We start from the raw sequence: 57,671 nt of genomic DNA on the forward strand, positions 1-57,671 counted from the left end.
TTTTATCATTTTAGCCAAGAAGACTCCTTCCTCAAGGAACGCGAAGTGAGTAGGTGGGAGATGAATTGGCTTCGAACAAGAGATGGCAGGAAGCCATCTTAATTGTTCGACATACATAAAGTGTTACTTCACTATCCATCGAATGTACGTTTGGTGTATAATATTCATATACCGAAATGGAGGTGAATCAAATGATAATTAATAAAGCCTTTAAGTTTCGTATCTATCCAAATCATGCACAAGCAATTCTAATTAATAAAACGATAGGTTGTTCTCGCTTTGTATTCAATCATTTCCTATCCCTATGGGATCACGCATATAAAGAAACTGGAAAAGGTTTAACATATGGTACATGCTCTGCCAAACTTCCTGCCATGAAGAAAGAGTTTGTTTGGCTCAAAGAAGTGGATAGTATTGCGATTCAGTCGTCTGTTCGCAACCTTGCGGATGCGTATACACGCTTTTTCAAAAAACAAAATAGTGCCCCGCGTTTCAAATCCAAGAAGAATAACGTACAATCTTATATCACAAAACAAACAAATGAAAACATTGCCATTGTAGGAAACAAAATAAAATTGCCAAAACTAGGTCTTGTTCGATTTGCCAAAAGTCGTGAAATAACGGGACGTATTGTAAATGCTACAGTTAGACGAAACCCTTCTGATAGATATTTTGTGTCACTATTAGTTGAAACAAAAGTACAAGAACTTCCGAAAACTCATTCTTACATTGGGATAGATGTAGGACTAAAAGATTTCGCTATTTTGTCAGATGGAAAACCCTATGAAAATCCGAAGTTTTTCCGATTATTAGAAGATAAGTTGGCGAAAGCACAGCGTGTTCTTTCTAGAAGAATGAAAGGATCATCTCGTTGGAATAAACAACGAGTAAAAATAGCTAGAATTCATGAATACATATCAAATGCTAGAAAAGATTACTTAGACAAAATCTCAACTGAAATCATCAAAAACCACGATGTTATCGGTATAGAGGATTTGCAAGTATCAAATATGTTAAAAAATCGTAAGTTAGCAAAAGCAATTAGTGAAGTATCTTGGTCACAGTTTCGAACCATGTTGGAATATAAAGCAAAATGGTATGGCAAACAAGTCATTGTCGTATCGAAAACATTTGCTTCCAGCCAATTATGTTCTTGTTGTGGATATCAAAACAAAGACGTTAAAAATCTAAACCTACGTAAATGGGACTGTCCTTCTTGTCGTACACACCATGATAGGGATATTAACGCAAGTATCAATATAAAGAATGAAGCAATAAGACTTCTAACCGCAGGGACTGCGGGGTTAGCCTAATCAATTAGAGTTCGATAGAACCCTTTACTTAGGAATCCCTCACTTCTAAACGAAGTGAAAGTGGGGGTAGTTCAATTACTTTCATTAGCTTATAAGAGTTAATACACACCCCATTTCAATTATAATCGTTTAAATGTTAGTTAGAATTTGAAATGATAAACCTATTAGCTTTTTAACACTTGTAATCTAATACTAGATTTCTAAATGTATACTACACTAAACATCAGTTAACACTATACACATAGTGTTAACCATCTTAATTGAATATTAGTAATAGTAAGTATAAAGATTATCAATTTACTATATCTTACATTTATGTAAAAATAGATGTATGTTAAGCTTTTTCAAAATCTTTCCCCTAATAAAGGTTTGAAGTAGCATTTCATGATTCTCCTTACGGTTAATATGCCTTGAAAAAGAACCCTATAGGGTTCTTTTTCTTCTTATTACATCCACAGCAGATAATTAATTAACATACAAAAAGGACTGACAATTACTTGCAGTCCTTTTTGTACCTAAATATACACTTATATTAAGTACTTAACTCTTTATTTTATTTGGCATGCATATGAACTACACATGTCATTATCATCTAGATACATAACACTTCCAAATTTAGAAGTACACAATAACAAATCTTTCCCAGCTTCCAGCTACATAACTATTAGCTGTTAAATCTCTACCGCCATTTGCTGATATAAATCTACCATTACTTAGCGCTTGTAATACATATATCCTATTGTCTCCACCATTATATAAGATAAATTTTTCCCATGCCCCAATTGATGTACGATCTGCTACTACTCTACCATTTGGCTCAAACGAAACGTACTTTCCATTACTTTTCGCTTTTAAAGCAAACGTATATAATTCCCCAGTCGGAATTAATTCAAATTTCTCCCATTCATTAACTGCACTACGATTTGCTACTACATTTCCCGATGGTTCAGCAGACACATATTGTAAATTTGCAGCTTGTATAGCAACAGTCCAGCTTCCATTAAATAGATTCACACCTTTTAGTGAACTTGCATTTGATTGGTCGCCTGCCAATGCATCATTCGATGGGGTTATCATCATTAACATTAGAACCATTGGTAACACCATTAAAACTAACTTTTTAAAGATCTTATTACCATTTGCATGAGCTATGAACCTCTTCATTCTCATTCCTCCCTTAATATATAGCACTCATATACATCATACCAAATATGTAAAATATTGTAATACCAGAGAGTCTTTATCAACAAATACCTTATTATTCTGTTTCTTTTTTCTCAAATTTACAGCACCTAAACATCACTCAGTCCTCAAACATATTTTTAAAATTAATTTCACTTTATATTAAATAAAAGCCAAATAGCCGTTCATAATGAACGACTATTAAGCATCTAACTAAAAATTTGAATGTTTTTCATGTTAATCTATTTTGTTTAATCCCGTTGAAGTAACTTGATAGATTCTTTTTTTTCCTATATATTCTTGTTTATTATTCTCAAGGTTAGTAAGTGTAGCTCGTGTCTTTTCATTTACTGCTTCCCCTTCTATATGGGTAAACTCGATATAATCTCCTACTTTAACTGGAACTTTTTGCGATTCAGCATTTTGTTGTTTGTTTCCATAAATATCTTTATTGTATACTACTTTGCCTGATGCATTTTGTACTTTAATACTCGCATATGTTTCATTAAAATAATGATGCGGTACGCCTGCTTTTAAGTCCACTTGCATTTCTTCAGCCGACTTATTGAAATTGATTTTAGCAAACTCAAAATCACTAATCCCTTTCATTGACCATGCAAACTGGCTTCCTTCTAAAATATTATTTGCATTAGGTACATCTGGTTTAATCGGATTAGAATCCGTCCCCTTCCAAATCTCTGCTGTTAAAATCGGATAGCCTAATGCAGCCACTTTTTGAATGGTATCATTATTTGGACGTAATCCCCACTTCTCAAAGAAAGGCATCAAATTTTGTTTGGCTACTTTTGATGCTGAGATCATAAATAATTGTTTTTTATTTTCATCAGTTTGTGGAAGTTCATTAGAAGGCATATCTCTATACAATTGATGCAGCTTAGGATAGAAGTCTTCTCCATATGCTAATTGTAGTTGCCAGAGCATAACAAGCTTAACAAAAGCATCACTAATTTCGTCATAATTTTTATTCGTTTGTTCTAGATATTGAAACGCTTTCGGATAAATTCCACTTTTCTCTAAATTGGATGGTTGATTAAACGCCTTTTCTACAGAAATGCTGTAAATATTATTTTGTACTTCTGTCATATTATAAAACTTCCAAGGTGATTGCTGTCTCAAATGCCCTGCCTCATGCCAAGGACCCCAACCATCTTTTATAAATTTATTAATATCTAACACGTATTGAATTGCATCTCCTACATATGCAGTTCGATAAGAAGTCGCATACATATAATAATCTGGTGAATGATTTTCTTCTACGTAATGAATATAATGCTTGTCTGCTTGTTCTTCGGATAATCCAGCTACTTTGTCTTGAATTCGGGTAGCTTCATCCATCTTTTTTAAGAGTTGTACAGGATCTGTATTAGAACCTAGCAAATATTTCTTAACACGTGCAGGGCTGGCCGTAATTAATACACGTTCTCCTTTTAGCTCCACTGCATGTGCATTTGGATATTGGTTCAGCATGTCTATTAAATCTTGTTTTGTATGCTTACCTAGTTCAAAGAGAGGAGTAGTCGTTCCACCAGTTGTGACTGTTGTTCGAATGGTACCACCTTGTTGTTTATTGTAAAAATAAATCATTCCTCCATTTGGAGATTGGATTGTGTTTATACCTGGTTTTAATGTAAATGATTTTATTTTAGAATCTTCTCTCCAAGAAGCATCATACGAATACGTTCCAATGTATGCTTGAATATTTTGATTTCCTTCTACATTAATCGTTATTTGTTCATTTGGCTTTGCATATAAACCAGTCGGTTCATATGGACTAAATGCCATACTTTTTCTTTCCTGTTGTTTCAGTACCTCAACATCCCCTTTTCCTGGGACTGTATATATTCTGTTTTCTGATTTAACTGACTTTCCCTCTTGAAATGATGTCGATATTTTATTTTGCTGTTGAGTTTCCTCTGCAATGATATCTGTTGTAGAAATCATTCCAGTTGCAAGCATGGTTACTGTAGCGGTGGCTGCAAGTATTTTTCTAGTTTTATGTTTTGAATTATTCCCCATATTAACTCCCTCATTTTTCCTTAATGCACTTAAGGATTTTTGTTTTACACCCCAAGCTATTCATGCTATCTATGTTGTATCTTTTAATCTATTTTTTCTCATAATAATCTCCTTTTCTTTATTTATCATTGTATACAAATACTATTTGATGAAACATTAAATAACAACTTTACGATAAACTCATCAATAACAAACTATTATGTTTTGATTCAACACCCTTAACTTCCATCTAATTGTATAAATGTATTCATTTGGCGAAATAAGTAAATAAATTTCAACATTTAAAGCTTATAATCTAGCGAAAAATTCATAAAAGTTTTTTAACTTCAAGGTTTAAATAATTGCAACCACATTTATTTAAACTTCCTTAACTTTTTTTAAACTATTCTCTAAGAATCTTATTATTTATTGTAAATAAACCAGGTTGCTACTCTATATGTAAAAGAAAGGCGGAATCTTTAATATGACTCCGCCTTCTTTGATATAAAAAGCATCTAATTCTATTAGAATTAGATGCTTACATTTAGTTCTTAAACCAAGCATTCTAAACTACTTATGCCCCTGTAAATCTTTTTTTATTACATCCCAGAGTGGATTATCTTGACGTATCGGTTTACCCTCTTCGTCCCATTTTATTTTTCCTGTTCCTAATTCATAATTCATTCCCGTCCATGTGTCTTCACGGAATGCATAGAATGATTTATGCCAACCTCTTTGGTTGAAGATAGAAATAAGATCTTGCATGTATTGGGTAGCTCCTGGAACGGTACGGTTAATTCCAAACTCCTCTGCAATAATTCGGTTAGATGGTACATGATTTTTCTTAGACCATTGTTGGAGTGGCTTTAAAAATTTTTCTAATCCCTGTTTATTCCACATTACAGGTTTCTCTAAATCCCCTACTTTTACTAATCCTGGATATTGATATTCCTTGTTTTGTTTTTCACCTTGGCTCGTTAATTCATATGGTTCATACATATGAAATGCGTATAGTGTTTTTTTATCCTCTACTGGTTTTAAATAATTAAAGGCCCATGGAGTAGCATATAAACCTGAATCTAAAATAATCGGTGTTTCTTGGTCCACTTCACGGATAGAATGAATCACCTTTTCATAAAATTTGTTTAAATCTGCTGTCGTTCCTTTTACTTTTGCATACCATTTCTCATAATCTTCCGTCCAAAAATCATTATATCTATTATTTTTAGCTGTTTCTGGATGAGGTTCATTTATAATATTATAACCGACCACTGCAGGGTGATCTTTTAGTTCCAAAGCAAGGTCTTTCCAAAATTGACTTGCTTGTTCTTGATATTTCTCTTCTTCCCATATTCTGTCGTCATTCTTGTTATTATTAAATTGGCGCCATCGATCACCAGGCAAGGATAACATTGTAAGAACAACTTTCATTCCCTGCGATTGTGCGGCATCTAAATCCGCTTTTAATTTTTCTAGATCCTCCTTTACTAATCCCTGATAGTTATCTGCATTTCCTATCAGAAAATCCTTCCCAGAGGTATCTGGTTTATCCTCAAATAAAAAATCTTTATCCTTTGCCCATTTATCAGGTGCTAAACGAACATATTCAATATTAGCTTCTTTTGCACTTTTATAGTTTTCAGGTAATGATGTACTATTCATGAAATTAGTACCTTTCCTTTTCGAATCCCAAAAACTAATTTTTGAATCACTCTTGTGATAGGTATCAGCTCTTACATTCATTTCCTGTACTCCAAAATTCATCATGCCTAACAACGCAACAATTGGTAAAATTTTTTTCACAACTTTCTCCTTCTTTCTCTTTCTCTTTATCTTTTACACACATAACATACCTTTGTTTTGTTACAGGAATGTGGCAATTTTCCAAAAATACCTGTTATGTTTATGAAAAAGACAGAGATAATAGGAAGTTGCTTCATTTACTAAAAAACAAAAAAGGAATCCTTTACGGATTCCTTTTTGACTTGCACTCTTTTTCAAATAGCGCATTTTTGCACCTACTTTTAGTATACCTTACAATTCTTATAAAATAAATAAGATTAAATAAATTTTATTTCTATATTTTCAAAAAACATCATATTCCCTTATAATTTTACAAATAAAATAGCGTATTATTAAAACTCATCTCTTGAACATTCCTTTAGTTGTTCCATAGCAATTTTACGCGCATGTTCCTCACTATCTATCAAAGTCAATCCTTGTGATATATAACTCCAAAATTCATATCCACAATCCTCCATCCATCTATAAGCTTCTGTTGTGTATAGCCCATCTTTTCTTTTAATGATTTGAACCTTATAGTTTTTACTTGGAGAAAAAAACTCTTGTATAACCTGCTCCATTTATGAAACATCCTCCTTCAATCTATTATGTGAAATTATATTTTCACATAATCTCGTAATAGAAACCTCTTTTTACGATAAATTACTATCACCTTTTGAAAGGATAATATACCTTACATCCTCCCATCATTTTCTTCCTGTACTAACCAATATAAATGATACAGCTTATATCCTAGAAACTTCAATAACATTTGGCCGTTATTTCTCTCTGTCGTTCTACTTATTTCTACTACATATAATTAAATATTTTTTCAAAAATCACTTCATAAAAGAACGTAAGTTCGTGTATAATAAGAACAAGAATAAGAACAAACGTTCTCATTATTATTAGGAGGAGTTATAGTGTATTACTATTCAATTTTACCGAATAGAATCATTTTATGTGTCGATCTTCGCAGCTTTTATGCTTCTGTTAGTTGCATCAAAATGGGATTAGACCCACTTCATACAAAATTAGCTGTAGTCGGTGATGTAAATAGGAATGGGTCCATTGTTTTAGCCGCAACTCCACCTTTAAAAGCAATGGGTGTAAAGAAGATGGCAAGGCTATACGAGATTCCTCGACAAAAAGATATCCTTATTGTGAATCCAATTATGGGAACCTATATTAAGTGCTCCAATTACATAACGAAGTTAGCTCTACAATATGTTCCTATTGAAGACTTTCATCAATACAGCATCGATGAATTTTTTATGGATATTACCGATAGCATCCATCTATTTGCCCGGAATCCAAATGAATTTGCATTACAGTTTAAACGTGAAATATATGAACACACACGAATTGAATGCACAATCGGGATTGCACCTAACCTATTGATGAGTAAGGTAGCTTTAGATATTGAAGCAAAGAAAAATAAAGACGGAGTCGCTTATTGGAAATACGAAGATATACCTACAAAATTATGGAGCATACGACCGCTTAATAAGTTTTGGGGGATTTCGCATAAAACAGAAACAAAATTAAATCAAAAAGGAATACATTCAATTGGAGATTTAGCTAATTATCCTCTTAAATATTTAAAACAAAGCTTCGGCGTGATTGGCGAAGAATTACACTTACATAGTAATGGGATTGACTTTAGTCGCATTTCAGAAAAATATGTTCCTGCCACAACTTCTATAGGAAAAAGCCAAATTTTAATGCGTGATTATACAATAGAAGAATTTCCGATTATCCTACTGGAACATACCGAAGAAGTTTGCTATCGATTAAGACAACAAAACAAACTTGCTCAAACCGTTCAATTTTCAATTGGATATAGTAAAAGTTATTCGGGTGGCTTTAGCAAAACACATACCTTAAGCCGTCCGACCAACTTAACCATGGACATTTATCAAGTTTGTCTATATTTTCTACATCAACAATATACTGGAGAACCAATTAGAAGTATTACTATTTCTCTAACAAAACTAATTGGTGAAGGAGAAGAACAAATTTCTCTTTTTGATAACATCATACAACGAGAAAAAGAAATAAAGCTAACGAAAGTAATGGATGAAATACGCATAAAGTTTGGAAAAAATAGCATATTAAGAGGAATTTCCTATACAAATAATGCAACAGCTAGATACAGAAACACACTGTTAGGGGGACACAAATCATGAACAACGCTAATATGCCAAAAGGCAGAGGAATGGTAAAATGGACACCGTTTGCAGCAATGCCAGAACAATTCGTCGGAATACGTGAAATGATCAAAGAGAAAAATAAAGTTGCACGCCCCATTTTAACTTCTGAAGAGAAAGAACGGATTGAGAACATGTTACTATGTTCATTGCTATCTGAAGAAGAGATATTAATTACATATTATGAAGATGGTTATTTACTCACCAATTATATGACCGTTATCGATATAGTTCCATTACATAGCTCTATCATATGTACTGATGCTTTCTATAATAAGTTGACAATACAATTTACGAATATAATAGACGTAAAATAGAATAGATTTAGGTGATTATCTTTGGAGTATTATAAAGGAGTATATAGAATGCAAGAGAATCATATAAGAAAGAATACAGCGAGAACAATTACTCATAATGATATAAATAACTATCCCTATTTAAATATACCTATGATTATCAATGAGAAAGATGGACTAACTTACGAGGTTTTAAGCGCTGGTTTTCATAATAATGATGTAGTAGCGATGATAACGACAGATGGTTTCGCTACTACTAGGGTAAATACACCGATTGTAACAGTAAAAAACAATGATGGTAGTATCCAAGCATTCCGCTTACCTTTAGAATTAGAATATTGGGTACTTTCATGTATGTCTGCTGCTTCAACAGGGAGAAACCCGTTCCCATGTAAAGTTGCATTTGGAATCATTGATACTAAATTTCATGTAGAATTCAAGTGAAAAAGGAGCAAATTAATTTGCTCCTTTTATCGTTATGTATGCTCTTGATCTTTTCTTTTTACATTGTTTGCATACAGTTTTTTTGATAATTATAGGAGCGAAACCCTGAAATAACATTTAACTGGATTCCTTCTTGCTTTGCAAATCAAATAACTTTTCTAGTGCTTCTACTGCTTCTTTACGAAGGTGACTCTATTCTAACGTTCCACTAAATGAGAACAGTACATTTGGTACAACTAAATCCTCTGGTTTCTATTCTTCGGGCAATCCATTCATTTTGCTAAGAATTAAATACAATGTGCAAAAAAGCGACCCGGGTTAATTCCTTATTATCTCTTTCATTAAAGTCATATCCTTGTATATTGGAAATTTCTTAGTTAATTCTTTTACGATAGAGCATGCTTTTTCTTTAACTCTTACATTCTGGGGATTCTTTAATACTAAACAAATGATTTCAGCAATTTTAATCATTTCTAGTTCACCCATTCCTTGTGTTGTAACTGCTGGTGTCCCCAAACGAATTCCACTCGTAATAAAAGGACCCTTTTTATCAAAAGGAATGGAGTTCTTATTAACCGTTATCCCTACTTCCTCTAATAATATTTGAGCTTCTTTTCCTGTTAGGTTCATATTACAAAGATCTATAAGTAGCAAATGATTGTCCGTTCCACCTGTCAACACATTAAAGCCTAACTCTCTTAGTTCTTTTGCTAGCACCTTAGCATTCTTTATTGTATTTGAAACATATTTTTTAAATTCGGGCTTCAACGCTTCATTAAAAGCGACTGCCTTGGCCGCAATCATGTGCATAGCTGGCCCTCCTTGTATACCAGGGAATACACTCTTATCTATTGTAGCAGCCCAATCTCTTCGGCAGAGTATAATTCCCCCTCGAGGACCACGCAGGGTTTTATGGGTAGTAGTAGTAACAAAATCAGCATATGGAACTGGGCTCGGATGCATTCCAGTAGCTACAAGCCCAGCAATATGGGCTATATCTGCCATAAAAAATGCATTCACTTCTTTTGCGATGCTCGATAATCTCTCAAAATCAATAATCCTTGAATATGCACTTGCACCAATTACCATCATTTTAGGTTGATGTTTCAGCGCTAAAGTTCTAACTTCATCATAGTCAATATTGAAATGTCGCTTATTTACTCCATAAGATATAAAATTGTATAATACACCCGAGGAATTAACAGGGCTCCCATGTGTAAGGTGACCACCGTGGGATAAATCCATTCCTAATACTGTATCTCCAGGCTTCAAACAAGCAGAGTAAACAGCCATATTTGCTTGTGCCCCGGAGTGAGGCTGCACATTCGCATGGTCCGCTCCAAATAATTGTTTTGCTCGCTCTATAGCTAAACTCTCTACAATATCTACATATTCACATCCACCATAGTATCTCTTTCCTGGATATCCTTCAGCATACTTATTAGTCAGCACTGTGCCCATTGCCTCTAAAACGGCTAGACTTACAAAGTTTTCAGAAGCAATTAGTTCAATATGTTTTTGCTGGCGTTGTAATTCATAATCAATTGCCTCAGCTACTTGATAATCTTTTTCCCTTAATTTCTTCATTATTAACTATCCCTTCTAATGAATTAGTAGTTTTTTTGTATGCACTATGATTCGTTGAGCCAACATATTGATTGAGAGCGAATGAACTGCGTATTGCTTCTGTAATAAATAACTTCGCAATGCTTACTGCCTCTATAACAGACTTCCCTTTCGCTAGTTCAGCAGCAATCGCTGCAGAGTAAGTACATCCAGCACCATGTATATGGTCGGTTTGAAATCGTTCTGATTGTATATATTTAAAATTCTTTCCATCATATAGTAAATCTAATGCTGTCTCATGTGCTAGGCGGCTCCCTCCTTTCACTAAAACATATTTTGGACCTAAATCGTGAATGATTTTTGCTGCTTCTTTCATGCCCTTAATGGATTTAATCGGAGCCACTTTACTTAAATGTGCCGCTTCCAGTAGATTAGGTGTGACAATTGTAGCTTTTGGTATGAGCAAATCTCGTAAACTATCTACTGTTTCAGGATGCATTACTTCTGTTACACCTTTGCAAACTAAAACCGGATCAATAACAATATTTTCGAGTTGATGTTGATCAATTACCTTGGAAACCAAATCGATTAGTTGGACCGATCCAAGCATTCCTGTTTTTACTGCATCAATACCGATTCCTTCAATAATAGTTCTTAATTGCTCCTTTACTGTTTTAATTTCTTGTGGAAATGTATGATGCTCCCAATAATTTTTAGGATCCATCGTAACAATAGTCGTTAATGCAGTCATCCCGTAGACATTTAACTCCTGAAATGTTTTCATATCGGCTTGGATTCCAGCACCTCCACTGCTATCCGAACCTGCTATAGACAAGACCTTGTTTTTCACCATAAGAAACCCTCCTTTTTAACTGCTGATAGTGATAAACGTAATTCGTCAAAGCACGTATCTAGGATTGTAATTCACCTAGATACTTTTCAAGACGATTTAGAGCTTCCTCTAGCACCTTCATTGGCTGTACATAAGAAATCCTCACATACCCTTCTCCATATTCCGTGAATGAATCTCCTGGAATGAGTGCAACCTTAGCTTTTTTTAATACATCAGCAACAAATTCTGATGAGGTTTTCCCAAACTTTGAGATAGACGGAAAAAAATAAAATGAACCGGCTGGTTTGACTACTGTGAGTCCCATATCTTGCAACCTCTTATACACATAATCACGACGTATACGATATTCGTCACGCATGATGTGAGCATCATTAATTCCTACTGTCAATGCCTCGATAGCAGCAACTTGACTAATCGATGAGACAGCAGCCGTCGTGTATTGCTGTAGCTTCTTCATTTCTTCAATCAGATATCCTGGTGCAAAAGCAAATCCTACTCTCCATCCTGTCATCGCATGGGATTTTGATAGCCCATTAATGACAATTGTTTTCTCTTTCATTCCCTCCATTTTCGCAATTGATACATGCTCCTCTTCAAAAACCAATTCGCTATATAATTCATCTGAAACAACCATTACATCTTTATCAACCAGCAAATCCCTAATTGCTTTTATTTCTTTTTGATTCAGTGTAACTCCAGAAGGATTCATCGGTGATGGGATAATGACACACCGTGTTTTATCGGTCATCATTTTTTGAAGAGCCTCTACTGTAACCTTAAATCCTGTATCCCTTGTGTCTAGATAAATAGGTGTTGCGCCACATAAACGAATAACCGGTTCGTATCCAGGATAAATAGGAGTTGGTAGAATAACTTCGGAACCTTCGCTAAGTATAGTTCTAAGAGCAAGATAAATTCCTCCGGTTGATCCGTTAGTTACTAGTATTTCGTGGTTAGGATCATAAGTAAGTCCATATTTTACATGCATGTAGTTTGAGGAAACTTTAAGAAGTTCTGTATAACCCGAAGAAGGTGGGTACGTTGTATGGTTATTTTCAATTGCTATTTGTCCAGCTATCTTTATATGCGCTGGAGTAGGAAAGTCAGGTTGACCAATGGTTAAATGGATGACATCCTCATATTGCGAAGCCATATCAAAAAAGGGGTCCATTTTTGAGGACTGCAATCGTGTTACTCTATTATTTAATAAGTGTTTCATGTTTACATAGCTCCTTTTAAAGAGGGGTAGCAAAAGCCACCTCTCGCTGCCAAAAATGGTGACCAAAAAGTTAAATAGTATATGAATCTTTGATTTTTCACATTATAATAAAGTGATTAATTGTAGCATTAGAAATTTATGAACAATTTTCTACGTTAGCAAATACCTGATATTTCATCTCCATTGCATCGAGCAAAGTGAATAGTATGAATTTTGATAGAACCAACGAGTGTGTCTCTTCAAGCATTTCATGTGGCCGTTGTACATACATCCCTTGCTCAATTTCATCAGCACAATGTACTATTAATCTCTCAATACTGGCAGCACTTGACTCTAAATGAAATTGTAATCCAACGACATGCTCTTCATATACGTATGCCTGATTAACACATCCTTTGCTATACGCAATTTTCTTTGCTTGCGGAGGAAGCTGGAATGTGTCTGCATGCCAATGGAAAGGAACAAACACCTCCGGAAATCCGCTAAAGAAATCGATTTGCTTGGCCTCCTCCGACAATTTAACAGGAAACCAACCAATCTCCTTATGATGATTTTTATATACTTTTCCTCCAAGGGCTTCTGCAATTAACTGAGCCCCAAGACATACCCCAAGTACTAGTTTTCGATGCTGAATAGCTTTCTTTATTAACTGTTTCTCCAATTCAAGCCATGGATATATTTTCTCGTCATAAACCCCCATCGGCCCACCTAGTATGACGAGCATGTCAAATTCCGAATAAGAGGGTAGACAACTGCTTTCATATAATAATGTCCCTGTGACTTCATGCCCTTTTGCCTCCGCCCAAGTTAAAATGTGTTCGGGTGATTCAAAAGAGACATGCTGCAAATAATGAATTCTCAAATTCTTTTCCTCCTTAAGCTGTAGTTAAATTATTTAGATTTTAAGTATAATCTTGAGATTATCATTAAACAATTCAATCATTATTATAGAAACCATAGGTTTTACCTATTATTTAATCTAATTGACGACTAATAACTATATCTTTCAAAAAATAGTTAGACAATAAGTATTATTCGTTTTATGACAACCTAATTAAACCATCGTATATATGATAGATGAGGCATTTCACCGAAAAAAACTTTGACACTTTTCATTTTAACTATGCTAATTTTTTATATTGATACTAAAAGAAAAAGAAACTCTTGATATACAAGAGTTTCTTAAAGTTAATAAATATAATGATTTAGCAATTGTTTATATAATTATTACTCACCAATCTGGAGTCTTCTATCTACTTATAAATGCTCCATTTGAATTTTATTTTAAGTGCTTCTATAGACTTCTTCTTTAAGTAGATATCTACTCGCACAGAATTTAGATTTTACGCAACCTTTCCTGTAGACGTAACTTTCTCTCTTTTGCTTTTCTTCTCTTTTTATTCACACGTTTTGTTCTTGAATCTACACGTTTACTATACTTTTTAGGCAGCGCCTTTTCTCGGAAACGTTGAACCTTTTTTATCGCTGAAATTGGCAGCATACCAACAACGCCCTGTTTTTCAATTTCATTTGGTATGTCTAGATACCAATCTGGATGATCCTGTAAGGCATTAAAATCAAACATAATACCATATTCCATTTCCATCTCTTTTTCCCACAATTCAAAAGGCTCCGCAGTTTGTTCATCGACTCTTTCCTGATACGAAATGCTCTCGTTTAGTAAGCCACACCAAACCTGATAATCACTCCAGAGAATATCACAATCAGGCACCTCTAACGTAAGGATGACAAACCTTTCTCCAGTTTTTCCCCAGCATTTCTCATTTCGATTAGGATAATTATCCGTATGCCATAACCATATTAGTTGCTCACCTTGATATGACGGAATTGCTTGCTTCATGCGATGTCTCATCCATCGGTAGGGCACCTTCAAGTAGGAATCCACCCACTTATTGTCACTAGTTATATACCCTTGTTTCTTCCAAGCTTTCCATGCTGCTTCGTGCTGTACAGTATAGACAATCATTTTGTTACTCCTATCTATATTTCTCATTAAACATAATAATTTTGTATTCACAATTAATCTTTAACAATAAGCATTAGGTTTTGTTCTACAACCTAAAAAAATGACTGTATCATGCTTTTGCCGACACAACAACCACTACCGTATGAATTCATCTTAATAATTACACTCATAACATACATGAAAATCTGCCTTTAACACGGATATTTGAAAGAAAACTTTCAATCCACAATTAATCTATTAACCCACAGATTCCAGCATACATACGTACAAGTGACAAAAAAGTGCACCTAAAGATTGTATGAAACAAGCTGATTACTGTCATATGAACAAAACCTTTTCACAGGGAAAAAATCACTGTATGTACGAACACAAACAATAGATATTTACTATAATTTACCCTATAATGATTATTATTTCCTATAAAAAAATAATAACTTTTGGAGGAAGAACTATTGGATTTAAAGCAATTGGAATACTTCATGACCTTATGTCAGGAACTACATTTTACTCGTGCAGCCGAAAAGTTAGGAATCGCCCAACCCTCATTAAGCCAGCAGATCCGATTGCTGGAACATGAAATCGGTACGCCATTGTTTGATCGTGTTGGAAAACGAACCACTATTACCGAAGCGGGCAAAACACTGCTTCATCATAGCTATAATGTATTCCATGAGCTATCACAAGCTCGTGCCGCAATTAGTGAAATACAAGGTCTAAAAAGAGGGTCATTAAAGATAGGAGCGCTCCTGACAGTTACAAATTACTTGATTCCTCAAACTGTAATCGAATTTCACCAAAGGTATCCCAATATTGAATTGGCTGTTTCAGGTATGCGAACTGGGGATATTTATAACGGTCTTTTGGAAAATGAACTCGATTTGGGCGTAGTATTTTTGCCTATGGAACATGATGAGTTAGAAACCATTCCACTCTTTAAACAACATCTTGCTTTAGCAGTTCCAATCAATCATTCCGTAGCTGAAGAGGAATCTGTTACACTTGACGTTTTAAAAGAAACACCCTCAATTTTATTGCCTGACACATATTTTTTGCGGCAGCTGATTAACGAACAATGTAATGAACTTGGATTCGCAGCTAAACCGGTTATGGAAATGACGACTATGGAATCAATCATTCATATGGTCAGCAAAGGAGTTGGTGTCACCATTCTACCAAAAGGTTACCTTGACTATATAGACAATAAACTTATACGGACGATTCCTATTGAAAACCCTATGCTTATTACGGAAATTGGTATCGCTTACCGTAAAAACAAATATTTGTGTGCAGCAAGTCGAGTATTCATGGAGCAGTTGATTTCCACTATAAAAAGTGAAACCTTTAAATAGATTGTACTTTATGCACGTTAAAATGAGTCTGAAGTTTAAAAATTCTTTTGACCTATTGTAAAACTATAATGTGCATCCGATAAAAGTTGATTAAAAATCCTGTATTTTTAATACAGGATTTTTATTTTCTTATTCTACAAAAAGAGAAGCATACTTGAACTAAATCTATTGAACCACATATGAAATGCATAGAAAATGGAGATAGCAAAAGCTATTAACCCCTCACCTTGAAGAATTCTCTTGCTTTATGAAGTGCGAATATGAATCGATTGATCTCCTCTTCTGTGTTGTACAAATAAAAACTCGCACGTGCCGTAGAGCTGGCACACAGATGTTCCATGAGCGGCTGACAACAATGCTGTCCAGCACGTATGGCTACTCCATATGTATCCAAAACAGTAGCAATATCATGCGGGTGAATATTCTCCACTTGAAACGTCACCAGTCCCAAACGCTCTTTTTCTGGACCAACTATTGTTAAATCTTCAATCTGCTTCATTTGCTCTACTGCATAGCCAGTTAAAAGCTTGTCATGCCTTGCAATATTTTCTATTCCGACTTGTTCAAGAAAGTCTATCGCCACTCCTAAACCGATAGCCCCAGCAATAATTGGTGTACCCCCTTCAAATTTCCAAGGGGATTCCTTCCACGTTGAATCATATAAATTAACATGATCAATCATTTCGCCCCCAAATTCAATTGGCTCCATCTTCTCAAGGAGTGATATTTTTCCGTATAGAGCACCAATTCCCGTCGGCCCGCACATTTTATGCCCTGAAAATGCATAGAAATCACAACCCAAATCCTGAACATCCACTTTTATATGAGGAACACTTTGCGCTCCATCCACTAAAATGACAGCTCCATGCTTATGTGCGATGGATGCCATTTTCTTCACCGGGTTAGTAATGCCTAGTACATTGGATATGTGTGATACGGCAACTATCTTTGTCCGTTTTGTGATTGTATTCTCCACATCTTCTATTGTAAACGTCCCGTCTGGTTGCAGTGGAATATATTTCAATACAGCTCCGGTGCATTTTGCTACTTGCTGCCAGGGAATTATATTACTGTGATGCTCCATTGCAGAAATAACAATTTCGTCCCCGTTTTTACATACCGATCGTGCATAACTGCTTGCTACTAGATTAATTGCTGCTGTGGCACCTCGAGTGAATATTATTTCTTTTTCTGATTTTGCGTGAAGAAAACGAGCTACCTTAAACCGTGCTCCTTCATAAGCATCCGTTGCTCGTGAACTCAGTGAATGAACCCCACGATGGACATTTGCATTATCCCACTCATAGTAGTGTTTTAGTGCCTCAATTACCTGAATTGGTTTTTGTGCTGAAGCAGCATTATCTAAATATACTAGGTGATGTCCATTAATTTGCTGATTTAGAATCGGAAAAAGCTTACGTATTTCTGAAAAATTCATAATTACTCCCCCAATCCTTTACTTATCATACTTAATACTCGATAATGAGCCTCAATTGTTGTTTCAATTACCTCATCCGAATGAGCATTCGATATAAACATGGCTTCATAGGGCGTAGGAGCTATTAAAACACCATGATTCAACATAGCCGCATAATATTTTTTAAATAAACGCATATTTGAAAGTTGAGCAGTTTCATAATTCACAACCTCATGTTCTGTAAAATAAAAGCAAAGCATTGAACCCACTCTATTTACTTTCAATGGAATACCAGTCAGTTTGGCATTTTGTATAAAGCCTTCAGCTAATCTAGCACCTTTTCTTTCTAGTTTTTCATAGATTCCATGCTGAGATAATAATTGCAAAGTTGCATACCCGGCTGCCATGGCGACCGGATTTCCAGATAATGTTCCAGCTTGATAAATCGATCCAGAAGGGGCCATTTGTTCCATAATTTCTCGCTTTCCGCCATAAGCGCCTACTGGGAGCCCTCCCCCAATTACTTTTCCTAGACATGTAAGATCTGGCTTAATTCCGTATAAGCCTTGCGCTCCATAATAGCCTACACGGAAACCAGTTACCACTTCATCAAAAATGAGCAGACTTCCGTAGCGTTCAGTAATCTCACGCAACCCATGAAGAAATCCGGGCAATGGTGGTATGACCCCCATATTTCCTGCTATCGGCTCAACAATAACAGCAGCAATCTGCTCACCAAATTTTTCAAATACAAAACGAATACTATCTATACTGTTATAAGGTACTGTAATGGTATTGGAAGCAACACTTTTCGGGACTCCTGGACTGTCAGGTAAACCCAATGTTGCCACACCAGATCCGGATTTGATTAAAAAGGGATCCGCATGTCCGTGATAGCCTCCTTGAAATTTCACGATTTTTTGCCGCTTCGTATATCCTCTTGCTAAACGTATGGCACTCATGGTAGCTTCTGTACCAGAATTGACCATACGTATCATTTCAATAGATGGAATACTTCTACATATTAACTCCGCCATTTTTGTTTCAGCTTCTGTTGGTAAGCCAAAACTTGTTCCCTGACTTGCTGCCTCCTGTATAGCTTTAACAACTTCCGGGTGAGCATGCCCTAATATGAGTGGACCCCATGAACCAATATAATCAATAAATTCATTCCCATCGATATCAAATACGTGTGCACCTTGCCCATTTTTAGCAAAGATAGGTGCTAGATTTACGCATGAAAATGCGCGAACCGGACTATTAACTCCGCCAGGCATAATTCTTTTAGCTTTATTGAACGCTATTTCAGAATTTGTGTCTTTCCTTATCATGTGCAATTTTTATCCCCTCCTTTTCAACGACTAATACGTCGCCATACATAAAAAAATATGAGATTATACTCTACAAATTCCCTGCTACTCTATCTTTCATTCATCCTCTTATCCGAAAGCTTATTTATAACCATTTTTGTATAAATCAGCAATCTATTTACCTTCCACTAAATGGAAAGAAACCTTTTTTCGCTTTGCATGTTCTACTAGCTTTGTATACAATAGTGTGCCTTTATCGTTCATAATGAATCCCAATTCCTTTCCGATAGTATTTTGTATTCCAACTTAGTTTAAAATGCAGTGATTCATAGTTCAATATAATAATAAATATAGTTTCAATAGGAATTACCTATTATAATAAAATTAAAATGAAGATTTACTTTCCTAAATTTGTGATTCATATCCAAACAGGAATTATCGTTATCAATTTGAAGGGAGACTATATCTGCTTTGCTGTAATAGAGCATCATACATTGCTTAATAGATTATTGAAAAGAAAAAAGCTCTGCACTTTGCAGGCTTTCTTTATGATTTAATTATTAAGTTATTCATAAAATCCCCTATAGAATTCGCCTGGAATATACGGAAATAAGAAGATTGAACGTCGTAATGTTTGTCAGTAATGATTAGGATTGAAGGGAAAAATTTAGAAGCTTTCGGTTGCCAAGATTCATTGTGCCATTCTTGACTATGGAAGTATAACTCGTATCTATTTATCTTATCTTGCATTATTTTTTTACTGTATACTGACTTTTGAAATTCAATAAAAAATGGGGATCTACGCCATATTGTAAAGGCATCTGGCTCCATATACTCTTTCCCATACTTAGGTTCCACTTTGAATAGTTTAGGATTCTCGTAGTAGACAAGTTGTTTGTATACGTCCACAATACCAAGGAAATGAGGAATTTTTTGACTCGTTTTTTTGATAGAACTTGGTTGTGGAAAATAAATGTATGGGTGCTGTAATACGTTTGCATCAACATAACCATCTCTCCTTAATCGTTTCATAACCGTATTACAACAAGTTACTGCATTCTTTAAACCCTGAAAATGCAAGTCAATAATATCATCACGGGACATGCATCTAAATCGCTTCAAATCATTTAAAATTCCTTTATCTCTACTCCTCATCATCTAACACCCCAAACAAAGGAATTTCTTTTTTTAGAGGAATTTGGAGCATTTTCTCTTCTTTAGACATGCGATAGGGTTCAACAATTTGTTTCGCATTACTTAATTCCAAATAAGGTGCTTGCACTTTCTTTAATCCATTTCGTTTTAATATCATTTGGCCCGATTGCTCTAAATGCTCTGAACCAGGAGTACCCATGATATTACTATTAATCGCACTATCGCATTTAAAACCAATTCTTACGGTCATATTGAGTTTTAACTTGCCATCCAACACCTTTGCATCCGGCCTCTGCATACTAAGCATAAGAAAGACCCCAAGTGATCGGCCGACTGCTGAAATTTTTTCGATTGTAGTCATACATTCTTTTTCATCTTTAAGCATCGCCACTTCATCAATAGCAAGTAAAATATATGGTTTTTGATTATCAGGATTCAATTTGTTGTACGCATCAATATGATCAACCTCAAACTGTTCCATGAGTTTTCTTCGTTCTCTGATTTCCTTCCACACCTTTTGAAGCATAATTTTCATTTCGATTTCTTCCATACAAACGTCTTTTACATGCTTCACTCTTCGCAAAAAATGAAATTCAGAGTTTTTTAGATCCCCAAGATACAAATGCAACTTATCAGGTGACATATATTGAATGAAAGTGGATAGTACAACACGCACCATACTACTTTTCCCGCTTCCCGTTTCCCCCGCAATTAATAAGTGTGGTGTATTGGAATCAAGCATATCGTATGTAATCATTTTCCCAAATTGATCCCGGCCAACCACAACAGGAAGACGATACTCCTTTAATAATGAATGCCACTCTTTATAACAGTACTTATAAGGTTTTAGTCCAGAATTTGAATGGAATACATGTAGTACAAATTTTTTCACATCCCCTTCAATCGTAATATTCCGTCCTAATATTTGTTGAAAACAAAACCACTTCTTTTCAATCTTTTGTGGATCTAATCCGTTTGGTATCGTAAATACATACCTTACACTTTCTGTTGAAGAAGAAATATTATGTACCTTTGGATAAATAGGCACTTTACCTCCACGTGTTTGATGTTCCGTATATAGTCCTGCTTTTGCAAAAACCTCTTTAAGTCGATTCCTTAACTTTTGTGTATGAAGCCACTCCTTTATAATCCTCATTTACTCCATTCCTCCCTAAAACATACTTACGATGCGAAAAAATGCGTATCCAATCAAGCAAACTCCACCAATTCGCATACCATAATAAATACTTCCACTCACAAACTTTGCTGCAAATATATGTTCATTTTGTACCAAATACTTTTCTAACAAGACTGCCCCAATTAAAACCGTCCCCATTATTCCTAATGCAATATAAGTATTTAACACTTGATCGTTCATATGAAAGAATGCAAAAGGACTTAATGACTTATATTTACGAATTGTATTTTCTTTATCTTTGTATGGCCGATCTATAAACTTACGAAAAAAAATCCTTTCTTTCCTTACTCGCATTTAAATGCCTCCGTTCTCTTTATAAACAGAATAAGAAAACTTATAAAACATAGGGTTGATTCATTTATTACCTTGTTAACATTACTTTGATAGTTAATTTGATATGTACTTTGCCAATACAGAAGCTAATTGATTTGATATCTATCTTGATAATACGTTTGCTAGCAACTTTGATAGCGACCTTGATACATCATATTGCGAACAGCTTGTACATTATTAACACTTTTGTTTAAAAAAATCAGGCTTTGGTAAAAATGTGATTAATAGAGTATCTACGAATAGGAGTGTTCGCAGTGTTTGGCTTAGGAAAACCGTTATCTAAGTTTGGTAAATTTTTAAGAAAGAATGATATTACTCAAACGGAATTAAAGGAATGGAGTGGGGTAAACCAAAATACAATTAGCCGTATCTCCCGTTCGAATCAATTCAAGCCTTCATTAGGGAATGGTCAAAAAATAATTAGGGCCTTAAAAAGAAAAGGATTCGGCGTAGACTTTGAAGATTTTTGGATGTGATAAATCGTTCAATATATACTTCTGTATCAACACTACACTTGAATGAAAGAGATATTCAAAATGAATATCTAATAAAAAAGATCAACTACCATTTAAAGTAGTTGATCTGCATGTGTAAACTCATTGAACTCTAATTGATTAGGCTACCCCCGTAGTTCTTGCGGTTAAAAGCCTTATTTCTTCATTCTTTATAATAAAAAATACATATTATATTTATTTACTACATTATAAGATTTTTAACTTCTACCCTTACATATACTATCTAGAATTCTATCCTAGAATCTTAACTTATATCTTAAATCCACCAATTAATTCTTGAAGCTCTTCGGCCATCTGTGCTAATTGTATTGCTGAAGAATTTATCTCTTCCATAGAAGCATGTTGCTCCTCAGATGAACCGGCTATCGTTTGCATACTTGAAGAATTCTCTTTCACAGCCATAGATATTTGATTAATTGATGTATCGACTTCCATTACATCACTTGTCATTTTATTTGATAATTCCACCATACCATGTACTTTTGACACAATATCATTTGCAGATTTTGAAATCTCATAAAAACTTTGTTTTGTATCATTCGCAACCTGAATCCCCGACTGCACTTCAACTCCTACTTCATTCATAGCTTTTACAGTCTCATGTACATCTGCTTGTATTTCATTAATTAAACTTCCAATTTCCATCGAAGATTCGGATGATTGCTCTGCTAACTTCCTGACTTCATCAGCAACAATTGCAAAGCCACGCCCCTGTTCTCCTGCTCTTGCCGCTTCAATCGCTGCATTCAATGCTAATAAATTTGTTTGTGCAGCAATATTTTGAATTACTTCTAATATACTTCCGATTTGCTGCGATTTCTTATCTAATAATTTAATTACATTATCGGATTGAGAAACAGAATGATGGATAGACTGCATTTGCATTACAGTTTGTTCTACTAATTGTTCGCCCTCGTTAGCTCTTTGCTTTGTATATAAGGATGAAGTCGATACTTCGGAAGCATTATCAGCTACGCATCGAATGTTTCGTGTTACCTCACCAATTAATTTAGCTCCAGACGCAACTTCATTATTTTGAACTTCTGCACTATTCGATATTTCTTCCATTTCTTTTGTGATTTGTTCTGTCGCAACACTTGCTTGCTCTACGCTAGCAGTTAGTTCTTCAGACGAAGCAGCCACATGTCCTGCAGATGTGTTAATTTGAGAAATTATATTACATAACGACTCTGCCATTGTATTGAAACTACCACCTAATTGACCAAGTTCATCCTTTGAACGAATATCTATTTTCTCAGTTAAATCTCCCTGACTAATTCTTTGGGCTGAAATAACTAATTGTCTTAGTGGATTAATAATAGATTTAAGAATGAAGAAAATTACAATTCCACCTAACAACAGTGAAGCCCCTATTATAGTGAGCGTTTTATAAAAAATAGGATTGGCAGCTTCTTCAATTTCTTTAATAGGCATTACACCAGCTATTTTCCAACCTGTTTTTTTGTTTGTTTTAAAGCTTATGTTTCGATCCTCACCATTAAGGCTATAAGTAATTACTCCATCTTCTTTCTTGTATAGTTCATCTGCTAATGATTTCTCTAATTTCTCACCTGGCTTAAGTGTAGGATGAACAACGATAGTCTTATCTTGACTTACTATAGATACAAAGCCTTGTTTTCCTATTTTTATCATTTTAGAAGTTTTTACGATATCATCAATATTCAAATCCATACCAATGACACCACTTTTATCAGCATTTTGCTTTGCAATTGCTATTACCATATTTCCTGTAGCCTTTGATTTATAGGGAGACGAAACAATAATCTCTCCATTAGCTTTTACTGCATCCTTATACCAACTACTTTCTAACGGATTAAATCCTTCTGGTATTTTTCCAACCGGTGCATGAATAAATTGATTATTACTGGATGTAGTATAAATTGTTTCTATCTCTGGATGTAACTGTATATATTGATCAAATTTACTTTGTACATTTTGCAATTGGTCCGCATTATAATCACCTTGTGTAAGGATCTTTGCAAAATGAGTTACATCTACATGTTTATTTTCTAACTCATCGTCAACTATCTTATTTAAAATACTTACATTATCTTTCGCAGTTTGTAGAATTGTTTCATTAAGATCTGTTTTTGCTTTATCATAAGATGATACTCCTACGATAAGACTAGGTATAATTAATATTGAAATAAATGCCATAGACAACTTCGTTTTAAGCTTCATTTGTTCCAATCTTTCTTTTATTTTAAACACTATCAAATTCTTCCTTTCATTCTTACAACTTATATTATTTATTTAATCGTTTGCTCCTTTATTTTTTCTACATTGATTTATGGTATTATTCGAAATGAAATTACAGTTATATCCTTTTACATATATCTCCTTATATAACAATTTAGTTTTTACAAGCAGAGTTTTATCTATCCACCTTTCGAATATGCAATTTTTTTATAGTAAGCAATGTTAAAACTACAAATTATTCTACATTAACAGTAGAAACATAGACTTCATTTAAAAGATGATTTTTAGTTTTGATTGAATCAAAAGTTTAATTTAGATCGATTCACATTAGATGAAATCCTTACCATACTAAATTCCATTTAACTTAACTAAGTGAACTTATTCTTTGAATAACTATACTTAACAGCCTTATCCTTTTAACCACTCTGACCGCTTCGCTTTATTCATTTATCTATTTACTACAGCCACTTTTGTATTATTGGAAACTAAACCATAAATTCTAAATAGGAGAATAAAATAAATTGGAGAACTTCATTGTAACACGTATACATAAGTTTTAAATATTAAAATAAAAAAATATTTTTCATTATCTTATCTTCATGAATTACTTATAATAGATTGCGAACTTTTTTGGACTAGCAGCTATATCAGGTTATTACAAAGATTAGAATGAATAACAGCACTAATCAGTATATATTTTGTGGAAGGAGTTGTTTTGAACTACCCCACTGCTGTAAAGTAACAGTAAAGTTATTTAGTCTTGCCGCAAAAAATACAATAGACATCTGTCTATGTAAATGACAGATGTCTATTAAAGTCGTTTCTGTAGTGCTTACAGAAATCCAAGTATTATTTTAATGATTTTATAGACCAAGCGATTTAAATAATGCGCTCTGAAACACTACTCTTCTTCTAAAATAGCGTAATAATATTCATCCCACCATTGATTTCCATGGGGGATACACTTCCTGAAATAGCCTTCTCTTCTCATTCCAATTCTCTCCATCAATCGATATGATGGGATATTTTGTGGCTGACATGTCGCTATAATTCTATGTAATTTCATTTCCTTAAACCCATATTTCAATATAGCTTGTGCTGCTTCAGAAGCATATCCTTTATTGAAATATTTAGGATTGAATACCCACCCAATCTCATAAGTATGCTCGCCAAAATATTTATGAAAAACAATATGACCAATCAGAGTATCTTCATCTATCAGTATCACAGGAAAGTTCTCAGCATTTTCACCCATATTTTTATTTACAAAGTTTCTTGTATCTTCTTCAGTAAAAACCCCTTCTGGTATGTATTTCATTACATTGCTATCTGATGTATACTCATGAACAGCTTGCCAATCTTTGAACTCAAAATTTCGTATTAGTAATCTTTCCGCTTTTATAAACATTTACTTTTCTCCTCTCAAAAAGTTGTTTCTTTACTTCAAATCTACATTCAACTCTTAAACTAAAAAGAGCCTGTAGGAATCTCTACAAGTTCTTTTTAATTTAAGATGAATATATGTGACAAACAAACTATCTTACAGATTCATCATTAAAACTACAGGAATAGTACTTTGACAAATATATCATATAACAAATATTAACATCTATACTTTTTGAAAATTTTGTTAATTTGGAACGAAAATAGCTTTTCCCTTAAATGTTCTTAATTTCGCTTACTACTAACTTCTTTTTACTTAAATAAACTGCTCGACCTGTTTTTTTTTGCAAATACTTGCGAATGCGTAAGAACAATTACGCATTTACCTTCTTGATGTTCGAGTTCCTGAAACAACTCAATCATTTTATTTGCCGTTAGTTCATCAGCAATAAATAAAACAACATAGCAGGATAGTGCCCTAGCAATTACTGCACGTTGTTGGTCTTCGCGACTTAGTTGAATTATATTAAATGACCGTTTCTGTATATAAAGAATATGTTTACCTTTATTTTGAAAAGCCTCTTCTTTAACGAGTTTTATATATTTTTTGGTAATGCATACTGTAGTACCCAATCAAATAAGTGAAAAATATTACTACGTAATTGATTCGATTTAGGAAAAGCACTGCCGAAACCTTCAGCAATGCTTTTCTATTAGACGTACTATAATAATGAACATTTACTTTCTTTTATTCATGAGTACTGTAGGTTCATATATATTTACTTTAATTTCAAGATAAGTTCTATTTCCTCCACACTCAACTTACTTGCTTTTACAATAGTTTCAAGCGGTACACCTTTTTCATGCATCCCTCGAATCATTTGCATCTTATCTTGCTCAATACCTTTTTCCATACCCTTTTGTTCTGCATGCGCTAGTTCTAGAAGTAATTTCCCTCGAGCTTCATATGCTATTCGGAAAGAAGAATCATGGATCATATTTTCACATTTATTTATCGCCTTCTTTAAATTTGGACCTTGATTTATTACAATCGATTCGCCGTTTATCATCTTTATATCACAATGTAAAGGTGATTACTCATATCTCAATTAATCACGGATATAATGTAAAATTAATTTTGATTATTAATAATGCCTCAAAACTTTCTATGTGATTCCTACTTACTACTCTTTCAATGTAAAGAACAAACTTTCTATTAAATTATGAACTCCCTCCTTTTTTGTTATTTAAGTTTATAACTTGTGCAAAGCAAATTTAAGTAAAAAATGCATAGTCTATAATTAAATATAATTATCATGAGGATAAAAATTTACTTTTCATGTAAAAATACTCGTATGATTATAGATAACATAACGTATGTTAAATTTTATCTTCACCACTTATAAACTAGGGCTTCCATCCTTTTTGAAAACCATCATACTTTTCTTGTACAATGGTTTTTTTATCTTTTGGTAAAAGTGATTTGTGTATCTTTAGAAGAATAACAGAAACAACCTTTATTCCTTAAGTGCCACCATAGAATATTTAATCTTCAAAAAAATTATAGATCGCAAGATTACTTCTATTTTGCAACTCTTCTAATTGAGTTCTTTCTTCCTTATTTAACACCGATTTTATAAAAATAACATGGTTTCTCTGAATATGAGGACTGAATTCAAACTGAATGTCTGTAGAAATAGATTCTAAAACTGATGTTAAATACTTAATTATCTTCTTATTTTCGATTTTAGAATAATTATACCGGAATATTGGACTGTTATTGTGTAGTTTTTGTAATTCATTTAAAAACTCACTATTTTCAATTTCATCTTCAAACAAATAAACTGCCCCGCAGTCTTCTGAATTTAAAATATCATTAAGATATTCTTCTAATGTTTTTTCCAATTTACCTGTTTCAAATCCAATCTGCTTATTGATTTGGAGATACTTATTATCAATTGTACTTAAAATATCATTTCCAAGTACTTCATTAATAGTACGTGAAAATTCATTATAAAGATTAATAATATCTCTTAAACAGCTAAATATAAAATTTGAGTAATCCATATTATAATGTACCATTGTAAAACGAGAACCCTTATTTAAATTAGCTATTAATAATTCAATCAATTTATTTTCATCATTTAAATACGCATTAAAGGCTATTTTATAACCCATTCCCAAACTTTCTATTTGTCGAATTAGCTCACTATAAATCTCACCTTCTATTATAGAATGATAGTTATCTATCGATCGTTTTACATGATCTGTCCCATTATTTTTATAAATCCAAACTTTAGGATTTAATTCATCCAAAGCATCTATTTTATTTATTAAATACTTCTCCATAGTTTTTAATACTAACCTTATATTAACTGCTTCAGCATTATTGAAATCTAAATTTTCGAGTGGATTCATCCCTAAAACATCTTCGATTTGTTCATCCGTTAATTTTTCAAAAAATATATTTTTAATCTTATTTGCACCTATAAAATCTGCCTCTATTTCATCATGAATATTATTAATTTCATCCATGGCCTCTCTAATAGGCTGAGATATTCCCTTGAATTTATCATTAACTACAAAATAATATTTTTTTATTTCCCTTCCATTATCTAACAATCTTTCAAAATCATCGTTCAATTTTTTTTTAGTATAAGCTTCCGTTGCTAATTCTTTTATTGCCCTTGGACCATAACATTGATAATAAACTTTCTCTTTAAAAATGTACCCATCTGTTGATCCGTCTCCTAATTTTCCGTATGCATCGACTGGTAAGAAATCTTCATTTGCATGTTGCATTATCTTACAAAATAAGTTTTCAAACTCTTGACCATCAGAAGAATGTATTTTCAAATCGAACAATAGCTTATTCCATTTTATTTTCAATTTTTTTATATCCATTTTTCTCTCCTACTTTTCACACAATTTATATATACGCAACAAAATATTTACAAAATTGGTATTTGATCCCCTTTGAACCTTAATATATTCCCCTGCATTTTAATTTTTAACATAAATAAAATTAAATCTCAATTTATATTATGTAAATTTATTATTTTACTGTAGAAACTATCATATACTAGTTTCTACAGTAAACAAAATATACTTACTATTTCTTCTGCACCACTTTTAATATATCCATTTCATATTCAAGCTCTTTTGTCTCTAAATTTAAAAAATCCATCTTCATTGTAAGCACTTTACCATCTATATTCCTTTTAGATCCCCATAAACGAACTGCTTTTTTTATTTTACTGTCCTCAAACGTAGCCTGGACTGTTTTCAGTTCCTCTTCCTCTACATATTCACGGGATATCCAACATTCTTTAAACTCTAGGGTTCCTTGTGGCATAGAGAGAACATAACTAAACATCACTTCTTCTAATTCTGGAAAACCAAGCCCCTTCTTCTCAAGACAGATGTATTCAAAATCTAAAACGTTCGTAAAATGATAGATATGCTCTTTTTTAGATTTCACTATAATTCCTCCATAACAATAAAGTTATTAATATTGATTTGAAATATAGTTTGATTAAAAGATGTTACCGATAATAACCTTATTCCGCATTAACAAGTTGACTTTCATCAAAGGGATTCATTATTAATATGTATTTTTTATTACCAAATCTCAGATTCACCTTAAAAGGGCTATTTAAATTAAACATGTATATCTCTGGTTCAAAGTCATGTTTAAATTTATAACGACGAGCCGCATTTTCAATGACTATATACACATACTCAGCAAAACTATCTGGTTCCATACAATCCTCCCATATTTCTTTCCACTTCGTTTTATCGACAACTACTTCATTTTTAAAATCAAGAGATAGAGTACTATACCCCATAAATTTCAACTCCTTCCAATAACTTATCTGATTAAATAAGACTAACTCATTGGCATTACTTATAAATTGATTCTTAAATTAAAGAAAATCCTCTAGTAACGATATTTCAAATCTAAGTTGTCATAACTGTCATAATATGTTCTACCGAAAGCATAATCTTTTTTTGATCCTTTTTTAATAATGTATCCGGTTTCTATAAATGGACTCCTCCTATTTTGACAATGAGCACTACGATGCCCGTCTCCTTGTCCATGAAGATGCCATGTCGCACAATATGGGCACCAAACTGCAAGATTTCCAATTTCATCTCTTTCATAGGCTAATAATACAGGCAATGATCTTTCACTTTTATTTAATCTCATATGTATCCCCCAAATAAATTTAACAATAAATTAATCTATATGTATAAATAAAATTAATCTATATAAGTTCTCGTTCAATTTCATTAATTCTTTTTATAATAACTTAAGTTGAATAAAACCATCATCGTTATCTTTTAAGTTTTCTTTATTATCCTTTTTCTTGCTTTTTTGCTTATTTACAGCTTCAATTTCTTTTTCTTCATGTCTAAGCTTTCTTGACACAAACCATTTTGGTAATCCAGAAGTGAATGTAGGAAAGTATTTTCTTTCGTAGGCAGTACGTTCTTTTTTTGGTATACCTACGTATTCCTCCCAAAACCGATTTCTAAAATCATCGATTTCATTTCCTGTTAAATGAGGTATCTCATCATAATCTTTGTTTAAAAGCTCTTGTTTTCTATATAATTGCTCTTTCTGTAATTGAATGCGTTTTCGTTCTTCTTCCTCTTTCTTTATTTTTTCTTGATTGATACGTAGCTCTTCTTGCTCCCTTTGTATTTTTTCTTTTTTTTGCACTGTATCTAACTTTTGTCCATACTTATCCAAAAGCCCTTTATAAAACATTTTTTCTGAAGTATTATTGGTTACCTGCTCATAATGTTGCTGTAATTCTTCTACAAATTCAATTAAATTTCTACCCTCAATCCATTTTTTATATCTATTTTGTTCCTCAGTAAAATACATTTCATAATCATTCTTGTCACTTAAGAAACTTGTTGGAAATCCCTTAAATAAAGTTTTTACGACTATATACCACTTATGGCACTCTTCTTTTAAATAATTCAACCAAGAATACCAGTTATCAATTGAAGATAAATGAAATTGAACCTTTTCTGTCTCCAAGCGTTCTATTAGAATGCTAAATTCCTTTTTATATTGATTATATAAGTCGCTCATATAATCCTTTGCCATTTGTTCAGCCAATATTTCCTCTTGCCTTCTGCGCTCCTCAGCTTTTTCTTGTTCTATCTCTAGTAATTTGTTAGTATAAGCTATTTTTATTTCTTTTCTTGCTTTTCTCGCTAATTCTATACTATTTAATGCTTCCTCTATCTGTCGGGCTTTATCAAACTCAATAGCAGTATCTACTAAATTCGTAGGACCAGAATCGCTTCTATGAATTTGACCTTTAAATTCTTCATTTAATTGAGTATTCTTTTTCATCCTCGTATCATTTTCACTATGTGGTGCTCGCAATAATTCCGTTTCTAATAATACTGGTACAATATCAGGCTCTGCTATTCGGTTAACCAGAAATATATCATCTTGTGTTGAATGTTCTCGGTTCTCTAACAATGCATCTACCCTTAACTTAGAACTTTCAGGAGTTCTTCGAATTAAAAATACATGTCCATTATGATCAACAGTTACAATAACATGGTATACATCCATAAAATAGTTAAATGCTTTATTATTTTCCCCTGTTATAAAGAAATATTCCTCTTTTAATGGAGAAATATATGTATATTCATAAGAATTTGTTTCTGGATTAAAACTACTTATTCTTGTACCACTATAACTATCCGTGTAGACCTTTTCTCCATTTACTTCTGTTTCCTTAGGTGGAAAGAAACTATCTAGTATTAACACCCATGCAGTTGGTACATTTTCTTCAAAATATATATTTGTTCTCTTCGCAATATTACTAGTCCGAATATTTGACGCCTGTACCTCGATTGCCAGCTTCAGCTCTTCTTTTCCATCAATTGTTTGCAGTACTGCTACGTCGGCACGTGAAATGTCTTTATGTCGTTTCTCTTCTTTTACGATGTAACCAGCCTTACTAAATAATTCATATAAATATTTCTTAGTTCTAGCATGTGCTAATGATTCAAATGAAAAACATTGTTCTTTATCTAAATGAAAAAAATATGGATTTTTATTAACTATCTTAGATCCTTTATTAAACGACATGATGTCTTGGCATATAGGACATTCTGCCTGATATAACGATTTTCTACCTCTTATATACTTAGCTTCCTTATCATTATCTATAACCATAGAATCTAGCTCTATATATCTTTTCTTTTGAAACCCGATTAAGTTACCACTAGGAAATATCTTCTCCCAACCATCAAAATACTCGATATAAGAATACTGCAATTCAATATACACCCTTTCTAAAAGAAATATTATTAACATCTAACAAATTAATTATAATGTCATTTTTACATTAAAATACATGAATATATGCATTTAAATTATTATTAGAAATTCTATAATTACTTGTCTTTATTTTCTGATTTTAATTGTTAAATAGTTTAAAATTAACTTTATAGTAACCCATTTTGCTATGATAATAATTAAATAGGATTAGGATACTTCTATAAGAGATGGGAATATAGATACTAAATTATAGAGTGAAAAGGAAAGAGGTGGAGTTTATTTGTACAGAAACTTGTTGAATTTTTCATTATATTGTATTCTAAGTATTTTTATATATTTAACAATTTATTTCATCGCTTTAAAACCTGCTATTATTACTGCAACATCCGTAGAATATAATAGGTTGCAATTTATTATGCTATTACTTCTACTCATTTTAGTTTCTATGATATATGGTTTAATAATAAAAAAATTAATTCGGCATAATTCTAGATCATCCCATTCTATTGCAAATGAAAGTGTATTATTTATATTTAGTCATATTTTCACTGCACTTATTTTCTTTTTTATTATATCTATTTAGGCTGTTATACGAGTACCAGGTAAGATATAGCCATCATTAGCCTCACTTTAGGCACTGGCCTTCGAGTTTCTGAGGTAGCTAGTCTTACTATCTCTAGCATAAACTTCCGTCAGGGTACCGTAAAAGTGATTCGTAAAGGTAATAAAAAATCTTCCATATTAGCCACGCGCTCTTGCTTAGATGGTGTTCAGGAATATATTAAGGTTCGTCCTAGTAAATATAGCTGTCCTCAAGATGAAGACTTACTTTTCTGACAAATTATAAAGGGAAATATACGCAGCTAACAGTTAGAGCTATACAGAAGTTAATCGATAAATATACAAGTGCATTTGATGAGAAACGCAGCCCGCATAAACTACGACATACCTATGCTACAAATCACTATAAAGAAAACAAGGACCTAGTATTATTACGTGATCAACTTGGCCATACCTCTGTAGAAGTTACTAGTATTTATACTAATATTAATAACGAGAAAAAACGTGAGGCTGTTGATCGCTTGGAAAGAAGACAATTTGATTAATAATTACTTTGTATTCAATAAGAATTAATAGGTGTAACGAAGTCTAATTAGGAAGTGAATGCAAGTGAATTCAAATGTAATTAAGTGTGTACGCTACCCTGCAGGTTGTATAGTCCAAAATATATCACCTATAGTCGATGTTAATAAGAGGTATTCATTAGAGGTTTCTATTAATACTTCTAATGCTAAAAGTACGGCTACAGTCATAATGATGAATCCAAGTAAAGCAACTAAAATTTGCTCCGACGATACTGTTAATAAAGTATTAAGGTTCTTTAAAAAATATAAAAATATACCCGTTAAAAAGGTTACAATATTAAACCTATTCCCTTACTATGTAACCGACTCTGCAGAGCTCGCAAATTACGTTGATAATAATGACTCTAATGACCTTCAAGAAAATATATACAGATTTGAAAATTATATTGATGAAAGTGATTTAATTGTACTAGCTTGGGGCGATGTACCGTCAGGTTTTAGTGCTAAAACGCATAATGAATATGTCAAAAAAACTATGGATATTATTACAGCAGCCCAAAAGAAAAATGTTGTTTATGTATTCAGGGATAATAGGTTTGCTAAAAATCAAATTATCACACAAAAACAAAGACCTAGGCATCCTAACAGAATATCTTTAGATGATTTGCACAAAATTCAAAGCTATTCATTTAATCGCGGCTTACTAAAAATTAAACTGAAATAAAGCCTTAAGAGATAATAAGTTTGTTGAATTTATGTCTTAAAAATATAACACCCATATATCAGTTCATTTAATATATGAGTGTTTAAAATGTTCTATATGCCTTTTGTAGCCTTGGAATAAAGTTTGATTAAATTAACCTAATAGACCTTGATAAAAAAGCAGATAGAAAAAGTGTGTTTTGAAAAAAAGATTGATCAAAACACACTCTTCTATATTCAATTGAATCATCTTTTAATAAAAAAGTTTGATAATTTTTTTATCCTTACTCAATTAAAGCGCCCGTTTATTGAATATCTAAATGAATTTTTATGTTTTAGAATCTAACCGATACACAGAACCTAAATGTTACTCATCTTCTTGGTACGTTCTAGGGGTAAGCCTTCCCTCGTCGACTTTCTCTAATAGTTTCTGATTTATAATAAGTTTCCTTATTATTATTTCTTCTGATAAAACATTCTTTGTGACATACCCATCGAGCAATAACGAAGCGAAGCATTGTGCATCTATGGCCTGTTTCCTTTCAAGGTCAAAAGGTATCGTTCCATAACTATGTGCAGCTGCATTTCTAAGTTCAAATAGTTTATAGTAGAAATCCATATATGTAGTTTCATCATTTGTGAACTTATCATCTGGATTTATACCAATTTGGTTTATCCATTTTTGTTTATGCTCTAAAAATCGACTTCTATTATCTTGTCTAGGAGGTTTTCCTATTAATGCTTCAACACATCTGCAAGCTTGTACAATTGCTGCCTCATAATCAGATATTAGATTTGCTTGCTCCCAAAGTTCTGGTTCATGACTTGGGTGATTTTTATAAGATTTTCGACCTAACTCACATATTAAACAACAATAATGTGTTTTCATAGATGCATAAAAGTTACTCATAGCAGTATATGCCTTATCATCCCTTAAAAGCAGTTCTATAAGTGGAGAAAGCTCAGATAAATCAGTGAGCTGTAGAATAGTACCATTCAGTAAACTATATCTGTCGGAGTCACCACCATATATTATCTGCTCTGATATTGATTCATTCGAATCAAAATAATAACACCATTTATACTCCATATCCATAGTGTGCTCAAAGCACGTAGAGTAAGAGTATGATAGTTGAATAACTGTTCCAATGTTCTTCCAGAAATTTTTATTCTTTACATCTTTTGAGACCCTTGAGACTAAAGCAGTATATGAATCCTTTGTATGTGTCCATAAGAATAATTCTTCATCACCACATTTCATTAACAGAACAAAGTCATGTACTTTAGGCATAAAACTGTTATCAAACTTGATTCCTTTTATGAAAGCATGATTACAAACATCATTTGGAATATCAGTTGGAAAGTATTGGTCCACTTGTGCCTGTTTTTCATACATTTTTTTAAGTCCACTTTCAATTCCTTTTGTAAGCACCCTTTCAAATTCATCTAAAAAAGCATTGTCTTTACTATTATCACTGTTCATAAAATTCACCCCATATCAAATAAAAATAGTAAATTATTTAATTCTCTACAGCCTGGCTCGATTATTGAACAAAGAAATACTCTACGAAACGAATCTTTTTATCCAACTTTTTACAAGTTATCAATCTTTATTATAAATTCCCCTAACTATATTAGAAAGGAAAATCAGGTTCATCTATTTTTACTAAAGTTGAAATATTAATTTTAGCTATACGATCACTACAATACGAAACTACACCTATATATAATTCGGATTGTTCTTGACTCACTTCAATTATATAGCGAATAACATTTTCATTATGTATATTAATAAAATACTCAACCTCTGCACTTAAGCTAAAGTTACTTTTTTCTATATTATCTACAAAGACACTATCTTTCCCATCTAAAAGTTCCTGTAGTTCAGATAAATATCTACTTATTTCAGCGAATTTCCGGAATTTTATTTTTCCAAGTTGTAAAAGTGTATCTTTTTGTATATCTTCTATATTATTAATAGATTCAATTACCTCGTACTCTACTTCGGCTCCAATATACTTTATATACTGGACATCTTCAAGTTTTAGCCACTGGGAAAAATAAAACAATTCGTCCTCATTATTGAAATTATAATCAACATAACATTCTCTACATAAATTAGGGTTTGGGCCACAAAATAAGACGTAGTTATATGTACCTTTTACTTTGCTACTTTCATATTTAATTCCGTCATAACCAAGCTTTCTAACATATTCAGAAAGCACCTGTGTTGCAACATATTCCAAATCTGTATCTTCTTTAGATATAGTTTTACTTATTTCATCAATAAACTCATCAATAAATTCAGATAACCATATCCATTCGTGTTTATAGTTATCATCAAAAATACTCATTAATTTTATTTCGGCATTTTTAGATAAATCTAGTAACTTAAGATTCATTCTTGGTGAAAATCTTCCTGCTAAATAACTTTTATTTTCGCTAGCACAAATCTCCTCTAGCCCAGTTTTTATATCAGTGGTTAAATATGTGTACGATATTCCTGCTGGACTCATTCTATTGTTAGTAGAGTATATAGCAGGTGCAGGTGCAATCTCTTTAAATAAATTTAAACTACTTAATTTCTTTCCTTCCGCTTCTAAATCCATCCCCCTTGCTCTATATAGGATTGTTTTTTCATCAATTTCTGCTTCCATCAACATAAAAACATCATGTAAGCCAGACAATAGCGCTTCTCTTTTAGAACCTGATGGCGAAATATCGAAGTATCTATTGTAATATTTACAGGTATTTTTAAATTCCTTCCAAATATAATATTCTGATACATTTTCAGTCCCATACAATGCATTTCTCAGTACGAAGCACTCACTTTGAATATCCTCAAAGACATCCGTATCCCCATCTTTTTTATCCCAATCAGATGGACCACTCTCATCTATTAATTTTTGCAGTAAAACTGTGGCAGCCTCCTTATCATACGCTGCGGAAAAAATACGTTCATTCCAATAAAGAATATCTAAAATAGATTCACCTGTCTCTTCCCCATCGAACCCAATATATGCCTTTTCTTCCGAATCCCACATTGAACCAGTAAAATCCTCCACATGGTCGTATGCACGCGAAAATCCCTCTCTAATAAACTCTCCAACCCCTTCAAGTTCACCAATATTTACTTCTTCACCATCACAAAAATCACAATTACCAATCATATCTTGAGATTGTATATACATAACTATTTCTTTCTCATCAAAACACTCTTCACAACAATGCACTTTTGACTCCCTCTCTATTCAATTTATCAAAATGTATTTTTAAAATTTTTTATATTATTTTTGCACCGCATTATACCACTTATTTATTTTCTCCTTATAATACTTCTCCACCTCGTATTCCGGTATCCAAATTTCATGTTCTCTCGGTTTCAATCTACGGTATGAACCTTAATCTTCTCTATATAAGCCTCTCTCATCCAATTTGATATGGTTTCACGCTGTTTTTGCTTTAGGTGAGACCATTTCTTATTGGTTTGTAGAAATTGACCTTTAGAATCCCTTGTATGATTCTTCATTGAACGCTACCTTCCTTATTATATTTTTACTTATTTCTTATTCGAACCGAAGACACAGCGCATTCCAAATCGAGTCACAGCATATGTAGTGCCAATTTTACGGATTGAGCCTTTTGGGAAATCATTTATTCTTTTACGTAATGTCGATGATTCAATTCCCCATTCTTCTATTGCATCCGTACTACTCATAATTTCGTTATCCAATAGATTAAGGTCTTCCCATTCTACATCTTCAAAATCAAATCCATCCACCTCTAACTGCTGCAGCATGTCTCTTTCATCCCCTTTTACCGCAAACAAATTAGGATCCTCTCCCTGATGGACTTCTTCTAACACTTCTACATTTAGATACTCATGGTCAGTTATCTCAATCGAACTATTCTCAGATATATAATAATAGATACCTTCTTTTACTTTGAATATAGCCTTATTCCATATACCATCTGCACTAGTATCCTCAAAAATCCGTTCTGCTTTCATAAATATTCATTCCCCTTTCACGCAAACGTGATATTTCCCAACTTACCTCAATCATATTACGTTTGTGTGATTTGTTAAAGGAGGACGTACAAAATAAATGTAAGTGGTCGTTTTCAATTAACTGTTTTTTCTGAATTTTATTGAAAAATAAATATAAAATAGTTAAATACAAAGGGGATTTTGCTACAATGGTAATATATAACATTAGCATATTTCTATAGGATGGAGGAATATATTATGATTGTTTCAATAAAAGGGAATGAGCAAGTTACCAAAATGTTAAATGAATGGTATACAGAGATTCGTGCCAGACATATAGGGGCGGCACATAAATTAAAACTTGAAATTGATCAAAAAATACACAATATTGAAGAGGATCAAAACCTACTTTTATACTATGCTCTTTTAGACTTCCGTCATCAATATATGATTGATAGTTTAAGTATTGGAAAAGATAGTTTTGATAAAGTCGATTCATTGGATGTACCTGCAGATCAGTTTTTACAATACTACTACCACTTTTTTAAAGCTATTCATTCAAATATTACAGGTAATTTCACAAGTGCAAGGGAACATTATAACAAAGCTGAGGAACTATTAAATCATATTCCTGATGAAATTGAACATGCTGAATTTTATTTCAAACTATCAACTTTCCATTATCATATCTACAAGCCACTTGCGGCTATCAAAGAAGCTACTAAAGCAAAGGGTATCTTTAAAAAGCATACAGGATATGAGACTAGTATTGGATTATGTGATAATTTAATTGGATTAGCTTGTACTCATTTAAAACAATTTGAGGAAGCTGAAGAACATTTCATTACGGCTATTAATACATTTAAAAAATCAGGTGAAGAAAAATTTATTACGTTTGTGCGTCACAATTTAGGATTAATGTATGCTGGCCAGAATTTATCTGAACTAGCAATACGCTATTTATCTGAAGTTATACAGGAACTCCCTAAAGATTATAAAGCAATCTTTATTAAAGCTAGGGAACATATGAAAATTGGTGAAACCCAGGAGACTTCTAACCTTATAGATAAAGGATTAGAAATTTGTAGAGAACTTAAAAATGAAGAGTACGAACATCACTTTTTAATTTTAGAAAAATTTAATCAAAAAGTAACTGCTGACGAATTAGAAAAGACAATTAAAACAGGAATCTCCTATTTTGATAGAGAAGACCTACATGAGTACGTACAAGAATACGCTAAAAAATTAGCGGTTTTATTCCATCAAGAAAATAACCGTTCAAAAGCAAGCGATTATTTTTATCTTAGCCATCAAGCAGAAGAACAAAACTTTGAAAAGGAGGCTTTAAAATGAAAAAAGTAATGTTTAGCTTAATTGGATTAACAGCCGTATTCACGTTTATGTTTAACGCTAACAATGTAACTGATACACAAAAAGCTCTTAGCGAGGATAAAGTCGTACAATATGCTCACGGCCATACTGGTGGATGATAAATAAACAAAGGTCTTCACTTCATTGTGAGGGCTTTTGTTTTTATATAAAGGTACCCCTTGTAAAAATTATAAAAATATTATTTTAAAATCTTAATATACAATAAAAATGTTAAACTTAAATTATTCCTTTTGTCCCCATAAGAAGGATCTAAAAAGATTAGAACATTTAAAGAGAGGAAGAAACCATTCATGCATACACAAGAAGATTTTTACAAAAAATTAATAGAGGAAAAAAGATTAGTAACGATATTTTTAATAAACGGCGTAAGAGTACCAGGAATCATTATCGCTGTTGATAAATTTTCAGTGCTAGTTTCCAGTCACGGAAAGCAACAATTCATTTATAAACATGCTATTTCAACAGTTTCTTTATAAATATATACCATCTGAAAATTTTATTTGAATATTGTTAATTGATTAAATAACAAAAAAAGGAATCCTTATAATAAGGATTCACCCCAGGAAATATACGTAAATAAAAAGAATTAAGTTTATTATAATATAAAAGTAAACGAAACATATTGAGAAACAAAAATAAGCTTGAAGTTTGATAGGAAAGAATAATATTTGCTATACTAACTACACACAAATATATGCAAAAACACAAATGAAATAAGGGCAGCTTGGCATAGCTGTCCTTATTTCATTATTATTCTCGTAATCTGCTATTTAAGTTATTTATAAACCTAGTACACTAACAATCTGACATGCTTTTGAATTTACAATATGATAATACATCTCTAATCCCCTTCTTTCCGAGCGAAGAATCTTCCCACGCATTTTAGACAAATGCTGAGATACGGTAGATTGAGGGACATCTAATAGCTCCGTTAATTGTGTTACATTACAAATTTTGCGGTGTTCTAGCTCCTTCACAATTTGTAACCTAACTGGATGGGCCATAATCTTTAATAATTCTACATCCGCCTCTGGGATTTTGTACATTTCATTAGTTGCTTGAATAGTTGTCATTTTAATTTCTCCTTTTATAATTTCGTTTTATTTTAATTATCTATTTTTAAGTATGTTGTGTTTACTTGAGTACATTGTTCATAACCACTATATTGTTTGTTCTTTTGTCTCTCTATCAGATTTAATATATAGAAGTATTATGATGGCTAGAAATCCAATAAAAGATAGCATTGGTATCGAGATGAAACCGAATAAATTTAAGTAATCTTCTGTACAAGAAACCCCTACAGAACAAATCTTCATCTCACTAATAGGAAACGCTTGAATTGTAATTTGATATACAGATAACATTAAACCGATACACGCAAATGGAAATGCATACGTACTGACGTGCGGATCTTTTCTATACATTCCTATCCCCAATATTAATACTAATGGATACATGGCCATTCTTTGGTACCAGCACAAATCACATGGAGGCAGCTTCATCCATTCACTAAAAATTAAACTTATAAGCATTGCACTAGTAGCTATCGTCCAAGCAATTGCAATGTGATACTTTTGAATGATCGACATCTTATTTTCGCCTCACGTTTTTTTTAAAATGCAAAACATTTGCTAATATATGACCAGTTTATTTCCGTGTTTCGAGTACCCTGTTTCAATAGAAAGTATCCAATCGTTGATATCTTTCCAGTCGTATCCCCCTCTTTTAATTCTAGAGGGAAAAGATTTTCAAAATCACCACGCATTTCGTACATGATTTCTAATGCTTTTTCTAGCGGACCAAATCTATATACCATGTGTGTATGTACTTTTTTGTTTTTCTTTTCTGCTACAACTAAATATACATACCGTCTTTCTTTCGCTAAAACAAACTTCAAAAATCCAGGTACTTGACTCACCTTTCACACTCCTTTTCGGTTTTCCTTACCAAGCTTAAAAAGATATGAGTAAGGAAAACTATTAAGTTTTAATTTACTGATTTAATAAATGTCCCGTTTTTCTGCTTTGAAAATACAAGAAAACGCTCATCATCACAATATTTATTACACCAGCTGCAGCACCGATTTTGGAGATAACATACACATATTCATTATTACTAAATGGTAATAGGCTCGCGAAAATAAATAAAATTGAAATGATAAAGGATAAGAGCATATTTCTTTTGTTTTCATCCATTCAAAAAACCTCCATTTTGCACAAATATTTGTATTTCAATGGATTAGGGTGCTAAGCTGCATCATTACGGTTATAATGCCGTTTCTTTTCATTTACAAACCCTTTAATGCTCCACACTCCAGCCATTGCTTCTTTTGCTTCTTTTTCTGCCTCTAGCATTTCGGGTAGTAATGTAGTATTAGGTTTAGAAATATAGGCTATAATCCCATAACCCGACTTGGCCATTAATTCATTGATGTGTATACAATTACAAAATACATAAGCCAATTTCCTACTGTACTTGTCTTCTTTTGGTCCTTGATCATAAACCAAGGTTACACTTTTTCCATCTAGCTGTTTCTTTAAAAAGGAAGAAGCTTCTTTTCCCATCTTTTGTGGTGGGATTTTTTGAGATACAGACTCAGGGGTATCCAATAACAGTAACCTAACCGTCTGTTTCTGCCCCTTTACGTTCACGTCTATCGTATCTCCGTCTTTTATATGTAATACCTTCCCTTTAACGGTCTCTAAGCCTTTTAATTTCCTCTTATAAGCTTCTGGAATATCAACAATATCTTTCCCTTCTACGTGCTGTTGTATTCCGTTTTGTACTGCTTGGGCAGGTCTCGAATCATTTTTTGTTTGCGCGGAACTGCTGCATGCTGACATTTGAATTACGAATGATGTTATACAAATAGCTTTAATCCATATTTTCATATCAAAATTTCTTGCTCCTACTTAAAATATGTAAATAGCTGCGTCTAATAAACAAACGGACTTTCCAATGTATTTACTTCTCGATAATTACAACATAGGCAAAACTGTATCCATTTTGGATGATCAATATATTGTTCTCTAAATGAACGTTTCTTACAATTCGGGCATATTGACGCCATACTTTCTTCATTCTCTTCCTGACTTTTCAATTTTTCAAAAGATACATTAGCAGATGCTATATTACTGGTACACAATATATATCCCCCTTTTGAGTCTTGAAATCTTAAAAATACATAAAAAAGGACACACCTATGGCATATGTATGCGTAGGTGTGTCCTTTTGCAAGATAGTTTTAGAAGTATTTTGTTACTTTCATCATATCATATTTCTTATTAACTTTATATATGAAATTTAAGATTTTGCGATATTATTTCTTCTTCTCGTTTATAAACTTGAGTCTCTTCTGTGCGGAGTCATATGTTAATTTTGCACCGAATAATTTCCCCGTTTTTTTCGATTTAAATCCTTGTATTGTATCAGTCATATTCTTTTCTAATAATTTCTTAATTTGACTAGCTTTGACACTCCCACGGCTAAAGCCGCAAGTCCTACACCTTACGGTGTAACGGATGGGATTTTTGAATGACTAACCGTTCGCAGTTCATTTCTGTTTTGAACAGCCTTCAAGATGAGGGTGTGCCATCACCCCTCCTAAGACAGACCATATAGGTTCTTAGGCTGATTGACTATTACCATCAATCACAGTTGCGTAGCGAATGTTCATCGCCCCAACGATATCACGGTGCTTCTCAAATCCACATTGGCACTTATATTTTCTATCTTGTGCTTTGTTCTTTTCAGAACACTTCGGACATGTTTGACTTGTATAAGAAGGGTTCACATATTCGGTCTTTATACCAACTAATTTCGCTTTGTACTCGATGAATTTCGCTAGACGAAAGAATGACCAAGTGTGTAGATTTCTATCGTTTTTACGGCTTGTTCGTGCCGACTGTCTAATGTTCGTTAGTTGCTCTAATCGAATGACAGAGATATTATTATTCGTTGCGAAATCAACGATTTCACGACTCACTTTGTGGTCTTGGTCTTGCATCCATCTTTGTTCTTTATCATCAAGTTGCCGAAGGGCATTCAATTTCTTGGCTTCTCCTAACTTTTTGCGAATACTACGAAACTTACGTTTCATATATTTATTTTGTCTACCGTTTCCGAAGAAACGAACCTTATCATCGTTTGTGATGGCCACTGCAGGAACTTTAAGACCTAAGTCCACTCCTAAAATTTTTGTTCCCATTTTTTCATTTGTAGGGATTGTGACAGACATTTGAGCGATCCATTTAGCAGATTTCTTTATGATACGAAGTGTACCTAACTTATGTTTCAATAATTCAAAATTCCGATTGTATTTGCCAGTTAATAAAGCACGAATCTTGAACCGAGTTGACTTTCCATTTACCATAAAGGGCATTGAAATGTGTGTGAAGTCAAATGAATAGTTTTGATTATTCCACACGCAAACAGGTCTTTTTAGAATCGGAACAATTTTGTATTTACTCTTTTTCACTTTTGTAGAAAATATACTTTTGGCATCTTTAATCGCTTGATTTTTAACCGCGCTTGGAAGGTTGGCTTTAATATCCTTTGTACTTTTCTTCGTGCTTTTCTTCGCTTCAACCATTTCAGATACCAGTGTATTGATGAGTTTGATATAATCGGAACTACTTTGTTCCAATAGCCTAATTTGTTCTTTTGTCGGAAGCAATTTAACTTTGACCGTGATGGTTTGTGTCACAAGTTTCACCCTCTCGTTTTTTGACTTTCAACATAATGTTGCATTGTTTCACTTGATACATTCCCAGCCGTAGAAATAAAATAGGAACGTGTCCACAGACTTGGCAAATGCACGAGATGAGAAAACTCTTCTCTTAAACGCTTCGACGTCACGCTTTTAACTTTCGCCATAATGTCCGCAGGACTAAGTGTTGGTAGTGCATTTAAGAACAAGTGGACATGGTCTTTGTCACATTCCATTGCAATAATAACAATATCTAGTTCGTTACATAACTCTTGAACCAACGCTTTGAAACGTTCTTCTACTTTTGCATTAAGGAAAATCTTTCTTCTGTATCGTGGGCAAAACACAAAATGGTAGTTAATTAAGGAAACGGTTGTTTTGGTTTTTCTATAATCGTTTATCATACCTACAATGTATCAGTTCGATTAAAAAAACTGCAACGAGAAAAGTAAAAAATTAAAGAATACCCACATTTTGGATACGGAGTGCCACAAACCTTGCGGTTATTTAGTAGCACTCCGTATCCACCCTGACTTTCATCCCATGCCTAAAGGCGATGGGATGAAAGTCAGGGAAGGACTGTAAACGATAAAAAAAATAGAAAAGCTTAATGAGTTATTTAATTTAGATTTGGAAGATAGCTAGATTAAATTTATAGATAATAGTAGGAGTCTTACAAGACGCTAGAGTAAGACTCCTACGTATTTTAATAACTACAAATAACTTTTAACTCTATACCGGTTGTCTCTTTAATAAAGTTTTCTGTAACTCCTAATAAAGTTAAAATATCGTCTCGCACACTTTTCTTTGAAATACTTGGCTGAACAATAAAAATCTCATAAGACATCGGAATTTTCTTTTTTGCTTTATCTTGTAGCGTTGCCAATAATTCTAGATTACCTTTTTCTAATCGGCTACATTGTTGACCTGAATAGGTTTTGGTATGTCTTCTTAGTAAATGGCTGAAAAATTCTTTTCCAGATTTATATTTCCACTGTGTAGACTTTTGTGCTTGTCCACACACTTCATAAAGATTTGCTATAGATTCGGAAACTCTTCCGTTTTTAGCGTATTTTAAATGGTATAGTTGTATTTTTAATTCATCTTCAGTTTCTTTAATTGTTACAATATCGGCTATTTCACCACTGCCGTCATCATCATAAATAACAGTATAATCTTTTTCTTTTAAATATTGAATCATTCTATATTGTATGGAATCTTCAATTTTGGGATTGACATGTTGAGATTCTTTCGAAATATCAACACCAGTCCAATCAAACGGAATCAATAATTCCCTATTATATAAATTAATGTGATGTTTTAGAATAATATGATCATTCCCAGTTAAAGAAGATCCATCTGCGAACCAAATAGTAGGTGTATAGTAATCTAGAAAGTCAATAAGTGGCATCCCTTTAGAACCGAATTCCACGAGTACTGTGTCTTCGCTCAAGACTTCAAATTTATAGTTGGGTAAACCTTCTTCGTAACCATGAGAAAGATCATTAAATACTGTAAATTTAATAGGTATACATATCTCCTCAATTTTTAACTCTATTTCTAAATAATCCCTAATTCCGAAGTTTTTAATATTTAATTCTACTGCACTTAAGTTTTTTTCTATATGTCCAACCTTAAAACGGAATTTGGTCTCATTTTCCATATACACTTCGTAATCCCAATCAATACCTATTGGGACTTCATTAGGAAACTGGCATATTCTTGTGGGAACTAGGCATTCAACTAATACTTGATTAGGATCAATTGAATAATTTGATAGTTTCTCCCCAACATTAGTACACCAATTTTTTAAATTCATCAAATTCCCTTGTAACTTAGTCCAAATTCTTCCCTTGTACGAGCAGCCTATATTAACTGGTTCTCCATTTTCAAATCCAGTCCCAACCACATATGATTTTTGGCTTCGCTGTTTTTCCATTAAGGGGATAGCTTCACTAAGGTCACTACCTACGCTCATACGATATCTGATATCTTTTGCTAAGAAAAGTTTCATACCAACATTTTGAAGTTTTAATCTGTTAATATTATAAAGTGACTTAAAGACTTCCATTCCGTTAATTAGTATGGGTTGATCTATTACTTGAGTTGCTAATTCTTTATATAGGCTAGAATTATCTGAACTGTTAATGTATAGTAATTTTTTTTCAGGATCCCAAATTAAAATTATCAATGTCCATGATAAATTAAATGTGTTTTTATCATTTAACCAATCCAAGGCATTTTTCTTTGCATAAGCAATAACAACCATATTTTCATTTTGGTTTATATCAAAAAACACATATTCATAATTAGTGTTGTTTGTAAAGTGCTCTTTTAATACTAAGGGTGACCAAAACATACTTCTACCTTTGTATACGACTGTGCTTAATTTTGGGTGTATATTTTTGAATGCAAAGTTAGATTGAGTTATATTCTTAAATCCCTCTAAAAAATCTTTGTATTCTATTTCGGATTCAACACTAGTGGAACTTATGTTGCTAATTAAATTATTCCAGTTTGCATCATTACTATATAAATCTTCAAGAACACCTGTTACTTCTAATTCAGCAATATTAGCAATAAATGCAGCTTTACCTAAACTTTCATCATGTTTAGTACGAGTAAATCTCCCGATAAATTGTAATGTTATTGGTAAGCTCTTCCTTATATCATGAAGTGCTGCAACTTTTAATTCTGGTAAATCAAATCCTTCTCCTAACATATCCACACATACAATAATGTTATATTTCTTCTGTATAATTTCTTGATAAATATTTTTTTGATTTTCAATTCCTGAATATATTAAAACAGGGATAAGATTCGTGTTTTCTGTTAGCTCTTGATATATTTTGAAAACTTGTAGTGCTCTACTTTTATTAGAGCATCGAGCCATTAGAATGTGAGGGAAATCATTATCATTCCTATCCTTAATTAGTCTTTCAATGGCGGTTGTTGCAACTACCCTATCTACCTTGTGATCATCATACTCTTTAACAGGTATAAACTCTATCTCAGTAAAATATCCTTCTTTTTGTGCCTCTTCTAAGGGGTAATTAAATATAATTTTACCATCTAAGTTTTTACCATCATTTCTAAATGGAGTAGCAGTAAACTGGATTACCTTACTATCATCAAATGATTTTCTAACCTCTTCCCATGAGGTTGCTTTTACATGATGTGCTTCATCTATAAATACATTGGAACAATATTTTGAGAGTAAAGCTCTGTTACCTTTATCCATCCGGGATAAAATATTCATGGTAGTAACAACTACATTAGAGTTTTCTAGAAATTCTTCAAAAGATTCTGTAGAAGGAAACTTCTCGAAAATCAGTCCCACCTTTGGGAATAACACACTTGAATTAACAATTCCAAATTCTTTGAGTAAGCCCAATTTAAGAAATTTATTAGCGACTTGCGTTCTTAAAGAATCACTTGGGACAGTGATTAATAACTTTTCACACTTAGCCGCTATTAATGTTGAAAGCATCGTTTCGGTTTTTCCAGTACCAGTAGGCATTACCACTGTAGCCACATTATTTGGAACTTTTAAATGGCTTAAAATAGAATATAGAGCACCAATTTGTGGTCTACGTAGTCCCTTTTCACCCATCTCTATATTTTCCTCAATAAAATTGAATGCTCTACTCCAGCTGTTTAAAATTTCTTCATTAGTAAAATTTCTAGATAGTAAAGGGTTTTTAAGCCAACACTTTATATCAATTTCATTAACATTTATGTTTTGATCAATTGTTATTTTTTCAATAAGTAATACATATGTAGCTGACAAATCAATTTTCTTTTTGTCAGTCGTAAAGCAGTATAAATCTTCTCCACATTCAAAACTAAAAAAATGCTTTTCAGTTTTGATAATTTCACCAGTAATCTCCTTTTCATTTTCAAGAAGGTGGTATATGGAATTTTTACAACCTGTTTCTTTAAAAATACATTTTTGAACTGCTGGGACAAATATTTTCAAAATAATTCCCTCACTCCTTAAAATACTTTTAAAATGCTGTAAATCCTTGGTGGAAATTTTTCATTTAATTAATTGGATATACGGATGGTTTTTATATAATAATCTTATACCAAAAAATAAAAAGAAGCATTAAATAACCGAAATATTAGATTGTTTCCTTAGACTTATTCATTATTGGGAAATTATAAGTTCTTCCACTTCTTTAATTAATTCATGTGGAGGAATATTTAACACCTTAAACGTGACGTATATGGTAGATATGCTTGGTTGTCTTTAAACACACTCAAGTAACCCAATATGAGCTTTATCTAAATTACATTGAAGAGCTAATAGTTCTTGAGAAAAATCAGCCTTTTTTCTATGTTTTCTTAATAATTCACTGAAAGCTTTTGGGATTTCCATGACATATTAATAGACCGACTATAGTCATCAAAAGGAGGTGGTGATACAATAATAAACTATCTAGATGATAATTTTTTACTAGAAAGGGTTTTTAAGTAATGACAAAAAAAAAATATGATGATCATTAAAAAAAAGAAATTGTAAAGTTACACATCGAAGGAAAATCTGTTTCAGATTTAAGTATTGTATATAAAATATCTCCTTCTACGTTTAGATATTTGATAACTGCACCTATTGGAAAGTTAATTTCTCGATAATTTTCAGATACCTCAAAAATCACTCCATGTATTAAGTCCCTCTTTTCCAAAAGCACATCTTCCAACATTATCACTTACCTTTCTTCGCTAATTGACTATAAGCTAGTTTGATTTCAAGATATTTAATATTGAATCAAGGTACATCTATATAATTCAAACGGGTTCTATGTTTATATTATATAAGGTTTATTATTTTGGCAAAATATACAAATGCCTCTGCGTACTAAATTGATTGTATTTTATAGCATTAAAGTCCCCGGATTTTTTGATTTTACAAATAAACCCAGGGACTGCTGATATTTAATAAATATGCTTTTGAAATTTTCTTCTTAGTTGAAATATCTAGGAATTTTATAAGGATTTAACTAGTTCCTTAGTAGTACTATTTAATTCACTTGCACCCTTGCCCCTTGGATTTCTGATTGATTTGTTATCTTCCCCAAATACATCTGTTGTTAAGTTAAAACAGTTATCTATACTTGTTTCGCCAAGTGCTGGAATCATTTCAATCCATCTATTGTTTTGTTTAAACAGGGAGAAGGGAATGGCTTTAAATCGCTGGTTAACATTCCAATACATCTATTGTTTTGTTTAATACCCAAATGATATAAGAATACTTAACGATAAACATTGCTACGATCCCTTGTATATCAACAATATCCTGCTTTTTTACCAACAAATTAATGTATCGTGTAACGGTCTTTGTGTTACACCCTTCAAAGCATTTGTAATGCCTACCTATCAATGTCTTTTAACATTCAATACTACCTTATGGAGCGTTAATACTTGGTGAAATCACCGTTTATTACTTCTCCATTTATGGCGTGGAAATCCACCAAAAATTAAATAATTCACACTCTTGCACCTTGGGTTTCTTATTAATTTATTAGCCTTCTTTAATGCATCTATTAGTTTGTTAAACCCTGAATAGAGGGCTCTAACCGACTTATTAATAAGTATTTCAATACATTGTTATATTTTAACAGTGAACAGGGTCTATACATATGGATACCTTATAAGATTTCAATACATCTATTGTTATGTTTTAACAAAATAATGAAAGTAATAGTCCACATTTAGAGGGCGTATTTCAATACATCTATTGTTAAGTTTAAACCCCGATAATATAAGGGTGCTTAACAATGGTTATTGCGACAATCCCTTGTATATCAACAATATCCTTCTTTTTTACCAGCGAATTTATGTATTATGTAACGGTCTTTGTGTTACACCTTTCAAAGCATTTAGAATGCCTATGTATCAATGTTTTTTAACATTCAATACTACCTTATGGAGCGTTGACACTTGGTAAATTTACCGTATATCACTTCTCCATTTATGGCGTGGAAATCCGCCAAACTACTTCCTACTACGTTATTTAATTAATATTTTCCATCTGCTATATATACCGTTCTTTATATTTTGTTAGATTTAATTTTTCTTGTAATTCCAATTGTTTTTGTATTACCTTTTCAATATTGTAAACAGAAATATTTTTTGCAGCATTGTAGTCTGCATGAACTTTAAAACTACATTGCTGACATTCAAAGGTAGATTGATCTTGCCGATTATTTTTGTGGATATACCCACATTCACTACACCGTTGACTTGTATAGGATGGGTCAATTTTCACCACTTTAATCCCATATTGATTTGCCTGATTCTTGATTTTTTCCTGCAAATCAAAATACGTCCAATTTTTTAGGAATGCTTGTTCTTTACTTATTCCTTGTAAATCCTCTAATTGTATAGTGCCACAATTATATTTTAAACACTGTTGTACTATATAATTTGCGTATTTATGATTTGTTGCATTTCTGAATTTAGCTACTTTATCATTTAGTACATCAATTGGTTTAATTCGTTTTTCACGGCCTTTCCCTATCCTATTTCCACTACAATACTTACCTTGACGTAATAAACTTATACGTCTATGCTCAATTTTTTTTCGAAAAGCCTCAATTTCTTCACCACTAATTGCCCCTCTTACCAAACCTTTATTAAACGCAAAATAGAGAACATTTATTTTCCCCATATCTATGCCCATAATTAAATCTTCATCAAATTTAAGTTCTTCTTTTATATTTGACTTATAAGTAATAGATAAATACCATTTCTTTTTATGTTTATGGAGCATGCAAGCGCCTTTGGCATATGTACTATCAATTATTCTATCTAAAATTACCTTCATACTATTTTGTTTTCTTGTCGATAATTTCACTAAGATTTTACCATTGGGTAAATCGTTTTCTTTTATAAATTTTGATGAAAAAAGAGATACGCTTGCGATATAATCACCACTCTTTTCTTTTATTATCTGAATAGAGTTTCCATGAATATCAATTGGTAAATTGTTTCGGAATGAAGGAATGGACATCTCACCACTCCAAATTTCTTTTTTTCTACTATTCCAGGTCTTAATTGTCTTCTGTAGAGTAGTGGACATATTGGCTTTATTAATATCTTGATATTCTTCTTTTAACTGATCATAAATATATCCACTTATGGTTTTTTGAGTACACCCATATAATTGTTGGGCACTTGGATATTCGCCAGTCTCTTTAAAGTGGTTCAACGATAGATTGTCAAATTCCCATATTTTTTGTATTGTTCTATTCCCAATAGTTCTAGATTGATATGAAAGTGTACGTAAATATGTTTCAAACACTTTCCATTCTACATTTACAGGACAAACTATTTGATATTTCATTACTTTTACAACTGTACTCAAATATTTCACCTCACCGTTATCTTGGCCATTGTCTCAATATAACCGATTAGTTTAAAAATCATACTAGATAAGAAATACTTATAAATTAACGGGATTTATCAAGCTAATAGGGTAGTACAGATCTCCCTCTTCAAATAGTCCGTTAGGACGTTAAGTGGCTAGTAATTCCATCTGTAGTTAATTAGCAATAATAACAAAAAATCTATATAATTAAATACAATGCACTTCAGGGCATAATACAAGTTATACTCTTGAACATAAGCACTATTATTTGTTCATTTTCAAGCAAAAAACATGTAAAGGATGCGTTTAAATGTTCGAACATAAGAAAATTAAGAATAAGGATATTTACATAGTTGAGGATCACCATCATGTACTTGAGCCATGGGCTATTTATCGTACAACAACTGATACAGCACCTATACTAGTAACCCTTGACCATCATACAGATTGTCATCTTGCCTTCCTCGCACATTGTTATAATCAGTACACAGGTGCAAGTGATGAGATTTATATCAAGAGAGACAAATGTAGAGAAATTTGCGTAGAACATATAAATTATAATAATTTGCATAGTGTTCAATCTGCAATTGAGAATTTAAGATTTGACGAGCATATCGATACGGCTATAAAATCTACCATAATAAAAAAAGCGTTTGTTATCAGTTATCAAGGGGACACGGATAAGCCAATGTCATTTAAAGAGGAAAAAAGAATTGAAAACTTTCGTTCTATAATTTTAGCTGAGTTACGTGGAGAGGTTTTTGAAGTCAAAGCTCCAGAAGGTTATCCTGATTCTAAAGATGGCATGTACATTATTGGTGCTAAATGCTGGATTGGTGATGAAACTGAGAATCATGACCAACATAATAACGACTGTGAAAAAAAGCACTTCGATCAGGCCATAGAGTCAATTTATCTAAAAGATAAATTAAATATTATAAATAAGATGGTACCAGGGTTAATAGAAAATAATCAATTCACTCAAGACTATATTCTTGATATTGATTTAGACTATTTTCATACCGTAAACTCAATTCACCCCAACAACCATGATATCTTTTATAATTTAATTAAAAATGCCAAGATAATTACAATTGCCACAGAACCTATTTGTGTTGAGCTGGAGAAATATGAGGGTGAGGATATTAATAGTGTATCATTGCTAACTACATTACTAAACCATATAGAAAAAGCATTAAGCTAACTATTTTTAATTAGGTATAAAAAAGGGCTCCGTATCCGGAAGCCCTTTTTATTTTATTTATCCAGTTAGATATTTAAAACTACTTGTCTATTCTCGTCACGAAATCTTTTGGATCTCCTTTTAGCTTGTGATACTTCATGTTAAGGCGAATAACTATTACAGATATGACGACAAATCCTATTACATATAACATGTCTCTCTTTCTCCGTTTCTTATTGTTTAGCAAACCTATTCTGTAAATACTTCACATGTTTCTTCTCCATATCCTTATCCATAATGTTTGCTTGTAATATACTTTGATAGATATGTTGGACTTCATCGATTGTTTGTTGCGGTTCAATATATGATTCAATACATTTTTTTAGTTCGTTATAATATAGGACATGTTTATCTTTAGAATGAACATTTACCCTTTTTAGACTGCATTTTGGATGAAATGCGACAATAGAGATGCATGGCAGCTGTTGTTCCATCACCCATTCCATTGCCTTTATATGTTTATAGTTTTGTCGAAATGGGTTTTGAAAAGAGGATTTCTTTTTAAAAATACCCTGTGTCCACCTGGCTGATTTCTCACTTCCATAAATCCAGCCCTCGTAGTTCTTTGTCTCTATAACAAATACACCTGTTTCCGCAATAACAATATGGTCAATTTGCGTTGTATCACCATACTCCGTATGAACCATCACATCATGTAACACATAATAACTTGTGGGATCCAATTTGCCCAATATACGTTTCACTAGTTTTTCCCCGGTTTTCCCTTTCCATTTCGGTACATGTTTTTTTAAAACGATGTTCAAAGGAATCAGAAATACAATGAGAATCAATTCGAATATCAATACTTTCATAATAGAAGCCTCCTTTTCAAACTCTTGCATTTCTGCGCATCAAACGATATACATACGTTTCTAATCCTAAAATAAAATATGAGATACATAAGCCTTTTATCACCATTTCCACGAATCCCAACGCTAAAGATACAAGGAGTCCACCCCGAAACTGAAAGGGTCTAGTTACCCTTCTATTTACTGGCTTTTCAATGACACCAAAGTTAGCCCATGTAGGTAGACGTTTTTCTACATTCTTTATTGTGCCCATTAAACCGTATTTTAGGGACAGAATGAAACAGCCGATTAATAAATACGCGATGGAAGAAAAATAGACAGATAGGCCCATAACAATAATTGTGAGCAGCCAACCGATTAAAATGGAATTTCGTAAAACAAAGTACTCTCGATTTCTTTTCAAAACAAACAGTCCTTTCAAAATAAATCAGGTTATTTTCAATTGAGAAATATTTAAATTATAAGCATGACATGATACACCTCTATTAATTTACGAACCAGCCTAAAGAGAATTGTAATAGATATGTTAAAGCTTATAGTAGATAATACGGTAACAGAACAAGAAACAGATTCAGCTTTTTCAAAACTTTTCACCTGCAAAAATACAACTGTATTTCTAAGTGGCATATTATCTCCTATATCGCTGGAAATACTTGAAGAATATGAAAGAAGAAACCAAATAGCTAGAAAAAGGTACTGAATGTAGATTCAGCACCTTTTTAATCTCCATATATAGTTTTTCACATATTAGCAAATAGCCATGGAGCGAGTACGGCTAACATACACAGCAAACAAGATCCTGTTATGACACGGTTAGACCAACGATAATACTCAGGCTGTTTCGTACTTTCATGAATCTTTCTTAAACGAATACCTGCAATTAACATAAACGGTGTGAAAATAAGTGCAGTTGCTTTAAACAGGTCTAAAAAATCCGTAAAGATGTTCATAAACGAAAATACATCCGAACTGAACAAGAAGTACACACTTAGTCTCAGGGACATCATACTAATAAATGAGAAAATCATACTTCCAGTTGCCCACTTCATCCATTGACCATTCTTTGTAATTAGCGCCATAACCATGACAATAATGCCTAATACGAATGAAATAGAAAAGATATTTACTCCTACCTTAAAAGCCGGAGCATACAGACCTTCAATCTTTTGTATGATTGATGAGCCAAATGAATCATCTTTTTCTTTTGTTTTCGTTCGATTGTTTAATCCCTCTTTAAAGGATGACGAAACATCGTTCCCCTTCAATTCATTAAAATCTACTTTTACAGAGGCCTGAACTTCTTGTAAGGGAACAAATAGTAACACCATCAAAACAAGCGTACATAAGACTCCTATCATCCTTTTTTCTTGTTTCATCACACATCACCCGCTAATTTTGGTTTAACGCTCTTTAATTTGATTTGATTTCCTTCTGCAACATAATAGAGATCTGCTGCATAATAGATATTTGCTTTTGTATATGCCCCCATAATTGCATTCGCGATTTCTTCCTTCTCTACTGCCATATGTGTTTCATTTTCATTGTAAAATCCAATTTCAATTCGATTAATATTATTATTTAATACTGTAAGATGTAACTCTTTTAAGCTATCTAAACGATTGCCTAATCCACACACTAACTTAAATACTTTATTTGCAATTGTTGGTGGTTTGACATAAGTCGTATGAAAATGAATAGTTTCATCATCTATTAATCCATCCTCCTCAACTGCACATGTCATAATGAACGAATGATTTTGTTTTTCTATTTCTTGTTGACTCAACTTGCGATCAATGACGTATTTCAAGCTTATTGTTAGATTTTCTATATATTCATTCAGTTCGGTATTTGAAATTTTAACCTCTGAGAATTCCGGAAAAATCATATACGCGTGTATATTAGAACTACTTTTACTTACACGTAATAACTGAACTTGTTTCTTTTCATAGCGCACCGCTTGTTCTAATTTTTCTACTACGTTGTTGCTTATATGATCGATTGCCATATATTATCACTCCTATTTACTTTAATAAAATTTTTTTCATACAATACTCATGATTTGGTACTATCTATTTAAAGCATTGTAAAATTACGAAGAGTTCTCAATTCTCCTGTTCTAAGACTGTTAATCACCTGAATCTCAAAACATTTTAATATTACAATGACGTACAATTTTTCATTATAGTTGAATATTCTTATATGGTGAATCATTCTATCCCACTCATTTGTACAAAAATAAAAAAATTTCATCCTTGTACAAATGAGTGAGAAAATGCTGTTTTCATGCTATCTAAGAAAAAATAACTAGGAGATACATTCATATATTTCCTAGCTATCTACTACTCCATCTAACTAATGTATAGGGATACGATGAATCAATTTATAATTCTATATACAACAGTTGATTTTCTGGTAATATTTCTCCCTCTGTATGAATCCAATAGCGCTTGTTATCAGACATTTTCATGACACGTGTCAGTCTTGTTCTCGTCCTATTACGTTTGCAGTCTACTTCACAAAAACTATAACTTCTACATTGAATACTCCTTGTTGAACTGGAAAAATGCGTTCTATGTGTTCTATATCTAATGGAATTGAAACATGTTCTAGTTCTGGATAAAATACTCATATTATAGTAATCCCTCTGGTATATCCTCATCACCTGGAAATGGAATATCATAAACCACTTCTTCTATATCTTCATGTTTTAACTTGTTACCCTCTTCTTTATCCAGATTCTTATGAACCGATGTAGCAACTAGATTATATACACTTTCTACATCCTTTTCTAAGTAGATTTCTTTTGTTGGAGCAGTAATACGTTCTTGTTCCCTTCCGACAGGTCTATTTTCTCTTGGGCACCAATAAATGGGTCGTTCCACCGGTTTATTTTCCCTTTCTTTTTTCTTGGCTGCTTCTATTAGAAATTTTTCCTTTGAATTACAAACTACCAAAAACATATAACAAAATAGACCGATAAAAATTTTTGTAAACATGATATTCCCCCTCTCGATTATGCAAATATATCGAATTCAAATTACCCATTACTTTGCTTTTTCGTTTCCCTTTCTTTTGAGAAATATCTACTTCAAGAATCAAATTATCCCAGAATGTAAACTCTTGTTTTTGTACTAGCATAAGCTTATCCGTATTCAATGTTTCCCTTTTGTTAGTGAGGTGAATAAAATATCGCCACTAAATCACTTCTTATACGCATAATAATTGCCTCCAAGTCCTTTTTTGCAATAAAAAAAAGAAGATCCAAATATATACATCACTTAGTTCTTCCTTTTCTCCTCTATAAACTACCTCGACGTTATTAAAATGGCAGTTTTTCATCTGTAATTTCCGATAGCTCATTCATACCAACATATCTATCATCCGGCCCTTTGGATTACTGTCTTGTTTCCTGCTCTTTTGAATCATTTAATACTGTCCAAATATTATCTTTTTTCATTCTCATATCTCCTCTTTCTTATAATTTGTTAAAATTTATAACCCAGCCTGCGAACTTGAAAACAATACAAAAAAGGCTTCTTCAAGTCGATTAATAATGTGCATAGCAAAATAAGCTATATATACACTAATCGGCTCAAAGAAGCCCTTTCACAATTGAAACAAGACGTAACTTGCTTCTACAACTCAACCACAACACAAGAAGATGTGGGAATAAACGGAATTAAATAAACTAACAATATAACCATATATTACACAATTATGATAATAGAATCAATATATTTTCTAAGTTTCAACGTATTCCCCGAAAGAATTCTCCTTCCTCAAACGTGCGAAGGACATCTAAGGAGTGGCACAGCCCGAAGTAACGCTCAGGGAATCGAAAGCTTACTTTCCGTCGCGGAACTGAGAAGCTTCCACTTCAGACTTTGCTAAGTGGCGGGTAGTCCACTCCTGGGAATATGAATACTAAATTTACTCTCAAAAACAGAAACCTAACTGCATATCTTTTGAAAATAAACATAAGAAAAACGTTCTATACCAAATGGATAGAACGTCTTCTCACTTTACTTCATAATATATCTTTGGGGACTTATTTATTTTGTGGCGTATTTAAAAAATTGATAAATTCATCTTCATTTATAGGTTTACTGTAGTAATAACCTTGAATTAGATAACATGAATTACTTTGTAACACTATTAATTGTTCCTTCGTTTCTACCCCTTCTGCTATTACTTTCATATTTAAAGTATGGGCTAGCGAAATAATCGTTTGTATAATTTCATCTCCATCATTTGAAGTTCCAATCCTATTCACAAATTCTCTTGGAATTTTCAAAGTATCGATTGGAT

The 57,671-nt window shown here is 32.7% G+C and carries 51 protein-coding genes and 9 pseudogenes (1 of these 60 running past the window's edge); 13 read left to right on the forward strand and 47 right to left on the reverse strand.

The window, feature by feature from the left end; genetic code table 11:
* Positions 1–191: 191 nt before the first annotated feature.
* Entirely contained in the window at positions 192–1,313 is a 1,122-nt protein-coding gene (tnpB, locus tag ACXY7N_RS26275; protein WP_016135565.1) for an IS200/IS605 family element RNA-guided endonuclease TnpB, read from the forward strand.
* Between the two features lie 615 nt (positions 1,314–1,928).
* Here the strand turns inward: tnpB and ACXY7N_RS26280 are convergent.
* The 4 genes and pseudogenes from ACXY7N_RS26280 to ACXY7N_RS26295 form a co-directional block, all read right to left on the reverse strand.
* On the reverse strand, positions 1,929–2,477 hold the full coding sequence (locus ACXY7N_RS26280; RefSeq protein ID WP_488592736.1) for a fascin domain-containing protein: 549 nt from the start codon (positions 2,475–2,477) through the stop codon (positions 1,929–1,931).
* 258 nt (positions 2,478–2,735) lie between these two features.
* Positions 2,736–4,532 (reverse strand): annotated as a pseudogene (locus ACXY7N_RS26285) (M60 family metallopeptidase); the annotation flags it as partial.
* 549 nt (positions 4,533–5,081) lie between these two features.
* On the reverse strand, positions 5,082–6,344 hold the full coding sequence (locus ACXY7N_RS26290) for a glycoside hydrolase family 5 protein (protein ID WP_488592779.1): 1,263 nt from the start codon (positions 6,342–6,344) through the stop codon (positions 5,082–5,084).
* Positions 6,345–6,646: 302 nt separating this feature from the next.
* Positions 6,647–6,874: a hypothetical protein gene (locus ACXY7N_RS26295; RefSeq protein WP_000438639.1), complete on the reverse strand. Its 228-nt coding sequence runs from the start codon at positions 6,872–6,874 to the stop codon at positions 6,647–6,649.
* A gap of 342 nt (positions 6,875–7,216) precedes the next feature.
* Here ACXY7N_RS26295 and ACXY7N_RS26300 point away from each other — a divergent pair, with 342 nt between their 5' ends.
* The 3 genes from ACXY7N_RS26300 to ACXY7N_RS26310 are packed head-to-tail and all read left to right on the forward strand — an operon-like array spanning position 7,217 to position 9,243.
* A complete protein-coding gene (locus tag ACXY7N_RS26300) occupies positions 7,217–8,482 on the forward strand; it encodes a Y-family DNA polymerase (RefSeq protein ID WP_488592737.1) in 1,266 nt (421 codons plus the stop codon).
* Complete coding sequence (locus ACXY7N_RS26305) at positions 8,479–8,820, forward strand: YolD-like family protein (protein ID WP_240588022.1); 342 nt, start codon at positions 8,479–8,481, stop codon at positions 8,818–8,820. The genes ACXY7N_RS26300 and ACXY7N_RS26305 overlap by 4 nt, the downstream gene beginning before the upstream one ends.
* A gap of 48 nt (positions 8,821–8,868) precedes the next feature.
* Positions 8,869–9,243, forward strand: a complete 375-nt coding sequence (locus ACXY7N_RS26310) for a hypothetical protein (protein WP_240588023.1) — start codon at positions 8,869–8,871, stop codon at positions 9,241–9,243.
* Positions 9,244–9,278: 35 nt separating this feature from the next.
* On the opposite strand, the pseudogene ACXY7N_RS26315 reads toward ACXY7N_RS26310, so the two are convergent.
* From ACXY7N_RS26315 to ACXY7N_RS26340, 6 genes and pseudogenes are all read right to left on the reverse strand, one after another.
* Positions 9,279–9,522: pseudogene (locus tag ACXY7N_RS26315) on the reverse strand (D-alanyl-D-alanine carboxypeptidase family protein); the annotation flags it as partial.
* Positions 9,523–9,561: 39 nt separating this feature from the next.
* Entirely contained in the window at positions 9,562–10,830 is a 1,269-nt protein-coding gene (locus tag ACXY7N_RS26320; protein WP_240588024.1) for a serine hydroxymethyltransferase, read from the reverse strand.
* Positions 10,793–11,662: a pyridoxine/pyridoxal/pyridoxamine kinase gene (gene pdxK / locus ACXY7N_RS26325; RefSeq protein WP_226545919.1), complete on the reverse strand. Its 870-nt coding sequence runs from the start codon at positions 11,660–11,662 to the stop codon at positions 10,793–10,795. The genes ACXY7N_RS26320 and pdxK overlap by 38 nt, the downstream gene beginning before the upstream one ends.
* A gap of 58 nt (positions 11,663–11,720) precedes the next feature.
* The gene (locus ACXY7N_RS26330; RefSeq protein ID WP_488592738.1) at positions 11,721–12,881 is read right to left on the reverse strand and encodes an aminotransferase A; all 1,161 of its coding nucleotides are present in this window, start codon (positions 12,879–12,881) and stop codon (positions 11,721–11,723) included.
* Between the two features lie 136 nt (positions 12,882–13,017).
* Positions 13,018–13,743 (reverse strand): type 1 glutamine amidotransferase, encoded by a 726-nt coding sequence (locus tag ACXY7N_RS26335; protein WP_377819388.1) that lies wholly within the window; start codon positions 13,741–13,743, stop codon positions 13,018–13,020.
* 474 nt (positions 13,744–14,217) lie between these two features.
* Positions 14,218–14,868, reverse strand: a complete 651-nt coding sequence (locus ACXY7N_RS26340) for a DUF3841 domain-containing protein (protein WP_377819389.1) — start codon at positions 14,866–14,868, stop codon at positions 14,218–14,220.
* A 452-nt stretch (positions 14,869–15,320) separates the two neighbouring features.
* Here ACXY7N_RS26340 and ACXY7N_RS26345 point away from each other — a divergent pair, with 452 nt between their 5' ends.
* Complete coding sequence (locus tag ACXY7N_RS26345; protein ID WP_226545922.1) at positions 15,321–16,217, forward strand: LysR family transcriptional regulator; 897 nt, start codon at positions 15,321–15,323, stop codon at positions 16,215–16,217.
* Between the two features lie 214 nt (positions 16,218–16,431).
* On the opposite strand, the gene ACXY7N_RS26350 is transcribed toward ACXY7N_RS26345, so the two are convergent.
* The 5 genes from ACXY7N_RS26350 to ACXY7N_RS26370 all read right to left on the reverse strand — a co-directional run bounded on the left by ACXY7N_RS26350 (position 16,432) and on the right by ACXY7N_RS26370 (position 21,591).
* Entirely contained in the window at positions 16,432–17,655 is a 1,224-nt protein-coding gene (locus tag ACXY7N_RS26350) for a cysteine desulfurase (RefSeq protein WP_488592739.1), read from the reverse strand.
* A 2-nt stretch (positions 17,656–17,657) separates the two neighbouring features.
* Entirely contained in the window at positions 17,658–18,965 is a 1,308-nt protein-coding gene (gene hemL / locus ACXY7N_RS26355; protein ID WP_097817285.1) for a glutamate-1-semialdehyde 2,1-aminomutase, read from the reverse strand.
* Between the two features lie 525 nt (positions 18,966–19,490).
* Positions 19,491–20,066: a replication-relaxation family protein gene (locus ACXY7N_RS26360; protein WP_488592780.1), complete on the reverse strand. Its 576-nt coding sequence runs from the start codon at positions 20,064–20,066 to the stop codon at positions 19,491–19,493.
* 22 nt (positions 20,067–20,088) lie between these two features.
* Positions 20,089–21,255, reverse strand: coding sequence for an FtsK/SpoIIIE domain-containing protein (locus ACXY7N_RS26365; protein ID WP_237981990.1), 1,167 nt, complete (start codon positions 21,253–21,255; stop codon positions 20,089–20,091).
* Positions 21,256–21,270: 15 nt separating this feature from the next.
* A complete protein-coding gene (locus tag ACXY7N_RS26370) occupies positions 21,271–21,591 on the reverse strand; it encodes a hypothetical protein (protein ID WP_488592740.1) in 321 nt (106 codons plus the stop codon).
* 293 nt (positions 21,592–21,884) lie between these two features.
* Between ACXY7N_RS26370 and ACXY7N_RS26375 the strand changes: the two genes are divergently transcribed.
* Positions 21,885–22,106: a helix-turn-helix domain-containing protein gene (locus tag ACXY7N_RS26375; RefSeq protein ID WP_064474032.1), complete on the forward strand. Its 222-nt coding sequence runs from the start codon at positions 21,885–21,887 to the stop codon at positions 22,104–22,106.
* 288 nt (positions 22,107–22,394) lie between these two features.
* Here ACXY7N_RS26375 and ACXY7N_RS26380 read toward each other — a convergent pair whose 3' ends face one another.
* The 9 genes and pseudogenes from ACXY7N_RS26380 to ACXY7N_RS26420 all read right to left on the reverse strand — a co-directional run bounded on the left by ACXY7N_RS26380 (position 22,395) and on the right by ACXY7N_RS26420 (position 32,061).
* Positions 22,395–24,377 (reverse strand): methyl-accepting chemotaxis protein, encoded by a 1,983-nt coding sequence (locus ACXY7N_RS26380; protein WP_488592741.1) that lies wholly within the window; start codon positions 24,375–24,377, stop codon positions 22,395–22,397.
* Positions 24,378–25,266: 889 nt separating this feature from the next.
* Positions 25,267–25,773, reverse strand: a complete 507-nt coding sequence (locus ACXY7N_RS26385) for a GNAT family N-acetyltransferase (protein ID WP_488592742.1) — start codon at positions 25,771–25,773, stop codon at positions 25,267–25,269.
* Positions 25,774–26,023: 250 nt separating this feature from the next.
* Positions 26,024–26,276: pseudogene (locus ACXY7N_RS26390) on the reverse strand (ABC transporter ATP-binding protein); the annotation flags it as partial.
* 251 nt (positions 26,277–26,527) lie between these two features.
* Positions 26,528–26,806: pseudogene (locus ACXY7N_RS26395) on the reverse strand (Rpn family recombination-promoting nuclease/putative transposase); the annotation flags it as partial.
* Positions 26,807–27,293: 487 nt separating this feature from the next.
* On the reverse strand, positions 27,294–28,652 hold the full coding sequence (locus tag ACXY7N_RS26400; protein ID WP_488592743.1) for a hypothetical protein: 1,359 nt from the start codon (positions 28,650–28,652) through the stop codon (positions 27,294–27,296).
* 208 nt (positions 28,653–28,860) lie between these two features.
* On the reverse strand, positions 28,861–29,229 hold the full coding sequence (locus tag ACXY7N_RS26405; RefSeq protein WP_488592744.1) for a hypothetical protein: 369 nt from the start codon (positions 29,227–29,229) through the stop codon (positions 28,861–28,863).
* Positions 29,230–29,308: 79 nt separating this feature from the next.
* The gene (locus ACXY7N_RS26410; RefSeq protein ID WP_488592745.1) at positions 29,309–29,596 is read right to left on the reverse strand and encodes a hypothetical protein; all 288 of its coding nucleotides are present in this window, start codon (positions 29,594–29,596) and stop codon (positions 29,309–29,311) included.
* A gap of 92 nt (positions 29,597–29,688) precedes the next feature.
* On the reverse strand, positions 29,689–29,958 hold the full coding sequence (locus ACXY7N_RS26415) for a hypothetical protein (protein ID WP_073536248.1): 270 nt from the start codon (positions 29,956–29,958) through the stop codon (positions 29,689–29,691).
* Between the two features lie 93 nt (positions 29,959–30,051).
* The gene (locus ACXY7N_RS26420; protein WP_488592746.1) at positions 30,052–32,061 is read right to left on the reverse strand and encodes a competence protein CoiA family protein; all 2,010 of its coding nucleotides are present in this window, start codon (positions 32,059–32,061) and stop codon (positions 30,052–30,054) included.
* A gap of 283 nt (positions 32,062–32,344) precedes the next feature.
* Here ACXY7N_RS26420 and ACXY7N_RS26425 point away from each other — a divergent pair, with 283 nt between their 5' ends.
* The 3 genes and pseudogenes from ACXY7N_RS26425 to ACXY7N_RS26435 all read left to right on the forward strand — a co-directional run bounded on the left by ACXY7N_RS26425 (position 32,345) and on the right by ACXY7N_RS26435 (position 33,873).
* Positions 32,345–32,647: a hypothetical protein gene (locus tag ACXY7N_RS26425; RefSeq protein WP_488592747.1), complete on the forward strand. Its 303-nt coding sequence runs from the start codon at positions 32,345–32,347 to the stop codon at positions 32,645–32,647.
* A 23-nt stretch (positions 32,648–32,670) separates the two neighbouring features.
* Positions 32,671–33,170 (forward strand): annotated as a pseudogene (locus ACXY7N_RS26430) (tyrosine-type recombinase/integrase); the annotation flags it as partial.
* Between the two features lie 64 nt (positions 33,171–33,234).
* Positions 33,235–33,873, forward strand: a complete 639-nt coding sequence (locus ACXY7N_RS26435; protein WP_488592748.1) for a DUF1643 domain-containing protein — start codon at positions 33,235–33,237, stop codon at positions 33,871–33,873.
* Positions 33,874–34,218: 345 nt separating this feature from the next.
* On the opposite strand, the gene ACXY7N_RS26440 is transcribed toward ACXY7N_RS26435, so the two are convergent.
* The 4 genes and pseudogenes from ACXY7N_RS26440 to ACXY7N_RS26455 all read right to left on the reverse strand — a co-directional run bounded on the left by ACXY7N_RS26440 (position 34,219) and on the right by ACXY7N_RS26455 (position 37,860).
* A complete protein-coding gene (locus tag ACXY7N_RS26440) occupies positions 34,219–35,334 on the reverse strand; it encodes a hypothetical protein (RefSeq protein WP_488592749.1) in 1,116 nt (371 codons plus the stop codon).
* Between the two features lie 151 nt (positions 35,335–35,485).
* Positions 35,486–37,084, reverse strand: a complete 1,599-nt coding sequence (locus ACXY7N_RS26445; RefSeq protein ID WP_488592750.1) for an RES family NAD+ phosphorylase — start codon at positions 37,082–37,084, stop codon at positions 35,486–35,488.
* 54 nt (positions 37,085–37,138) lie between these two features.
* Positions 37,139–37,380, reverse strand: a pseudogene (locus ACXY7N_RS26450) (transposase).
* A 30-nt stretch (positions 37,381–37,410) separates the two neighbouring features.
* On the reverse strand, positions 37,411–37,860 hold the full coding sequence (locus ACXY7N_RS26455; protein WP_488592751.1) for a helix-turn-helix domain-containing protein: 450 nt from the start codon (positions 37,858–37,860) through the stop codon (positions 37,411–37,413).
* 237 nt (positions 37,861–38,097) lie between these two features.
* Between ACXY7N_RS26455 and ACXY7N_RS26460 the strand changes: the two genes are divergently transcribed.
* The 3 genes from ACXY7N_RS26460 to hfq all read left to right on the forward strand — a co-directional run bounded on the left by ACXY7N_RS26460 (position 38,098) and on the right by hfq (position 39,707).
* On the forward strand, positions 38,098–39,192 hold the full coding sequence (locus ACXY7N_RS26460; protein ID WP_488592752.1) for a response regulator aspartate phosphatase: 1,095 nt from the start codon (positions 38,098–38,100) through the stop codon (positions 39,190–39,192).
* Positions 39,189–39,329 (forward strand): hypothetical protein, encoded by a 141-nt coding sequence (locus ACXY7N_RS26465; protein WP_173927884.1) that lies wholly within the window; start codon positions 39,189–39,191, stop codon positions 39,327–39,329. The genes ACXY7N_RS26460 and ACXY7N_RS26465 overlap by 4 nt, the downstream gene beginning before the upstream one ends.
* Positions 39,330–39,521: 192 nt before the next feature.
* Entirely contained in the window at positions 39,522–39,707 is a 186-nt protein-coding gene (gene hfq / locus ACXY7N_RS26470) for an RNA chaperone Hfq (RefSeq protein WP_336577388.1), read from the forward strand.
* A 303-nt stretch (positions 39,708–40,010) separates the two neighbouring features.
* Here the strand turns inward: hfq and ACXY7N_RS26475 are convergent, their stop codons facing one another.
* The 12 genes and pseudogenes from ACXY7N_RS26475 to ACXY7N_RS26530 form a co-directional block, all read right to left on the reverse strand.
* On the reverse strand, positions 40,011–40,304 hold the full coding sequence (locus ACXY7N_RS26475) for an ArsR/SmtB family transcription factor (RefSeq protein WP_488592753.1): 294 nt from the start codon (positions 40,302–40,304) through the stop codon (positions 40,011–40,013).
* Between the two features lie 87 nt (positions 40,305–40,391).
* Entirely contained in the window at positions 40,392–40,820 is a 429-nt protein-coding gene (locus ACXY7N_RS26480) for a disulfide oxidoreductase (RefSeq protein ID WP_488592754.1), read from the reverse strand.
* A gap of 42 nt (positions 40,821–40,862) precedes the next feature.
* Positions 40,863–41,149: pseudogene (locus tag ACXY7N_RS26485) on the reverse strand (hypothetical protein).
* Between the two features lie 73 nt (positions 41,150–41,222).
* The gene (locus ACXY7N_RS26490; protein ID WP_488592755.1) at positions 41,223–41,426 is read right to left on the reverse strand and encodes a hypothetical protein; all 204 of its coding nucleotides are present in this window, start codon (positions 41,424–41,426) and stop codon (positions 41,223–41,225) included.
* 51 nt (positions 41,427–41,477) lie between these two features.
* Positions 41,478–42,122, reverse strand: coding sequence for a thermonuclease family protein (locus tag ACXY7N_RS26495; RefSeq protein ID WP_488592756.1), 645 nt, complete (start codon positions 42,120–42,122; stop codon positions 41,478–41,480).
* A gap of 44 nt (positions 42,123–42,166) precedes the next feature.
* On the reverse strand, positions 42,167–42,376 hold the full coding sequence (locus tag ACXY7N_RS26500; RefSeq protein WP_488592757.1) for a hypothetical protein: 210 nt from the start codon (positions 42,374–42,376) through the stop codon (positions 42,167–42,169).
* Between the two features lie 174 nt (positions 42,377–42,550).
* Positions 42,551–42,706 (reverse strand): annotated as a pseudogene (locus tag ACXY7N_RS26505) (topoisomerase C-terminal repeat-containing protein); the annotation flags it as partial.
* Between the two features lie 150 nt (positions 42,707–42,856).
* Positions 42,857–43,936, reverse strand: coding sequence for an RNA-guided endonuclease InsQ/TnpB family protein (locus ACXY7N_RS26510; protein WP_488592758.1), 1,080 nt, complete (start codon positions 43,934–43,936; stop codon positions 42,857–42,859).
* 5 nt (positions 43,937–43,941) lie between these two features.
* A complete protein-coding gene (tnpA, locus tag ACXY7N_RS26515; protein WP_488592759.1) occupies positions 43,942–44,343 on the reverse strand; it encodes an IS200/IS605 family transposase in 402 nt (133 codons plus the stop codon).
* 302 nt (positions 44,344–44,645) lie between these two features.
* Positions 44,646–47,918 carry a DEAD/DEAH box helicase gene (locus ACXY7N_RS26520; protein ID WP_488592760.1) on the reverse strand — a complete coding sequence of 1,091 codons (3,273 nt, stop codon included), beginning with the start codon at positions 47,916–47,918 and terminating at the stop codon, positions 44,646–44,648.
* 1,010 nt (positions 47,919–48,928) lie between these two features.
* Positions 48,929–49,081: a hypothetical protein gene (locus tag ACXY7N_RS26525; protein WP_488592761.1), complete on the reverse strand. Its 153-nt coding sequence runs from the start codon at positions 49,079–49,081 to the stop codon at positions 48,929–48,931.
* Between the two features lie 895 nt (positions 49,082–49,976).
* Positions 49,977–51,308 (reverse strand): RNA-guided endonuclease TnpB family protein, encoded by a 1,332-nt coding sequence (locus ACXY7N_RS26530; protein ID WP_488592762.1) that lies wholly within the window; start codon positions 51,306–51,308, stop codon positions 49,977–49,979.
* Between the two features lie 313 nt (positions 51,309–51,621).
* Here ACXY7N_RS26530 and ACXY7N_RS26535 point away from each other — a divergent pair, with 313 nt between their 5' ends.
* Positions 51,622–52,515 carry a peptide arginase family protein gene (locus ACXY7N_RS26535; protein ID WP_488592763.1) on the forward strand — a complete coding sequence of 298 codons (894 nt, stop codon included), beginning with the start codon at positions 51,622–51,624 and terminating at the stop codon, positions 52,513–52,515.
* A 212-nt stretch (positions 52,516–52,727) separates the two neighbouring features.
* On the opposite strand, the gene ACXY7N_RS26540 is transcribed toward ACXY7N_RS26535, so the two are convergent.
* The 7 genes and pseudogenes from ACXY7N_RS26540 to ACXY7N_RS26570 form a co-directional block, all read right to left on the reverse strand.
* Positions 52,728–53,366: a nuclease-related domain-containing protein gene (locus ACXY7N_RS26540; RefSeq protein WP_488592764.1), complete on the reverse strand. Its 639-nt coding sequence runs from the start codon at positions 53,364–53,366 to the stop codon at positions 52,728–52,730.
* A gap of 16 nt (positions 53,367–53,382) precedes the next feature.
* The gene (locus tag ACXY7N_RS26545) at positions 53,383–53,766 is read right to left on the reverse strand and encodes a hypothetical protein (RefSeq protein WP_016135886.1); all 384 of its coding nucleotides are present in this window, start codon (positions 53,764–53,766) and stop codon (positions 53,383–53,385) included.
* Between the two features lie 50 nt (positions 53,767–53,816).
* On the reverse strand, positions 53,817–53,990 hold the full coding sequence (locus ACXY7N_RS26550; protein WP_016135885.1) for a hypothetical protein: 174 nt from the start codon (positions 53,988–53,990) through the stop codon (positions 53,817–53,819).
* Positions 53,991–54,103: 113 nt separating this feature from the next.
* Complete coding sequence (locus tag ACXY7N_RS26555; protein ID WP_240588050.1) at positions 54,104–54,739, reverse strand: hypothetical protein; 636 nt, start codon at positions 54,737–54,739, stop codon at positions 54,104–54,106.
* Positions 54,739–55,368 carry a hypothetical protein gene (locus ACXY7N_RS26560; RefSeq protein ID WP_488592765.1) on the reverse strand — a complete coding sequence of 210 codons (630 nt, stop codon included), beginning with the start codon at positions 55,366–55,368 and terminating at the stop codon, positions 54,739–54,741. Before ACXY7N_RS26560 ends, ACXY7N_RS26555 begins: the two co-directional genes overlap by 1 nt.
* Positions 55,369–55,695: 327 nt before the next feature.
* Positions 55,696–56,359, reverse strand: a pseudogene (locus ACXY7N_RS26565) (transposase).
* A 1,052-nt stretch (positions 56,360–57,411) separates the two neighbouring features.
* Positions 57,412–57,671, reverse strand: partial view of a putative bifunctional diguanylate cyclase/phosphodiesterase gene (locus tag ACXY7N_RS26570; RefSeq protein WP_488592766.1) — the 3' portion only. Its footprint extends 2,470 nt past the window's final position; 260 of the gene's 2,730 nt are visible here — the last part of the coding sequence; its start codon lies off the right edge, out of view — the gene reads right to left on this strand; its stop codon occupies positions 57,412–57,414.

It is taken from the genome of Bacillus sp. 5w2 (genome assembly GCF_054353775.1).

Coding starts and splice junctions, on each gene's coding strand:
- tnpB (WP_016135565.1), top strand. CDS start 192: ATGATAATTAATAAAGCCTTTAAGTTTCGTATCTATCCAAATCATGCA.
- ACXY7N_RS26550 (WP_016135885.1), bottom strand. CDS start 53,990: ATGCCACTTAGAAATACAGTTGTATTTTTGCAGGTGAAAAGTTTTGAA.
- ACXY7N_RS26475 (WP_488592753.1), bottom strand. CDS start 40,304: ATGACAACTATTCAAGCAACTAATGAAATGTACAAAATCCCAGAGGCG.
- ACXY7N_RS26495 (WP_488592756.1), bottom strand. CDS start 42,122: ATGAAAATATGGATTAAAGCTATTTGTATAACATCATTCGTAATTCAA.
- ACXY7N_RS26340 (WP_377819389.1), bottom strand. CDS start 14,868: ATGATTGTCTATACTGTACAGCACGAAGCAGCATGGAAAGCTTGGAAG.
- ACXY7N_RS26280 (WP_488592736.1), bottom strand. CDS start 2,477: ATGAAGAGGTTCATAGCTCATGCAAATGGTAATAAGATCTTTAAAAAG.
- ACXY7N_RS26305 (WP_240588022.1), top strand. CDS start 8,479: ATGAACAACGCTAATATGCCAAAAGGCAGAGGAATGGTAAAATGGACA.
- ACXY7N_RS26295 (WP_000438639.1), bottom strand. CDS start 6,874: ATGGAGCAGGTTATACAAGAGTTTTTTTCTCCAAGTAAAAACTATAAG.
- hfq (WP_336577388.1), top strand. CDS start 39,522: ATGCATACACAAGAAGATTTTTACAAAAAATTAATAGAGGAAAAAAGA.
- ACXY7N_RS26455 (WP_488592751.1), bottom strand. CDS start 37,860: ATGAAAGCAGAACGGATTTTTGAGGATACTAGTGCAGATGGTATATGG.
- pdxK (WP_226545919.1), bottom strand. CDS start 11,662: ATGGTGAAAAACAAGGTCTTGTCTATAGCAGGTTCGGATAGCAGTGGA.
- ACXY7N_RS26330 (WP_488592738.1), bottom strand. CDS start 12,881: ATGAAACACTTATTAAATAATAGAGTAACACGATTGCAGTCCTCAAAA.
- tnpA (WP_488592759.1), bottom strand. CDS start 44,343: ATGATAAACGATTATAGAAAAACCAAAACAACCGTTTCCTTAATTAAC.
- ACXY7N_RS26410 (WP_488592745.1), bottom strand. CDS start 29,596: ATGGGGTATAGTACTCTATCTCTTGATTTTAAAAATGAAGTAGTTGTC.
- ACXY7N_RS26490 (WP_488592755.1), bottom strand. CDS start 41,426: ATGGATGAAAACAAAAGAAATATGCTCTTATCCTTTATCATTTCAATT.
- ACXY7N_RS26535 (WP_488592763.1), top strand. CDS start 51,622: ATGTTCGAACATAAGAAAATTAAGAATAAGGATATTTACATAGTTGAG.
- ACXY7N_RS26320 (WP_240588024.1), bottom strand. CDS start 10,830: ATGAAGAAATTAAGGGAAAAAGATTATCAAGTAGCTGAGGCAATTGAT.
- ACXY7N_RS26370 (WP_488592740.1), bottom strand. CDS start 21,591: ATGCGAGTAAGGAAAGAAAGGATTTTTTTTCGTAAGTTTATAGATCGG.
- ACXY7N_RS26310 (WP_240588023.1), top strand. CDS start 8,869: ATGCAAGAGAATCATATAAGAAAGAATACAGCGAGAACAATTACTCAT.
- ACXY7N_RS26540 (WP_488592764.1), bottom strand. CDS start 53,366: ATGAAAGTATTGATATTCGAATTGATTCTCATTGTATTTCTGATTCCT.
- ACXY7N_RS26440 (WP_488592749.1), bottom strand. CDS start 35,334: ATGAACAGTGATAATAGTAAAGACAATGCTTTTTTAGATGAATTTGAA.
- ACXY7N_RS26560 (WP_488592765.1), bottom strand. CDS start 55,368: ATGGCAATCGATCATATAAGCAACAACGTAGTAGAAAAATTAGAACAA.
- ACXY7N_RS26525 (WP_488592761.1), bottom strand. CDS start 49,081: ATGATTCCAGCACTTGGCGAAACAAGTATAGATAACTGTTTTAACTTA.
- ACXY7N_RS26350 (WP_488592739.1), bottom strand. CDS start 17,655: ATGAATTTTTCAGAAATACGTAAGCTTTTTCCGATTCTAAATCAGCAA.
- ACXY7N_RS26365 (WP_237981990.1), bottom strand. CDS start 21,255: ATGAGGATTATAAAGGAGTGGCTTCATACACAAAAGTTAAGGAATCGA.
- hemL (WP_097817285.1), bottom strand. CDS start 18,965: ATGATAAGGAAAGACACAAATTCTGAAATAGCGTTCAATAAAGCTAAA.
- ACXY7N_RS26480 (WP_488592754.1), bottom strand. CDS start 40,820: ATGTCGATCATTCAAAAGTATCACATTGCAATTGCTTGGACGATAGCT.
- ACXY7N_RS26465 (WP_173927884.1), top strand. CDS start 39,189: ATGAAAAAAGTAATGTTTAGCTTAATTGGATTAACAGCCGTATTCACG.
- ACXY7N_RS26460 (WP_488592752.1), top strand. CDS start 38,098: ATGATTGTTTCAATAAAAGGGAATGAGCAAGTTACCAAAATGTTAAAT.
- ACXY7N_RS26385 (WP_488592742.1), bottom strand. CDS start 25,773: ATGTTTATAAAAGCGGAAAGATTACTAATACGAAATTTTGAGTTCAAA.
- ACXY7N_RS26555 (WP_240588050.1), bottom strand. CDS start 54,739: ATGAAACAAGAAAAAAGGATGATAGGAGTCTTATGTACGCTTGTTTTG.
- ACXY7N_RS26400 (WP_488592743.1), bottom strand. CDS start 28,652: ATGGATATAAAAAAATTGAAAATAAAATGGAATAAGCTATTGTTCGAT.
- ACXY7N_RS26415 (WP_073536248.1), bottom strand. CDS start 29,958: ATGAGATTAAATAAAAGTGAAAGATCATTGCCTGTATTATTAGCCTAT.